This is a genomic window from Bacillus sp. ME78, assembly GCF_903970865.1.
In the GTDB taxonomy this organism is placed as follows: domain Bacteria; phylum Bacillota; class Bacilli; order Bacillales; family Bacillaceae_G; genus Bacillus_A; species Bacillus_A cereus.
On record NZ_CAJCKK010000016.1, the window covers coordinates 1 to 57,671 of the forward strand.

A 57,671-nucleotide genomic window follows, 5' to 3' on the forward strand; every position below is an offset into this window, starting at 1 on the left:
TATAGATTATTATAATACGAAACGGATTAAGGCAAAATTAAAAATGAGCCCAGTACAATACCGGACTCACTTTTATCAAGCTGCCTAATGAAATAACCGTGTCTAACTTTTAGGGGTCACTTCAAAAAGCACTCTTTTTTCTTTCTTACTTTAATCTTAGAAATCGAAGTTATCAGGATCTGGACCAACGCGGTGATTTTGGTTTAACGCATCGATTTTTTCCATGTCTTCTTTTGTTAATTCAAAGTTAAATACATCAGCATTTGCAATAATACGGTGTTCTTTCGTTGATTTTGGAATTGTAATTACTCCGTTTTGAAGATCCCAACGTAAAATAACTTGAGCTGTTGTTTTACCGTGTTTCTCAGCAATCTCTTGTAATGTTTCGTTATCTAATAATTGACCTTGCATTAGTGGTGACCATGCTTCCATTTGAATACCTTGTTCTTTACAGAAAGCTTGTAGTTCTTTTTGTGTTAAACGAGGGTGGTATTCTACTTGGTTAATCATTGGTTTAATTTCTGCATCTTTCATTATATCTTGTAAGTGATGGATTTGGAAGTTACTTACACCAATTGCACGTACGCGCTTTTCTTTATAAAGTGTTTCTAGCGCTCTCCATGTATCTTTATATTTTCCTTCTGAAGGCCAGTGAACAAGATATAAATCTAAATAATCTAGTCCTAATTTTTTTAGACTCTCTTCGTATGCAGCGATTGTTGTTTCATATCCTTGATCTGCGTTCCATACTTTTGAAGTGATGAATAATTCTTCTCTTGAAATACCAGTCGCTTCAATACCTGCACGGATTCCTTCACCTACAGCTTTTTCATTTCCGTAAATTGCAGCTGTATCGATGCTACGGTATCCTGCTTTAATCGCTGATTTTACAGCTTCTACAAGTTCTGGTCCTTCTTCTACTTTAAATACACCTAAACCGAACCAAGGCATTTCTACACCATTATTTAATACTGTTTTACTTTGTAAGTTTTTCATTTTATTTTCTCTCCTTTTATTTTACTTGATCTCTTTTTTCTAATGTCATGCTCCATGCTGTTAAAATCACAGCACCTACTACCATAAGACCGCCTACCCAAGCAGTATGGATTAATCCTAACGAATTCGTTACAAGGCCACCTATATAAGAACCTAAAGCGATTCCTCCGTTAAATGCGGCAATATTAATTGCTGAAGCAACATCAACCGCACTTGGAACAAAGCGCTCTGCCAATATAACTACATATACTTGTAGCCCTGGAACATTCATAAATGCGAATAGTCCCATGAAAATAATTGTGATTAATCCAGCTACTTTAAATGGCGCTGTAAATGTTAAAACAAATAATATGATCGCTTGAATAAAGAACATGTAAAATAGCGCTCGAATCGGATTATGATTCGATAATTTCCCGCCAACCATATTCCCTATCGCAATTGCGATTCCGTACACTAATAAAATGATAGTAACGGTACTTGCTTCAAATCCTGTTACTTCTTGTAATAGGGGTGATAAATACGTAAATGTTACGAATGTACCACCGTATCCAAGTGCAGTAATAATGAAAACAAGTAATAGTCTTCCATTTTTAATTAATTTAAATTGATCACGAAACGATACAGGTACACCATTTTTTAAATTAGATGGGACGAGTATACTGTTTGCGATGAAAGCAATAATTCCAATTACGACAATCGCCATAAATGACGCTCTCCAGCCAAACTCTTGACCGATAAATGTTCCAATTGGCACACCAGTAATAGTCGCAACTGTTAATCCAGTAAACATAATCGCAATTGCGCTAGCACGTTTATTCTCTGGTACGATTGCAGCTGCAATTGTAGATCCAATTGACATAAACACACCATGTGCAAACGCAGATACAATTCTTGCGATAATTAATACAGTGAAGCTTGTTGCTACCGCCGCAATGCCATTACCAATAATGAAAATAACCATAATCCACATTAATAATGTCTTTCGCGACATACTAGCCGTTAACGCTGTTAAAACAGGAGCTCCTACCGCTGCTCCTAACGCATATAAGGAAACCGTTAAACCGGCTGTTGTAACCGAAACATTTAAATCTTTTGAAATAGATGGTAGTAAACCGACACTAATAAACTCGGTCGTACCAATCCCAAACGCACTAATTGCTAGCGCTAATAAAGCAAACATACTTCTTCGGCTCGTCTGAGCTTCCGAAGATGGTACTGTATATGAACTCAATTGAATTCCTCCTTATTACAAGAAATCCAATCATAATAGTATGATAAAAAGGCCCTTTTATCTTCTAAAAAATATATTTCATACTTACAAATGCTATTATGAATGGTTTCATTCCTTTTTTGAAGAACGCACTTTAAAGTACGATAGGCACTAAAAAGTAACATAGTCACTTTTTGGTACCGTACTACTCATTTGCCTCTTACATGTGCTATTATGAAACATATTTAACATAATAAAAAGTACGTACTTTAAAGTGCTATAGGTACTAAAAAGTAACATTTGTATTATTAAACTTACTTTACTCAAAAAGGGAGGGATTCATATGAAGAAATACAATATTCCTGTAGAGGCGACTTTAGAAGTTATCGGCGGCAAATGGAAAGTTGTTATTCTTTGTCACTTAACGAAAGGTACAAAGAGAACGAGTGAATTAAAACGCTCCATGCCTGGTATTACACAAAAAATGTTAACGCAGCAATTACGTGAATTAGAAGACGACGGGGTCATTCAAAGAAAAGTATACAACCAAGTCCCACCGAAAGTAGAATATTCTCTTACCGACTACGGTTGGTCTTTAGAATCCATTCTTGACTCTCTTTGTTCTTGGGGCGAATGCCATCTTGAAAAAGAAGGTAACACATCGATGCTAATTGCAGAAGGTGAATAATAGGAAAAAGGAAAAAACGAACATGAATTTGTTCGTTTTTTCCTTTTTTTCTATATATATATGTACATTTCTAACTGAAACAAAATATTTTATACGCTTTCATACCTTGTCAGCACTACGTTATACACTCAATATCAAATAATTAGGAATCATTTTTATGTTAACATAGGTGTATATAGTATATAATATAGGATATATATTATATACACTTTCCGGTAACGGAGCTTTTCCATTATGCGGACAAGCCATATATCGGACAGTTCATAAATAATAAGTAAGACGTTATGGTTTTAGATTTATGTTTGCAGCTTACTTGCTGTCATAAATTTAAAGGCATTTTATTGTGTTTTGTGAAACTTTGCATAAAGTTTCGTAAACGTTTACTATCTTACTTATAAAAAATAAGAGTATTGCTATCGTAAAGGAGAATTGGAGATGCCAGAAACTATGACTCAAACAAAGCCAGAACAAGAAACTGTACAAATTTCTGCTAGCCAAGGACAACTTGATGTACTTGATCAGTTGTTAAAACCTGAGGTACAAGAATCATTAACAACACTAGTAGAACAGCTTCCAAAATTAACTGAGCTTGTTAACATTTTAACTAAGTCTTATGACTTCGCTCAAACTGTTGCTACTGATGAAGTATTAAAAAGCGACACTGTTGGTGCAATTACAGAGCTTGTAGAACCTGTAAAAGATACAGTGAAAAGCATGGCTGCAACTGCAATCGAAGCGAAAGATCGTGCTGATGAAAGTACTGAAGTTATCGGCCTATTCGGTCTATTAAAATTACTAAAAGATCCACAAGCACAAAAAATGTTCCGCTTTGTGAACGCATATCTTCAAATTAGTGCAGAACGTAACAATAAATAATTTAACTTATAACAACAATTAGTAAAGACGGGGGATATCATACTATGTCAAAACAAATTGTCATCTTAGGCGCTGGTTATGGCGGTCTTCTTGCCGCTTTAAACGTACGTAAATATTACAGCAAATCAGAAGCACAAGTTACAGTGATTAACCAATACCCAACACACCAAATCATCACTGAATTACACCGCCTTGCAGCTGGTAACGTGTCTGAGCAAGCAATTGCAATGCCACTTACAAAGCTTTTCAAAGGTAAAGATATCGATCTTAAAATTGCAACAGTTGAGTCATTCTCAGTTGATAGCAAAGAAATCAAACTAGCTGGCGGCACTACTTTATCTTACGATGCACTTGTAGTTGCTTTAGGAAGTAAAACTGCTTACTTCGGTATTCCAGGACTAGAAGAAAACAGCATGGTATTAAAATCTGCTGCTGATGCAAACAAAATCTACAAACACGTTGAAGACCGTATTCGTGAATACGCGAAAACGAAAAACGAAGCTGATGCTACAATCGTAATCGGTGGTGGCGGATTAACTGGCGTTGAGCTAGTTGGTGAGCTTGCTGACATTATGCCTAAACTTGCAAAAAGCCACGGCGTAAATCCAAAAGAAGTTAAACTTCTTCTTGTTGAAGCAGGTCCAAAAATCCTTCCAGTATTACCAGACCACTTAATCGAACGTGCAACTACTAGCCTAGAAGCACGCGGCGTTACATTCTTAACTGGTCTTCCTGTAACAAACGTTGCTGGCAATGAAATCGACTTAAAAGACGGTCAAAAACTTGTTGCTAACACATTCGTTTGGACAGGTGGCGTTCAAGGTAACCCATTAATCGGTGAATCAGGTCTTGAAGTTAACCGTGGACGTGCAACAGTTGATGCATACCTACAATCTACTTCTCACAAAGACGTATTCGTTGCTGGAGACAGCGCTGTTGTCTTCTCTCCAGACGGTCGTCCATACCCACCAACTGCACAAATCGCTTGGCAAATGGGTGAGTTAATTGGATACAACTTATACGCAGCACTAGAAGGCAAAGCATTCGAAGAGTTCGCACCTGTAAACTCTGGAACACTTGCTAGTCTAGGACGTAAAGATGCTGTTGCTACAATCGGAGCAAGCAATACTCCACTTAAAGGTCTACCAGCATCATTAATGAAAGAAGCAAGTAACGTTCGTTACTTATCACACATTAAAGGTCTATTCAGCTTAGCTTACTAATCTGAATATAAGCCCGAATCATGCCCTGCATGGTTCGGGCTATTTTTTATCCGTAATTTTCTCTAATTTATTTATTCGGCAAAAGAATAATATAACCCTTTTAATTATCTAAATTTACTGATTATTTTATGTCTAAATTGTGTATATGAAAAGAGTGAAAGCATCTTCTTTCCTTCCACTCTTCCACAAAAACTATTATCCCAATTTCACTAAGCTATAGTTCTTCTTTCCTTTACGGATAATAATAAATCTTCCATCAAACGAGTTTTCTACAGTAACATCTATACCCACATCTGTTACTTTCTCGCCATTCATAGATATAGCTCCATTATTAATATCCTCACGCGCTTGTCGTCTAGATGGTTCAATTCCTAAATCAACTAGCCACTCTACAATATTTTTCGTCTCTTTTGAAGACTGGAATGTCGGCATCTCTTTAAAGCCTTGTTCAATTTCATCAGCTGTTAACGATTTAATATCTCCGCTAAATAACGCTGCTGTAATTTTCTCAGCTTGTAATAACGCCTCTTCTCCATGAACGAATTTCGTCATTTCTTCTGCTAATACTTTTTGCGCTTCACGTTTATGAGGCTCTGTTTCTACCTTCGCTGCTAATTCATCAATACGCTCTTTCGTTAAGAACGTAAAGTATTTCAAGTATTTAATTACGTCACGGTCATCTGTATTTACCCAGAACTGGTAAAATTCAAACGGTGTCGTTTTTTCGGGATCAAGCCAAACCGCACCACCTGCTGATTTACCAAACTTTGTACCGTCCGATTTTAATAATAACGGAATCGTTAATCCGAATACTTTCGCCTCATGACCTTCTAACTTACGAATTAAATCTAAACCACTCGTAATATTTCCCCATTGGTCACTACCACCAATTTGAAGTTGAACATCCTCTTTCGTGTATAAATGATGGAAATCCATTGCTTGCAAAATTTGGTATGTGAATTCTGTGAAAGAAATACCTGTATCTAAACGGCTTGCTACAATATCCTTCGCTAACATGCTATTGATGCTAAAGTTTTTCCCGTAATCACGTAAAAACTCAATAATATTTATTTCATGTGTCCAATCATAGTTATTTACCATCTTCACTTCGCTATTTCCGCCAAAATCAAATAGCTTTTTCATTTGTGCTGTTAACGCATCTACATTATGCTGAACCACTTCTAACGTTTGAAGTTGACGCTCCGATTGTCGTCCACTCGGATCACCAATTGTTCCTGTTGCCCCGCCAATTAAAATAACAGGATGATGGCCAGCTAATTGGAATCTCTTCATCATCATAAACGGAATCAAATGTCCGATATGCATACTATCACCAGTCGGATCAACTCCGCAGTATAGTGAAATCTTTTTCTCTTCTACTAGCTTACGTAAACCTTCTTCGTCAGTCTGCTGATTAACGGCGCCACGCCATTCTAATTCATCAATAATATTCATCTTTTGTCATCCCCTTTATTTTTTAAAAACAAAAAAGCCCCTATGTCTACGATAGACATAGGGACGATTATTCACCGTGTTACCACCCAGTTTGCATAAATAGCATAGCTACTCATACCACTCTTAGCAATAATATCGATTGCTAGTCCGCTTAGCATTACCTAAGATACTCCAGAGTGTAATTCGCAAGTTTGTTTGTGCTAGGTTCCAGCAACCCCTAGCTCTCTCGTTAACAGTGACAAACTGCTACTGGGCTCTTTCAACGTATGTTATTTGTTAAATTATTAGCATTATATTGAATTGAAAACAAATTGTCAACAATACCCAAATATTATTTTAAAATAATTCATATCTTCATACGTATTTCGTTATTCCTTATCTTCTCCAATAATCCTTACTTCTCGCTCTAACTTCACGCCAAATTTCTCTTCAACTGTCTTTTGTACGAAGTGAATTAAATCGATGTAATCTTGTGCTGTTCCGTTATCAACATTCACCATAAATCCAGCGTGTTTTAAAGAAACTTCCACTCCACCAATTCGCTTACCTTGTAGTCCTGAGTCTTGAATCAACTTACCAGCAAAGTTATTTGGTGGACGCTTAAATACGCTACCACATGAAGGATATTCTAGAGGCTGTTTTGACTCACGCTTAAACGTTAAATCATCCATTTTTGCTTTAATTTCTTCACGTACACCTTCTTCAAGTTCAAATCTCGCTTCAAGAATAATGTAATGGTTGTTAGCAAATACACTCTTACGATATCCAAATTCAAATGCTTCTTTCGTCAAAGTACGTAGCTCTCCATCACCTGTCATTACAACAGCTTCTGTTAACACAAACGATACTTCACCACCGTAAGCACCAGCATTCATATATAACGCTCCGCCAACTGAACCTGGAATACCACAAGCAAACTCAAGACCCGTTAAGTTATGGTCTAAAGCAATACGTGATACGTCAATAATTGCTGCACCACACTGTGCTACAATCGTCGTTCCTGTTACAGTAACACCTGTAATATGAATTAAACTTACTGTAATCCCGCGAATTCCACCATCTTTAATAATGACATTCGATCCATTTCCTAAAAACGTAACTGGAATATTATATTCGTTCGCATATTTGATAACTTCTTGAATTTCATCATAATTTGTAGGCGCAACAAAAACATCTGCTTTTCCACCAACTTTAATATGCGTATGATTCTTTAACATTTCATCTTGTTTAACATGTCCTTCAGGCAATACCGTACTTAAATATTTATAAACCTCTTGCATATTCATTTTACGATTCCTCTATTTCTATATTCATTTTATCCCGTTATACGGGCCCATAATATCCCCACGTACATGAAAGAACCTAAAGTGGTGGATACAGTGTACCCAAAATCAATTCGAGACACCTATAAACCTCTTAATTTATAAGAGGTGCCACTCATATTAAAATATATATTGCATAATAAAGCAACCCAAATGGACTACTAAACTTGACATGTCATCAGAAAGACAACAATTTGTAAAATATGTGACTTTTTCAAAACACTATCCCTCAGTATCTTACTATACCATACAAAAAGAAAGTGGTATTTTTTTGTACTTTTTACTTTATTTACATCAATAAAAAAAAGCACATCCGACAGAATGTGCTCTTTCTATACTCTTTATATTACTTTTCGTTCTCTTCTTTTTCTTTATCAAACCATAACAGCTCATCGTTATCAACTTCACCATTATAATTGATTAAAATTTCTTCTCCTGCTTTTATATCCTTATAAGCAAAGAAGTTAAACGTATGGTTCTCGAAGACAATATCATACGTTGCATTCGGTTTATATGAATGATTAAATAACATACCGTATCCTAAAAGGATTGCCGTATGATTGATCCCATACTCAAATGCGTAGTCAGCAAGTAACGTTTTCTCAATATGTTCATGCTGTTCATTCGGATAAGAGATAACTGGTGCTGCGTGTATCAACTCACCCTTTTTAATATCACGAGTTGCAAATACACCTCTATTAAATTCTCCATCACTAAGTTCAGAAGTCTTAACTTCGATCATATGCGTCACCTATATAATTCTTTCTTTGAAGTATTTTATTCCGCTATTTGCGGATAGCTTGATTAGTGAGGGCTAATAATCAGTATGTACTAGTCTCACTTTATCTCCTTAAGCTTGGCAGAAAACGCGCAGAAAAGCAATTAAATTCCTATCAAGTATTCATTTCAATGAAAAAAGAACACATCATTTGTGCTCTTTCCAAGCAATATTACTTTTCTAAAATATCTTCTAACAACTTCACTTGCTCGCTAACAGTTTGTAACGTCTTCACTGACGTATCATTTCGATGTTTTTCTTCTTCCACACTCGCTAGCACTTCTTCTGTAGCTGTAGAAGTTTGCTGAATTACGTTAGAAGCATGCGTAACATCCTTTACGATATTCATCGTTTTAACTTGGAAACTTTCTTGATGAACAACAACCTCTCGCATTACTTCATTAATCGTATCAATAAACTTCCCTAAATCAGTTACGTTTGTTAAAACGCTTGCTAACATCTCGTTACATTCTTCTTGTACTCTTTCTGACTTCTCTACCTGCACTTCTACCTTACTTGCTTGATTACTAAACTCCTTCAAAATCCCTTGAATTCTTCCCGCAGAACGATTTGATTCTTCAGCAAGCTTTAACACTTCACTCGCTACAATAGCAAAACCTTTTCCATGCTCGCCTGCCCTGGCAGCTTCAATATTTGCATTTAAAGCTAGTAAACTCGTCTGACTTGAAATATTCGTTATTACATCTACAATTTCATTAATTTGTTTCGATTGCATCATTAAATCTCTAAATATAATTCCAGACTGTGAAACAACATCATTTAAACTTCTCATGTTAGCTTCAAAATTTCTTAAAGTATGTACGCTACCCTTTGAAATTTCTAAACTTTCATCCACACGAACCGATGCAGTTCTTACTTGAGAGATGATTTGTTCAATATTTCCCTCCATATCATTCAATACCTCTACCGAACGATACATCATTTCTGATTGTGATTGCGTACCAACTGCAACCTCTTCAAAGGCAAAATTAATTTCACTCATCGATTCCATCGACGTGTTCATATTTTGTCTTAAATGATTGAAATTACTATCTAGTTTCACAACTGTTTCTCCAATAAGCCTTTGCGTCTCTTCTAGCTCCTGAGCTTTTCTCATCACTTCTTGCTTCTCATCGCTTAAACGAAGGAGCAGATTAGAACCGATTTTCGTGACGCCCCACATAGCGATTGTTACAATCGCTAACAAACTTGCAAAATTAGCAGCTTCAGACGAGGCTGTATAAGCAAAAAATTGCTCCGGCCAATAGCTACAAAGGATAAATGTGATCACAACAGCTACCCCGCCAAGAATTAAAATGAGGCGCTCACTTAAGTAAATAAGTGAAACAGCTAATGTAAAATAGACCATTTGAAATACAGCCGGGCTTTCATTAAAAGCTTGTACCATAATGTAAGACATTGTAAGCAACATAAATGTCATGATATATTTATACGCTGATTCCATACTTTTTATAAAAGTAAAAAGCGTTCCAAATACAACGACAGAAATACCACAAATCCAAAACGCTATTGCTCTCTCTGTAAAAATATATCCATAATACCCAATCGCGATTATCCCAAGGAAGAAACTACAAATCGTTATAAACAGTAATAAATGATTTTTCTGTGATTCTTTCTCAAGGTTAGAAAAACAAGTCCTCTTTAACCACTCCATATGAAGCCCCACCTTCTACTTATACATATCAATTACTTCAGTTTAAATACCGCACTTACTGGGTTATGATCGCTATTTTCAAACTTTAAATCTTTCCCTTGTACATTTACAATCTCTACATTCGGTGAAACGATAAAGCCATCAATAATAGTGACGAAATTTTCACCTTCTACATATTTCTTTACATCATCTCTCACAGTCATAACAGACGGATCTACAGCCCACTTAAAGCCACCGTCCGTAAAGTCCTTCGGTAACTCTACTAACCACTCAGGACGCTCTTTCACGAACTTCGGATCACTTAATTGAGCGTTTGAAACTAATTGATTCCAATCTCCGCCCATTATTACGTAATCACCATTTTCATAATGCTTGTTCATATATTCTTTTAAGTACTCTACTTGCTGTTTTCTAATTTTCCCGCCTTCATCATAAGCAGACAAATGTAAATTTACGAGTCTAACATGTTTCCCATTATTAACAGGAATTTTATACTCCACAATTGCTCGATCTAAATCAAACAAACGCTTTGGCCAAGGCTCCATTCCAGGAAGCTGGAACCTCTTCGCTTCTTGAACAGTGTATTTAGAAAACGTACTTAATCCAGCCTCCGCATAGCCCATTGGATTTGTTATTGGCACTGGAACCCATTTCGTATCGTAGTTCTTACCAAATGATGAAACATAATCAGGTAATCCTTTTTTCAAAAATTCATGTTCATTTACATCAAATGAACGAAGTGACTTTATATCAACTTCTTGTAATAGTGCAAAATCACTATTCTCATTTTGTAAAAACGAAAGCATATTCTTTAAATTAGTTTCCGTTTGCTCTTTACTACTTGAACCAGATCCCTTTCCACCATCCATAAAGAAATCTTGGTCCTTATCTAACCCAGCATATCCAATATTAAATGTTGTAACTTTAAATTCATTTCCAGTCGCTAATACGCGCTCCTTATTATTCTCCACCTTCAAGCTTATAACATCAGCAGGCTGTTCTTTAGTAAGTGTCATATACGCTAGAAATCCTCCTACAATGCCCGCTACTACTAAAACACATATAAATACGATTTTTAAAAATTTCTTCAAATAAATGACTCCTTTTCACGCGAATTTATTTTTCTTTATTTTCAGTCAAATAAAACAAAACGACACACATAAGAAACATTTTATCATAATTAAAACTGTATATCACTATATTTAGTTGATAAGTAATCGATCCCATTTTAATTACTAAAAAAAACCTTCAGGCATCAAAAAAAGAAACGTTACACCCACCTCCTCACTGGAAATTAAACGGTATATTTAGTACACTATATGTAATAATCATAGGCGATGGAGTTCGCCATAAACGCTGCTTAGCTAATGACTCCTACCAGTATACATACTGGTAGGAGTCTATTTTTTTGAGCAAGCTATTTAAAGAGGTGAGAAAATTGATTTATATTATCGTCGGCATTGCCGGTATATTAGGAGCTCTTTCTCGTTATTATTTAGGTCTTAATATCTCCACATTTTGGCATCATTCATTTCCATTAGCAACATTACTCATTAACTTAATCGGTTGCTTCTTCTTAGCGTGGCTAACTACTTATATCGCTCGGCTAAACATCTTACCTTCAGAGGTTATCACAGGCATCGGGACTGGATTCATCGGTTCCTTTACGACTTTTTCAACATTTAGTGTAGAAACTGTGCAATTGATCAATCATTCTGAGTGGAGCATAGCCTTCTTATATGTATCATGCAGCATACTTGGTGGCCTCATTATGTCTGGCCTTGGCTATACACTTGGAGATTTCTTAATTAAGAAATCTCTTACGGAAGGTGATTACTCATGATAGAAGCTTTATTAGTCGCAACAGGAGGATTTTTCGGTGCGATTACACGATTTGCAATTAGCAATTGGTTTAAGAAAAGAAATAAAACACAATTTCCAATTGCTACATTCCTTATTAATATAACAGGGGCGTTTTTACTTGGATATATAATTGGCAACGGAGTCACTACAGGCTGGCAACTATTATTAGGTACTGGATTTATGGGCGCATTCACTACATTTTCTACGTTTAAATTAGAATCTGTTCAGCTTCTCAATCGTAAAAAACTATACATCTTCCTTTTATATTTAATTGCTACTTACATAATTGGTATCCTCTTCGCATTCCTTGGGATGAAGCTAGGTGGAATATAAAAAAAGCGACTCTATTGAGTCGCTTTCTTTCATAAGAAATATGTCCCGCCATATGGAATGGAAAATAAACCAGCTGGATGTACATCATAATGTACAATTTGCATCGGAAGTTGTGAATACGGCATATACTGACTTTGCATCATTTGTGCAAAATATGCTTGTTGTTGCATTTGAATAGCTTGATTCATAGCATGAATTGTTCCCTGTGCCCCTGCCCAAGTAATAGCCGATCCTACTTGTCTTCCATTATAAAAATGATGGTTCATCATGATTCATCTCACTTATTCTTTTTTTCCATATGGTATGTTTCTATTTCATAGTGAGTGTTTTGTCCCTATTGGTAGCCCCTATCTATTGCCCTTTTTCAGCTTTGAAGTAATAAATCCAAATAATAATACACCAATGCCACTAAGGAACAATACATAACTTATCGGTACTAGGAAAAAGAAAGGTTCTTCAAGGAATCCATCCGCTCCTACTTTACTGTTTGAAGCATGTATAGTTAAAGAAATAATCGCTAAAATCATGAAAGAAATAGCTACTACGTATTTATTTTTCATCATATACTACTCTCCTTTAATTCCCACTGATCTTATTACCATTATAATACGCCCAGAAGTATCAAAAATCAACAATTATTTATCGTTTTACAATAAATAATTGTTTTCAAATCACAAAAAAGCTATAGATAATATTTTATCTATAGCTCTTCCAATCGGTTATTTTGTGCCAAAGTATGCCTTTTGGAACATACACATTCTTATCGCATTATGATAGTTACCATCAACGAAAAACTCATCGATAAGCTCACCTTCTATCATAAACCCAACTTTTTTATAAACATGTACTGCTTTTTCATTTTCCTTATCTACAACTAAATAAATCTTATGCATATTTAGTACGGAAAAAGCGTAATCCATTGCTAAACGCGTCGCATCCACTGCATAACCATATCCTTGATAATTCGGATCAATAATAATTTGGAACTCTGTTCTACGATGAATATAATCGATTTCTACTAACTCAACTAATCCAACCATTTCATTGTCTTTCTCAACGATAAATCGGCGTTCGCTTTGATCATGTATATGTTTATCGTATAAGTCTTGCAGCTCCACAAATGCCTCATATGGCTCTTCAAACCAATAAGACATAATATGTGCATTATTATTAAGTTCGTGTACAAACTTTAAATCTTCTCGCTCTAATGGACGTAACTTCAATTCCTGATTCATTCCTATAACCTCCAAGTAAAAGAAACCTCTTCACTTAATTTCTCAATTTTTTTCGATTTCAAACGCCCTAATTTCATTGTAAACTTTCAAGCAACTTGAAGGTCAAGATGTAAAAAAGTAGTGCAAACTTACGTCTGCACTACTACTCTTTTCTCAAATCTCTCATATTCGATATGTATAAAGCAATAACTAAAACAAGAATTGCTCCTGCGTATAATAACGTCTCCATCGGTTCCTCATGAGACACAATAATTAATCGAATTAAAGCCGTAATTCCGATATAAATAAAATAACGTAACGGGAAATGATAATTCGATTTAAAATACTTAATAATTAATGCAATGAACTCGAAGTATAAGAAATAGACGATGATACTTTCAACCAATTTATAAGACGTATACTCTTTTGACGAAAAAATATACTGCACAAACGTGATCGTCTCATTCACTAAGAAAATTGATAACACAATGGATAATATAATTAAAGCTATATTTAATATCCATTGCAAAACACTAGCTATAACATGATCGATATTAAATGACTTCATTTTCTCTTTAGACTCCCCTTCGTATAAGTACTTATTTATTATAGCAAAATTACGATTGGAAAGAAGTTAAATCATATATTCGTCCTTTGTTGTTTCCAGTGTAGGGAAGATTTAGTGTGTGGAGAATTCTGTTTACAACCATACCCGACGAAACATTGAGAAACTCTTTCAAATTACCATTCGTACATGTCTTACTAATGAGCAATGCATAATCTCGTATAGCATCCACATGTGCCAATTTTGAAAAATCTTTACAACTTGTACAACGCCAACCCTTCTTAACTTTAACCATTGGAATAACTAAGCATTTCTCACATTGTACTCCATTTAGCAACTCCTCTTTTTCTATTTTATATTGCTCAAGTATATTTTGTTGAAGTGGAGAATGCTCCGCTATTATTTGATGAATGAGCCTATCTACATTATCTATAACTTTTCTCTTATATTTACTTTCAAACCACTTTATTTTATGAGGTAAATTGGCACTATGAATAATTGTATGAAGAAGATTGTCATCTGAAGATTTTATAATGGTACGAGGCGAGCTAATAACAACGAGGGACTCAATTGGAAGACTAGAGGAAAATCCATGTGAGTTTAACCATTTCTTTAGTTGTATTTCTTGCCTTTTTATTTGTAAAACCGGATCTGGAAATCCCTCTGAATTTCCTTCTGTTATTCGGATAAGTTGATTAAACTTTGCATCAAACATTAATGTACCTGCTATATTTTTTATCTCAAGAAAAAGAAGAAACTTTGTGGAAAGGATAATAGTATCAATTTGAAAGTATTTATCATAATTACATAAGCGAACATCATGTAAAACACTATACTCTTTCTCAGAAATAAAACTAAGCGGATAATCAATCGCTTGCTCTCCTTTATACCCCGCCATGTGTTTTGCCAAGTTTTCTCCAATTAAATTTCGTTTCGGATGATGTACAGGTAACCTTCTAAGAAGTGCTTCTAACTGTCTTATATAAATCGGCATTTTTCTCTCTTTCACAATCACCTCAAACACCCCTTTACAAATATATCAACGATTTTTTCAATATATCTATCACAACTCACAATATATCAACGATTTTCTCAATATATCTATCACAACTCACAATATATCAACGATTTTTCCAATATATCGATTGGTCGACAATATCTGACACTACCTCACTCCAATCACTCACAGCATATCCTAGAAAAACACCTTCAGCAAAAACTTAAAATCGTATTTCCTCATAAAAAAACCATAACCCGCTCCTCCAGCAAAGGTATGGTTTTTAACCCTGCGATGCCACTCTATCTATAACTTTGCTGTGAATTCCACAAAATCCATTTGTACTTATACCAACTTTCACTTTTTTCACACTGAAACTATATCCGTTAAAATCGTTTCATAACGTTATTACTTCCGCATAGCTACAATTTATATAATAACGGTACAGTACAAATAACGTGCTGAATCACTAAGTATGGGGGAATAACGATGAACGAAGCGTTACTATTAGTAGACATACAAAATGATTACTTTGAAGGCGGCAATATGGAATTACATCAACCTGAAAAAGCCGCACAGAAAGCGAAAGAAGTTTTGAAAGCATTTCGTGAAAAACATAAAACAGTTATTCACGTACAACATATTGCGAACAATGAAGGGGCTACTTTCTTCTTACCCGATACAATAGGTGTTCAAATTTATGATGATGTACAACCAATTGCTAACGAAAGAGTCATTCAAAAACATCACCCTAACAGTTTTTTAAGAACAAATTTATTAGAAACATTACAGACAGAGAAAATAGACCGACTAGTCATTTGCGGTATGATGACTCATGTATGTATTGATGCAACAGTGCGCGCTGCCAGTGACTTCGGATTTCAATGTATTGTAATTGAAGATGCTTGTACAACAAAAGATTTAGAATTTCAAGGAAATCTAATCCCCGCAGTACACGCTCATCAATCGTTCATGAGTGCATTAGAGTTTGGTGATATTTATGCAACAGTCATGTCGGCAAACTGTTTTATAAACAAAAGCAAATAAAGAATTACAGTTCCATATGAAAAAAAAGAAAGGATAAGTATCTTATTCTTTCTTTTTTTCCATCGTCTTAATGACAGTATTTATACGATAATCACCATAATGTAAAACATCTGCAAGAGCCTCTTCTAATTGCTGATGCGAAGATGTGTGAAGAGTCATGACATAGCATCCATCGCCGCTTATACGATACATTTCAGTAATTACGTCCGTTTTTTCAAAAAAGTTTTGAATTTGATTATGATAGTGTGGTGCATGTAAAAATAGTGTAACAAAGGTCATAATAGAACCTTCTAGCTTCGCCCTATCGATATTTATCGTATATTTTTGAATAACACCTGCTTCTTCTAATTTATTAATTCGTTTCCCAACAGCCTGGCCAGTCAAATGTACTATCTCCCCAATTTCCTTCCAGTTCATTCTAGCGTTTTCTTGTAGTAATTGTATAATCTTAAAATCTGTTGAATCAAACATGGACATCCCCTTCCTATATGAAACGAATTCTATAAAATCTTCATTTCCCCTACAGTTTTTCTCAAAAGTTTTGTACTAAAATCGATTAGCTCTATTAGCAATTACATTATTATTAGCGGCTTTCCTTCTTCTTTACAATGTATTTTTTGGATTACTCGTAGGCACTACAGTAATCTAGCGATTTTTTATAAATATGAACAAATTTTAGGAATTAGTTTATCTTTTTTTTATGTTTTATTTAGAGGCAGTTTATAGTCGGGTATTAACATAAGAAACGTAGCAACTAAGTTCATATATGACGCACTGCTACTATAATCGCTAACCGTACTACTTGAAATCATAAAATAAGGAGACGATAAAACATGAACAAAAAAGCAAAAGCACTATCATCCGTACTGCTCGGATTCACATTAGCATTAACAGGGTGTGCTGGTACTAAAGCTGAAGAAAATCATGGGAAACAAAAACAAGAACAAGTTGCTAAAGAAACAAAAAAGGAAAATAAATTAACTAAAGGGCAAAAAATGGCTAATATTCTTAGCGAGACAAATTGGCAAGGTACACGAGTGTATGACAAAGATAACAATGACTTAACAAAAGAGAATGCAAACTTCATTGGTCTTGCAAAATATGATGCGAAGTCAGGCAGATATGAATTTTTTGATGCTAAAACAGGTGCAAGTCGTGGCGATAAAGGAACTTTCTTTGTCACAAATGATGGGAAGAAGAGAATATTAATTTCAGAATCAATGAAGTATCAAGCTGTCGTTGACATGACAAAACTAAACAAAAATGTATTTACTTATAAACGAATGGGGAAAGACGCTAACGGTAAAGATGTAGAAGTTTTCGTTGAACATGTCCCATATAAAGAAAAAGAACTTTCTTTCACTGATCCGGACAAGCAGCTGAACACGACTACAGGAGATATTGTTAAAAACGTTGATGGAGATAAAATTTTGGGCGGTACCCTTTGGCACGGAACAAAGGTATTAGACGAAGCTGGTAACGATGTAACACAGTTTAATTCGAATTTTATAAGTTTAGCAAAATTTGATGACAAATCTAATAAATATGAGTTTTTCAATAGCGAAACAGGTCAAAGCCGCGGTGACTATGGCTACTTCGATGTTGTACACGAAAATAAAATAAGAGCCCATGTTTCAATTGGAAATAACAAATACGGTGCTGCTCTTGAGCTTACTGAACTAAATAAGAATAAATTTACGTATAAAAGAACTGGTAAAGACCAAGCTGGTAAGGATATAACTATATTCGTTGAACATGAACCTTATAAAGGTGATATGAAACCACAATTTAGTTTTTAAATACGTTTGATTAAAGATCCTGTACTGAGTTGCAGGATCTTTCTTATTAAGCAAGAGAACGAAAAGACGAAAAACATGTAGCTTTTCGTCTTCACAATATTCCCACCTTATAGTTGATGATTTACAAAACCTAAAAACATACCGATACAAAATAAAATAAATCCAATTAGAATTAAGGGAAGAGTGAAGCCACCCCAAGCTGGTTTATTAGTAAACGCCCTTATTTTAAAATTAATCCTCGCTAAAGACATGATAACGATACCCGCTATTGATAAAATTGTAGTTACATAAGTCATCTAGAATAATACTCCTCTTCTATATTGATTTTATATCTCTGCAAACCATCTACATAATTGTTACAGTCCACTATTCATACATGTCATCCCAATTGTAGCAATCCAGCTTTGTGCCACATCATTTGTAAAATTCATTCTTCATTCCTAAAAAAAGGACAGAACCAGACGGTTCGGTCCTTTTTGTTTTATAATAATCTCTTTTATTTTTGCTACAATACCTTTTTCTTATAAATCTTACGCTAACACAGCTTTTGATTAACTTATCCTGAAATATTATGAATTTGCGTTCAACTTATCTAAAATACCTTTATCTATTTTTGCTTGATTCACTTTAGCTATTTTAGAAACAATCCCACGGCGATCTTCCCAATCAATCAAATAATATTGATTTTTTTCCAATTCATTTTGCAAGGAAATTTTCAGTTCTCTTTCTTCCCCTTTTTTATCGTACACCTTCTCATCGTAAACATGATACGTAAGAACTTCTCCATTACTCAATTTTTCGTTTTCTACTTTAGAATCAGTCGTTACTTTTACATAATATTGTTTAGTCAAATAGTATCCATTCCCTGACTTCATATAGTAGAAAGCACCTCCTACTATAGCTAATAACACAAAAATTCTCATGATCCATTTCATATGATAATACCTAACCTTTCTATTCTACTTGTAAGATTTATACCCGTTAAAATATAAATCTTCCTTACCTTAAGTATGCTTTAACCATAAAGATGGTACAATCCAGTTTCCTTACACCCACATTACATTTTTGTAATCCTATCATTTTACAAAAGTTTCTTAAGTTGGCCGCAAACAAAAGAACATAAACTTTTTAAAGTTTTATTCCTCCAATTGCCACACTTTTAGCAACACTTGTCCAAGTAATAGGAATTTCATTTCAATCCATTTTACGTGAAGAAGTAAATCAACGCCGATTAACTATATTAGGAATTACATTATTAATCAGCCCTCACCGATCGGGCCGCCCGGCAAATAGAGGAATAAAATTTGTGACTAAGTAAAAAAGCGCCCTACTTATAGGGCGCTTTTTTTATACTTAATGACTAATACTAGCTGTTGGGTATAATGTTGTTCCTCCAATTGAAACTTTTATTTCATTTGTTAATGGAACGTTTTGTTCATTAATAATTGTTCTCCACCATTCCCATGCAAGACCTGTACATTCTCTTGCTACAATTTTTATATTTTTTGAATTCGGTGGAAGAGGGATAACTGTAGAGTAATGAGCCGTTTTGTCTTTTCCACTACCATCCCACGTTTTATGTGTTAGTACTTCGTTACCCTTTTGATCAAATGTGAATTCATCCCAAGATACATCAAATTGAGCAACGTAAGCACCGTAATGATCAAGTGTCATTTTAGCACTTGAATATTCTGTAGTTGTCGTCTCAATATAATCTGTATTGTTATGAACAGCAGCAGTTGCATTATCTTTTAAGAAAGTACTTGTATATGAAATTGGGTATGCTGGATTTTTAAGACTTAATTCAGCATTATCTTTAATAATATTTCGGATTTCATTGAAATCTTTAGTAACAACCTTGTTATGCTCTTTCGCATCTCCGCCTAATACTACAGCAGTAAAGGTACTTTCTTCAAAAATATCTTTATACTGTCCACTTGTTTCAACGCTGTTATTCTTAAGTAAGGCTTTAAAAGCAGCTTGTACATCTTTGCTCTTAGATGTTGTTTCTAATTTTACATAAATCGTTCTACCATAAGCTACATTTGAAACCATAACAGGTGGAGCCGAATTACTTACGCCTTTTCGAGTTAACTCGTCAAAAGTAACGCTATTATCAAAAAGGTCGGATGGATTGTTAGGTAGTTCAGCACTTACCGTATAAAATATTTGCTTATACGCCGCTACCATCACTTTTTTCTCTCCATTTGCAACCGCATTAAAATCAATGTTTAGACTGTTATCAAGATATTTAGCGTTAACATTAAGAGCGCTTGCGATTTGTGATTTACTATAAACCATAGATTCCGTATACTGCATTCTTGCAGGTAACGTATGTGTTGTAGAATACTTTTCATTCCAAGTAGATACTAAATCGTCTACTGCTCCAGCTACATTACCATATGTCGGATTTTGGACAGTGATTGTATTTTCTTTTCTCATGCCCGGTAAGTCTATACTAATATTCAAAGGCTTTCTCTTAGCCACTAATAAACTTGGTTGATTGTCTGCAAAAGCTTTATTTGCAAGTTGTACAGCTCCTGGATACGTGCGATTCACTACAGAATCAATAATTGAAATATCGACTGGTGACGTTGTAAGTGATTTTTTCTCGCGTTCCACTACTACAAATTTACCATTTGAATTAATACTTTCTTTCGGAACAAAACTTTCTACTTTATCACCATTTACAGCTAAAACCTCTTGATTATTATATTTAAGATTTGCTATACCAGTATTAATGCCACTAGCATTTTTGGTTACATCAGTTACATTACTTGCTTGTGTTTCTGCGAAGGAAATAGATGAATAATTAATAGTGCATAGACTAACTAATAAACATGTAAGGAACTTTCTTCTTTTAGTGTTTTTCTTAATATTCAGAAAAATCACCCCATTCTTTTTTTAGTAAAATATGATAATGATTGATAAATGATAGCTAACTAATAAACTTACATAAATGCTTTTAAAAGTTCTTGAATTAACGGGATTACGCCACCTACAAATTTTAAAACTGCCATTGCGATTTCCATATTATTTCCTCCTTTTTATTGCTACGAAAATGTGATTTATCTTTATGCCCTCATTATAGTGACCCCTTACACTTTTATCAATACACTCTGATATGCAATATTACATATACAAAAAACAAGCTGAATTCTTTTGAAAAATTATACAGAGATATTTTTTCCACTTGGTACATACTTGAAAAGGTGAAGCATTCTTTTGCATTTTATGAGTAATCACATAAAAAAAGCTGCTGCCTATAAAATACAGACAGCAACTTCAACTAGAGTGTCTTGCATAATCTACGCAAGACATTTTATAACTAATAAACAGCGATTGGCCCATAAGGACCATTAATAATCTCTATTTTTGTTTCAAAAATATCTGTCAAAAGTGTTGGGTCCATAACTTCTTCTACTGTTCCAAAAGCAGCAATTTGTCCATCTTTCATAGCACAAATTTTATCCGAGTATTTAGCTGCAAAATTTATGTCATGCATGACAGTCAAAATTGTTCTTCCAAATTCATTAGCTGCACGTCTTAAATGCTCCATCATTTGAACAGAACGAGCAACATCAAGGTTGTTCAAAGGTTCGTCCAAAAGTACATATTCAGTCTCTTGGCACAATACCATCGCTACATATGCCCTTTGTCTTTGACCACCAGAAAGCTCATCTAAATATCTATTCTCTAAACTAGTTAAATCTAAGAAATCGATATATTTAGAGATGATAGCCTCATCTTCTTTAGTCAATCTTCCCTTTGAATAAGGAAAGCGCCCAAATCCAACTAATTGTCTAACTGTAAGCCTAGTTACAAAATGATTTTCTTGTCGCAATATAGTCAAAACTTTTGCTAAATCTTTTGATTTGGATTCAGAAACATCCATATTTGCTACCTGAATTTGGCCTTCATCCATATCTAAAAGTCTGCCAATCATCAAAAGTGTCGTTGACTTTCCAGCGCCATTTGGTCCAATTAAAGAAGTAAAGCCTGCTTTTGGTATTTCAATATCCAAAGGTCCTATTTTTACCTTATCAGTATAGAACTTTTTAACATTATCAATTTTTATCATAAAGCCCTCTTCCTTAAAACTATAGTTAAGAATATGATTCCACCGAATAATTCAATAATAACTGAAACTACACCTTGAGCATGGAATACATGATACATTAAAAAGTATGCGCTCGTCATTATTAAAAATCCTATAGCAAAAGCCATCGGAAAAATATATCTATGATCATAAGTTGACGCTGCCTGATAACTCAAAGTTGCCACTAAAAAGCCGTAGAAAGTAAGTGGCCCAATTAGAGCTGTTGAAATGGACATTAAAATAGCTACTAATACAAGCGTATAAATTACACTAGGTTGATATTTAACTCCAAAAGAAGTAGCAACATCCTTTCCTAGTGACAAAACATTCAAATTCTTAGAATGAGCAAAAATTAATACTGCTACAATTATGATCATAGGAATTACAATAGGAAAATATGCAGGATCTGCATGATTAACAGAACCAAATAATCTTGCTTGTAAAATATCAAATTCTGAAGGCGCAAGTAGTTTTCTCATGAAAGTTGACACTGAATTTAGCCCGGTACCAATAATAATTCCAACTAAAAGCATAAGTTGTAAATTCCCGTATTTACCGGAAAGTAACCATCCATAAAGTATCAAACTCATGAAGACCATAACAACAACTTGGAATAAAAATGATCCAATTCCATTAAAATTTATTAACGCACTAGCACCAAAGAAGAATACTGTACTCGTTTGAATTGCTGAATAAAGTGATTCGAAACCTAAAAGTGAAGGAGTAATAATTTTATTATTCGTAATAGATTGGAAAGCAACTGTCGACAAGCTATGGCAAACCGCAGCAATAATCATTGCAACAATAGCTACTATCCTTCTCTTAACGACTGGGATAAAAGAAGGTGAATCTATCGGAACTGGATTGTTATAAACTAAAAGTCCATATGAAGAAAGAAGACCTAAAGCAATCAATGTTATCAGTAAAATCCAATAACGTCTTGCTTCCTTCTTAGACCGAAAAGCACTAGCTGATCTACTTTCATTATGAAGGCTAGAATCGATTTCGACATTTTCTTTTTTTCTATATTCTAATGTGATCATCGTAGCCTCCTTGGTTTTCTTTGTCTCAATAAAATAGTAATAAACACGACTGCTCCCACTGTTGCAAGTATTAAAGAAACAGGTAATTCAAAAGGCTGTATAATTGTTCGAGAAATGATGTCACAGGCAGTTATTGATCCCATTCCGATCACACAAACCCAAGGTAAATTACTCCTAAGATCATCACCTCTAAACATTGAAACGATATTTGGCACAATTAATCCTAAGAAAGGTAAGTGTCCAATAACAGCTGCAACAATTCCAACTGCAACAGAGATAAGAGCAGTCCCAAAAAGAACAATTCTATTGTAATTAACTCCAAGACTTGTTGCGACATCTTCTCCTAGTCCAGCTAAAGTCAATCTATTAGCATACATAAAAATAAGAAAAGTAATGATAACAATCAGCCATAAATATTCATATCTTCCCACCTGAATGTTAGCAAATGAACCTACAAACCAAGTTTCAATACTTTGCGTCTTTTGAAAAAGGAGTCCTAAAAAAGTAGACACTGCAGAAATTACTGCTCCAAGCATCAATCCAATAATCGGAACAATTAAAGACGAACGAAGCTTAACTCTTCTTAAAAATAGAAAGAAAATCATAGTTCCTATAAAAGAAAAAATGATTGCACCAGTCATTCTTTGAACTAAAGTCGGGGCAGGAAATAATAAATACACAAAAAGCAGGCCTAAGCCTGACCATTCAATAGTCCCCGTTGTAGTAGGTTCAACAAAGCGATTTTGTGTAATGAGTTGCATTACGAGCCCTGCCATCGCCATCGCAGCTCCAGTAAGCATTAATGCAGCTGTTCTCGGAACACGAGTTATGAAAAACATCTCTGTCCCGTCCTCTTGTCCACGTATATCATAAACTCCAGTAAACAGTGATATAATCCCTAAAATTATAACAACTATAACTGCTATTATAAAAGGTTTTGTCCATATTTTATTTTGATTATAAAACTGGGGTTGAGAAATATTCTCAACCCTAGAAATCATATTTTTTGACACTGTTTCGTACCCCTTTACACTACTTAGCTAAAGTTTTTGCCATATATCCAAATAACTCTATATAAGTTTGAATTGATTCATTTGTGTAAGTATCTTCTGGTGCATAAATAACTTGTTTTTTAGAAACAGCAGTTGTGTTTTGAAGAGCAGGTGATTTAGAAATAACATCCTTAGCAGGTGTTGACTTAGCTGCATCAGATGTTGCAGCATCACGATCTAATACGAAAATCCAATCAGGATTTGTTTGTGCAATAGCTTCAACAGAAACGTCATCACCTTTATGACCTGCAGTAGAATTTGAAACTTCTAACGCTGGAGTCCAACCGAAAATTTCATACATTGGTCCCCAAACGCGACCAGAATGTGGAGCAGCAAAACCAATATTACCACCAGTAACGATAACACTCATAACTTTATCTTTTCCGTTATAAGCAGATTTTGCTTTTTCAATAGATTTATCAAAATCAGCTACTAATTGTTTAGCTTCTTTATCTTTATTAAAGATTTTTCCTAAAGTAATTGTAGAATCTTTAAGTCCTTTTACTAAGTTTTCGCCAGGCTTAGTAGCTTTCTCAGAAACATCAAAATTAAGATCAATAACTGCTGCATTTGGTACTAATTTTTTGATTTCTTCGTAATGGTCAGCAAATCTTTGACCAACGATTACAAGGTCAGGGTTTGCCGCTGCAATAATTTCAAGATTTGGTTCACGGTGATTCCCAATATTTTGAACTTTTTCATCCTTTTTATATGCTGAATCAGCAGGCATGATATCCTTTGGAGCAGCCGCTAATTTAATTCCCCAATCAGATAAAGTTTCAAAAGTTCTGTTATCCAAAGCAACTACATTCTTTGGGTTTACAGGGACTTTAACAGTTCCATGAGCATCAGTGATTTCAACCGTTTTTGGCTTATCACTACCATTATCTTTATTATTAGCCTTCGAAGTTTCTTTACTTGAATCTGAGCAAGCTACTAACATTAAAGTGAAAATTGCTAGAATACTCACTAATTTTAAAAGCATAGATTTTTTCATATGTATACTCCTTATAGTGTGATTTATTTCGAAAATGATGACATCCATAGATTGAATTAGAAAGTAACTTTTATTCAATTGAATCGCTATTGATAATCATTTTCATTTGAACATCCTGTTAATTAGTATAGTCATTAATTCTGTGAAAATCTTGTGAATGGTGTGAATTCATAAAATCAGGCACACAAAGTAATATATGAAGTCGGGCGTGTTGATTAACCTTTATTCTTCAGAGCGTGTCGATTTTTTTCGAGTAGACACTTTCATTAGATCTGGTCTCAACTAATGCGAGCTAGAATCGTCCCCTCCACACTACCCAAAAGATGCTCATTAATTGCTAATGTTTTCATAATCCATTGCCTGATAGAAATATTTTTTTACATCTTTTAATACTTCTCAGAAACTATTTGATTATCACATTTAATAAAAAAAAGAGTAAAACTGAATGAAATAGTTTTACTCATTTTTTTATTATCTTATTTTTATCAGTCAATCATTGAATAGCCTCTGCCATGTATCGTTTGAATATATCTGTCTTTCTTCTCGCACTTTAACTTTTTTCTTACATACCCAATATATAAATCTACTACATTTGGATTTACTACTACGTTATATCCCCAAACTTGATTCAAAAGCATCTCACGGCTCAATATTGTGTTTTTGTTTTTGATTAAAAATACAAGTAAATCATACTCGCGCTTAGTAAGTGAGAGATTTTCGCCACCTTTTTTCACAATATTGCTAGATGCATCAACAAAGAGATCTTTAAACTGAAAAAATTTCATCTCATTTTGCTGGATATAGTCACTTCTCCTTAAAATTGCTTGAACCCTTGCTACTAATTCTTCTTTCACAAATGGTTTTCTTATATAATCATCTGCTCCTGCTTGTAGCCCTGCTATGCAATCCTTACTAGAAATATTGTCGGTCACAATAATGATCGGTGTGGTTTTAACAAGTCGTATTTGTCTGCAAATTTCTGGTCCCGATATACTTAATGAGTCCCAATCCAATATGATAATATCCCAATCTTGTTCATATATTATATTTAAACCTTGGTTTTCATTGTGAAGTTTTAAAATGAAATAGCCTTCTTGCGTTAGACCGCTTACAATTTTCTTTGCTGAAGACCGTTCATTTTTAATCACCAACACCTGCTTCACCGATGGTTCACCTCTACTTCAATATAACTTATTTAGATAAAAAATTATCCCCAAAAAACAATTTAAGATTTATAAATTTAAAACTCCTAAATAATCCATTAAAACAGTTTATTAGGAGAACTCTATATAATCTTACAATAGGTATGGATAAAAACACAAAACATATGAAGATTATAATAAAGCGAATTATCAATTGAATAGAGATGTTTATCCCCCACTGATTATCAGTCCTCACCAATCGGGCTTTTACTGGATAAAATTGTGATAGTTAAGGGATAACACACAAGATGCATTGATGATGTAATTGAAAGAACCAAGAAATTAGATACATTCTATTTTTAGAACCATAAATTTGCCACAAACAAAAAGAACCATAACCTCGCCAATCTGGCAAAATTATGGTTCATATCACAATGTAACTTAAACTATATAATGACCAATATTTAAATCATAAATTGGCCAATTATCAGCTTGTATTTAATAAATTTCATAACATATCTTAATTCTTATTAACCATATAATGTTCAAAAACCAATTATTTAACCATATAATGACCTAAATAAACAAAAATTAGCCTTTTCAAGATTCTATACCATAATAAAATAAATCATTTAATTTTAATTTTGTCCGATAACTTAATAATAGAAGAGAGTTTAATGATAATCTATATTTTCCGCGTTCAATTAGCTGAAGCCTATTATTGTCAATTTGTATTTCATAACAAAAACGCCTTCTATCTCCTTGAAAAAAATCCTGTATCCACTTATCTATAATGCAATATACTTGATTATTTTTAGGTATTTTTAGATTAGAAATTTTAATTACCATTTCTCCTAAGTTATCAGCAACCCATACATTCCATTTTTCTATATCCTTGTTAACAAATTTTAATTCTAAATTTTTATTGATACCAAGCCATTGATTACAAATTTGACAATATTCTATTGGTAGTTTTTCATGATGTGACGACTGAGAAGCCCTACATTCTACATTTGAACAGAACTGATGTAACTTTACATTGTGCTGAGAACAAATATTTAATAAATTTATCCCCCATACTAATGGCTCATAACACTTTATTCCATTATTTTTCCATTCCTCTAAACAAATTGGACACCATTTTTTTTCTTTTGTAAATAACTTTGAATAACTCATTACATTTTCCCATGGTAACATTGTCATATTTTTTGGGTTAGTAATTAACCTTAGTTCTTCCAGCGATTCTACAACGAGCCCCATCGTTTTACTCATACCATTCCTCAGTATCGGATAATAGGTATGCTTTGGGTGTACTGATTGATTTGGATGTAATTTAATTATATAAGAAACTAAGGCATGTAATGTTACATTATGAGCATCCGCTAACCTTCTTAAATAACTTACTAGCCCTTCTACCCTATTTGTTCCAATTCCTATAGGTTCCAAGGCATAAAACTCACTCCTTTTCGAAAATGAATAAGCAGCTTGTTTTTCTTCAAATATTTTAATATTATTCATCCTTCATTCCGCCTACTTTATCTCTTTTAGGATTTCTAATACCAACATTCTTTTTCTTCGAATTACCCTTTTGATTTACATTTTCATTATCGAGGCCTAACTTTATCCTTACATCCAATATCTTATCTGAATTCTCTATGAAACAAGCCTCTCCCTGTGAAAGTTCATCAACAAGTTTAGATACCTTATTTATAGAAAGAGCCGTATTTCTGAGATGTTGAATTTTTAATGACTTCTCATTATTTTCTAAAGCTAACCTCAGCGCTCTTGTTAACCAATCCTTTAATATCCCTACACAGCCTACTGTTCTTTCGTATAAATAATCCCAATTTTCCAATAATGAAGATGATGTTTCTATAGGAAGATATTCAAAAAGACCTTTAATAACACCTAAATAATTGATGAAATCTTGTTCATTAGATATGTCATACCTAGGGAAATGTATGTCAAAGGTTCTTCTCGCTAGTTGCCCATTTAAATTTACAAAGTTCTTAAGTTCGTATGTACCAACTAGTAATTGTGGAACTTTTGTTAGATTAGATAATGATTTAAGTGAGTCTAGCTGATCCAAATACTTTCTTGCTGATGGCACTTTAGTAAAATGCTGAGCTTCATCAACAATAAACACTTTTGGTTTCCGATAATAAAAAGCATTTTCTAATGACCTTCTTAGCGCCGGAGAAGTTAAATAATGTCCCTGTCCCACTGTTACCTTATCCCTCTTTTTTGGTTCGCTATTATTTTCATATATAATTTTCTTTTCAATTAATGGCTCTTCCATAGCTCGCAGTACTCTTACGTAAAAATCCTTCCAATTAAAAATACCACTATCAGGAGATATAAGTTCTATAGATACAAAAGGAAGAATAGACCTCTCCTTCTCTAATTCATCAAATAAGTTATTTATAATTTCTTTTTTTAATTCCTCTATAAGCGTTGATTTCCCAACACCCGATGGTCCCAAAACCATAATAATTTCATTACCAGAAGGTTTCTCTATCAATGATTTAAGTTCCGACATTACTTGATTCATTTTAGGATGGATTATCTTTACTCTTTTAAACTTATTTACTTTCTCTTCTAAAGTTTGTTGCCCTGTAGGTAACATATTTTCAACCAAATTCCCCACCCCTCTTCATTAATATTTTTAGTCTTCAATGACTTTGAAGTTTGGAATATTATTCACATCAATTTTTCTTGAATCAAAATTGGATTTTTGAGCAGCTATATTCTCTTCCAATCCAATTTCTTCAAAAGTAATACGAGATTTTCGGTTTTCTTTCTCTATTAAAGCTTGATTCATTACTTTCTCATGATTTTCAATTGTTGTTATAAAACTTGCTATGTGTTTCAAATTTACTCTTCCTTTAATATTTAATTTATATCTAATTTCTTCCGTAATACATTGCAGCTGTTTATGTGTTTTCCCATCAAGAAGATAATGGTATTCTGATATGCATTTAATCCACCTCTTATTTACATATGCATATAAAATTCCAACGTTAAAAGGATCATACTTTAAATCAACCTTTGTTTTTTCCGTTTTTGGATTTTTAAACTCTTCATTCCAATACCAAACATTATTAAACACAACTCCTTTACCTGGCTGAACTAAACCTTTTCCTCTAGGCGTAGATGGAAGAGTTGATAAGATGAAGCTCTGATCATATGAAATAAAATTCATTTCTCTCTCTCCTCCTAATGCAATTCCTAGCTCAAACTGTTTTTTAGGTGCTATTCCTAATCCAGCATGTAACGTATTTTCATAGTGCTCAATCCACTCATAAAACAAAGTATTTAACTTTTCTAATGTCCAAATTGCAGAGTTTTTCGGATTTGTACTCTTCGTAACAACTCTTACCTCTTTTGTCAGCTGGGTATTTCCTTGCAAATTGTGTATAAAAGAAGAGTTAGTTGTTCCAAATAAACGTTCTATAACACTTCCAAATCTAGCTTTAGCCGGTGGTCTTTTCTTTTTTATTATCCTATTTTGAGCACATAATACATCAAAATATAAGCTATGAAATTCTTTTCCACCATCAACTACAATGTTATTGGGTAATCGGAAATTTCTTCTTACACATTCTCGTAAAACCATCATAATTGAACGATGACTCGGTGGATCAAAAGTTATATAATGCGCTAAAATCCTCCTGCAATATGCGTCCATTAATAACGTAAGATATGGTCTACGAGTGATTCTTTCTTTCCCATCCATCAATACAAGCTCAATATCTAATTCTGTATGATCAATATGTGCAATTCCAAAAGGTATATCACCATGTTTAGGAGTATGTATCTCTAGATACCAATGCTCCATTGGATAAGCAGCTCTTTTACCTTTCCTACTTTTTACTGTTTCATAGTTTGAGTAGCTATTAACGTATTTCGTGAATGTTACATAACTAGGAATACTAAAATCTTTCCTCTTACATTTCTCTTCAAACAAACTATATATAGCTCTTACATTCAACTGCTTAATGTTATGATAGTGTTTTTCTATAACCTCTTTTATTAAGTCCTGAACAACCTTATCAATTTTCGACACCCTATTTCCTCTATGTTTCTTTTGTGGTATCAAACCTAAAAAACCATTACCATATAATCTTTCAGCTTCTTCAAACGATTTTTCCCATCTTCTTATAGTCCTATCACTGTATTCAGTATTTTCAGCACCTTGATTATGAGCCTTCAACAACTCATATCGACCATACGCTTCTTCAATATCTTTTGGAGAAGCGCCTTCTAATAAAATTTCCTTATATTCCTGTTGTTCGTCTGCGCTATTACTCTGGTCTAGAAATTGAATAGCACCTCTCTCATTAAGGATTTTAAAATTTTTTTGAGAAACGTTAACTAAAACATCTTCTTCATCTACCAACGATATATTATTACTTCCGATATTTATAACGCAGTATATTTTTCCATCCCATATTAACCTAGTACCTTGTTTAAGACGAGTAGATGTTAGCCTATATACTTCTTCACTATTAGTATTTTCAGCAAAAGTCATTTCATATATCTTTGATAAATCTTTATTTAAAAACAAAGGGACCTCATGATGTTCAATTAAAACATACTTGTATAAATCAACATAAATATGATTTTGAGCAATCATATTATAAATGTCATCTATAGTTAAAGTACTATAAGATTTCAAAATATCCTCAATTGTAATACCATATTTTGAAGATAGAATGTCTCGAATTAATTTTATTTTCTGTTCATCTATTTCTAGGCACTCTGATACATTTATGTAGTCCTCAAGTATTTGAATATTTCTAGAAAAACTCAAATTAATTTCTTTAGAACTCCTTAAATAAAACTTCAAACCAAATTTATTTGCAAATTTTTCTCCTGGTGGGCATCTCCAATTTCCATCTAAATCTTTAACATATCTATTAGGAGATTGTTGACTTAATTTTAAAAGTTCTTCTTCTGTTTTCCACTCTTCCCATCCGGCCTCATTTTCTCTTATAACGAAAAAATCTGGAGTAGAATTAACCGAAACCTTACGATTATTCTTAGACATATACTCCAAAAAAACTGTATTAGGTTGGTCATAGTATTCTAAAACTGAAGAATCATATTCCATTTTATATATTGCATTTAGCTCAACCTTATGGCTTTCAAATTGAATAGTCATCCCCATTTTTCTGCTGGGATAAAAACCTGATACATTCCCTCGTCCGCTTTGTACCTTTCTACTAGGCGGAGATGTTCTAATCTTATTAATTAGATCTTGTGCAGGGACAGACAATCCTTTTTCCTTACACCACTTAATAAATTCAGCCTCTTGTAACATATATTCTCCCCTTCGGAATAATGAATTGTTTTTCTATTTCTAAACGCACTTGATAGAAATACTCTTTCATTGGACGATTTTTAAAAAGGAATGGTAAGTTTAATTCTTCCTCTAATAATTTTCTAGTAGGAAAAACACCTTGTGAAAAATAGTTATAACAGACTTCTTGTATCTGCTCTTTTAAAGTAGACAGATACAGAAATTTTTCTTCAGTTTTTATTTGATAATTACGGTTTGAAATTTTCTTACACTCTTCAGGAAAGTTAGTATAAAGAAATTTCGTGCTACATTTTAAGTCTTTTGCAATATCAGCTATTGCCTTTACACCAAACTGTTCCTTTTCTGTTTCACTAAGATAAGTACTAACTTCTTCCTTACTTAATATAAATTTTTCTCTTTTTTTTATTGCTTGATTTATATCACTAAATAATATATTAGGTGTTATCTGTACCTCTTTATGATCTGTGTACAATACTTGGGCTGGAATCTTTAAAGTATAAGCAATGTCTAAAATCTTATTTAGCGGTGGAATAACTTCTTTATTTAGCCATCCCCAAGCTGTTGTTTTTGGAACACCTATGTAATTAGCAAACTGCTTTAAATTTCCATCAAAACTGACATGAAGGATAGAGGATAAATTCTCATATAACGAATAGAGTCTAAATTTATTTCCTTTGCTTTCGTCTTTAAAAAAGTTTTCTACACTTTGGGAAATACAATAATCTTTGTGGTCTATAAATTGGAGGGTATTAAGTGGTTTAAAAAGTTTCGATTGACAATAAGGGCATATACCAACCCTACTCTTTCTATGCAAAAATGGAATTAATTTATTACAAGTAGGGCATTCTTCATTTAAATAAATTTTATGATTTGTACATACACTGTAAGCTGTCATACACCAGATTAATGGATAGTACAAAGAATCCATCTCCATGAACTCTTTCAAACATTCAGGGCACCAAGCCAAATTCTTTCTTATTAAGCCCCTAGAAGGAAAAATCCTTCTAAACTTTGATAAAGTTAACTCTTCTAAGTTTCCTGTACCTGTAAGACGTTCTAAAGCAGTTACCATATCTTTTGCATTTTTTTCAGTACCATTAATTGTTCTTGCACCATCATAAAAACGATTTCCGCCCCTATCTATACTGTTTAACAAATATTGTTTCCCTAATATAGGCGCTATCTCGTAAGCCAATAACTCCCCAAAATGAACAGCATGCGTTTCCGCTAGTCTAATAAGATAACTCGACAAGGATTCTACAAATGGGGTATCTCTTCTTTTTGGACATAAACCGTATAATCGACTTCTGATCAAATGATGCGACAATTAGTTACCTCCTTTAATGCTATTATTAAAAATATAGACAACTATCCAAAGACTTAACCGTATATTGACCGAAAATTTCAAGAATATCTTTTTTATGCAAGCCCTAAGAATTTGATGCATGAGTAGCTCTTATTTTAAGTTTAATCAAAATAGATTTCTCCATTATTTTTAGCAACCTATTTTTATGAAAAAATTCAATCCCAATTTCAAATAAAAGTTAATATAACTGTAATTAACTTTTTTCACACTTCAAAGCATTGAAAAACACCGTTACTATATTTTAACGTAAACATCCAATTTTCTTTTCGAATGTTATGTAAAACAAAAAAGAAAGATAAATGATAAAATATATACTATATAAACATATAAGGAGATATTTTATGAAAAAAAACTGTGTATTTTGTGGAGAAAAGATTACTGGTAAGAGTAAAGAGCACATCGTTCCTCAATGGTTAATGCGTCTTACTGGAGATCCTAATAGGCAGGTTAACTTAGGTATCGACTTTCCTAAACAAGCTAAATGGTTTGAAAATCCTGATAGTTTCCTACGAAAATTTAGCTTTAATTCCTTTCAATTTCCTGCATGCTCTAAGTGCAATTCGGATTTTTCAGACTTGGAGGATAACACCAAATTAGTTATTGAGAAGCTATTAAATAAGGATACCATTAATATAGGAGAAATCGACACTTTACTCGATTGGTTCGATAAAATTCGTATTGGACTTTGGCTTGGATACTATTTTTTAAACAAAAATATAACAGGTATAACTCCAAAATTTGCTATAGCTAAACGTTTAGGTGCAAAAGATAGAATGCTTGCCATCTATCGTTATAATGACGTTACGGATGGGATAAATTTTATAGGAACAGATACATTGGCTTTTCAGCATTCACCAACTTGTTTTGGATTTAGGATAAATGAATACTACTTTTTTAACTTATCCACGGATTTCCTATTTTCAAAGAATCTAGGTTTTCCATATCTTTCAAACCCTACATATGTTAAAGAAAACAATGACTCACCTTTAGTCATAGCGGGGGACCTTGTTACCGGTAGTGAGAAAATTAAAAGCAAAATCTTAAAAAAGGATATTTTATATACCCCTGCTCAGTTTATACAGCCTATCTTTAATAATCGCCTTGCCATAGAAATGGATCAAGATTTTTATAAGAATAATGATTATGTAAATGAAAATACTCTATCACCTGATGATGGGAAAGGTGCTATATTCATCAATGAATCTGGAAGAAGTTTCAAAGGTATTTCCGATCCTAGTTTTAAAATATCAAATAATATCATTGATCACTCTTTAAATTTATCTCTAGATGATTGGACGCATAGATTTTGTAGAATGATATATGACTATCAAGTACATATGCTTGCACATACACCAAGCACCCATTTATTGGATAAAAGTTTCCAAAAGTCAATACAACTAGATTTTAAAGTGGCCAAACATTACAATAAAACCATGATGGATATATACGCAAGCAAAAATTGATTAACAGTATCTTATATAAATATATTTTTGGATGAACAAAAAGAATCTATTTAAAAGATAATCAAAATTAAAAGAGACCATATATCAATATTCTACGGTCTCTTTTTTGCTTAACCAATATACGCTATATGCTATGTAATTGAGTGTACTCTTCTGAAAGTTTCAATAATCTTTTTAGTGTAATAGCAATATACATTGGTACTTTCTGTTTTTGTAAATTTTCAGCATTTTTCTTTATCTTATCCAATACCTCTATCTTTTTATGCAAATCAACATACCTTATATCAAATAATTCCGAGCGAAGTTGTAGTAATAAGTCTGTTTCTATTTGTGATATAAGCACAATAATCCCTTCTAAAATTTCCGGATTTTCTTTTGAAATCTCCTTAGACAATTCCTCAAAATCATCCTTCATTTCTACAAGAAGTTCTTTTAGTTTCTCAACAAACTCCGCATTATTCTGTAGCTCACCTTGGATTCTATTTCCCAATCTATCCTGAAGACCTTTTTGTTTATCTTCCTCATTTTTAACTTGGGCGTTTACCTGCTCCACAGCAACACGATAAGCAACTAACCCACCTATACAGCTTCCTATCACTGTACCAATAAAACCTAAAGAACTAGTCCAAATTGTATCCCACGGTTTTTCAAACTTATCACGTAAAATAAACATTACTATAAATATCGAAATAAAACTCCCCATTAATAAACCAAAAATAAAGCTAGTTCTATTCAAAACTTTCTTCATACTTGTTAACCTGCCAATGATCTTATCTTATTTTTAAACTTCTCAACAGTTGGTATAATAGGCATTCCATCCTCTTGTGCACTTTCTAAAACCACCTCTAAATCAACTCCTACACTCATTTCATCCCCCTCATCACCTGTCGGGGCATTATTATTTAAAGATGAAGGGGATTCTCCCTTTAAATGTGGTGGCAACTCCCTTAGAGCCTCATATGTTGAGCTTGGATCCTTACGAGAAATCCTTTGGACTTTGTCTGGAATTTTTATTGATTCTTTGAGTCTAAATAAAATTTTAATATGTCTCTTTATAGTATCAAATGAATAAATTTTCCCACATTCTTCACAAAATATTTGATCATCTATACTATCAATATCAAAATAAATTCTGTTATTAAAGCAGGACGGTCTAGAACATTCTGCGTAAGAAACAATATCAAAAATCCCTTGATCACCTGTAAAATACATAAAAAACTTTACACTTTCATTTACGGTTATATTCTGTTCTAGAGCAAATTTATATGGACTTATATATTTTCCATTTTTTGATTGTTCCGATCTAATGAATTGGTCAAACTCATCAACTGAAATTTGAGGGAATAAATCCTGAAGATCTGTTATTTTAAAAATATGAGTTAATTTTTCGTAATACAAAATCTTCTTTCTCCTTTCTATCTGGATTTCTCATTTTATGGTAATAATGTAAAATCAAAGAGTCACTTCGCGACTCTAATCGTACTTCAACATATTTCGGTTCTTCTGTATTTTCTGGATTCTCTAAATACCATAAAAAGCCCGCTTCATACATTTCATCACTCTTAAAAATAAGCTCTTTTAAATGCCAATATACTTTGGATCCATATATAGGACTTCTATCATCTGTTCTAGAAGAGGCACGGGTTAATTGCCCTTCTCGAAAAACAAATCTAAAAACCCACCCATTTGCAAATATTGTATTTGCACACGTTTGAGAAATATCTTGATAAATTACAGATTTTATTTGCTGAATATAATCCTCTTCACTAGGAAGACCTTTTTCTACTAAGAATCCCCTTATGTCATTATCCGTATTCTCTGGAACACGCGCATTTAAAATGTCTTCAGCTTCAGAACTCAGTTCTTTAAACAGTGACGAGATAATTTTTTTTGGTACTTCTTCATTAAACCCTATAATATTTAAACCTAATGGTTCAAACGGATTAATTTCTTCACCTTGTTGCACGAAACCATTCAATAAATCTTTCAAATGAGTAAGAACATCTAACGGGTCCGATCCAAAATTATCCAATAAATTTTGATTAAATCTAATAATAACTAAATTATGTTCCATATCAATAGTAATAGCTGAGAAAAAATTGTATTTTTCCGAATTCAATTCTACATTCCCAATTTTAATTATAAAATTGATACTCTTCAGATTATAGTTATTACTTTCTATTCTAGTTGTACATAATGAATATTTGTCAGTTTCAATATCACTAATAAGTAGTCTATTATATTGAAGCTCCGGTCTGCTTTCTAATAAAGAAATAATATCTTCTAATGGCGTATCCTTATTAAATACACATTCATTATTTTGGTACACATAATGCCAGTTATTTGTTGAATAAAATAATTGTTGATACATAAAGGTATCAACATTCTCCTCAGAGAAATGTTCTCCAGATTCTAACTCTTCTTTTATCATATTCTGAATAGGTGTATATCTATCCTGTCCAGCTTCTGGAATAATACGTACAGAGCGCCCAGGAACTTGATAAGATCTAAAGAATTTTTCAAAATCCTGTTTAAAGATATTTCTAAGTGTAGCATGAGTTAACAAATTTAATCTCCCCCAAAAAATATTCATTCAAATATCAATATTCCATAGTAATAATTTTACAATAAATTAGCAACTTCGACACATTAAACCAATAAAAAGTTAAATTTATCTTGTTAAATAATCATTTCTTTTTATAATCTAAAAGGGAATAAATGTTTACAAAATTCAAAAAATATGATATTATAAAATTCCTGTGGCGGAACTGGCAGACGCGCCCGCCTTGCAAGCGGGTGTCCTTGGACGTACGGGTTCGATTCCCGTCAGGCTCATCAAAAAAGGTACCTTTTTAAGGTGCCTTTTTGCGTTGTTTTATATCTTATAATCCTTTTATTAAATTAATGAAATTCATTAACATTTTCAACATCATAGCAAATTAAGTACTATAACTATTTTTTAGGGGGCCTAAATTTGTCTGTTACAACTTTTATTGCAATTGCTGGATTAACTCTTGGTGTTATTAATACTGGTACAACAATTTATAATGTATTTTTTAAAAAGGATCCTACTCCTAGCTTAGATGTTTACTACGATAATGCATCATGGAGATATTTTCCCCATAATGACAAAACTCAATGTCAAATCCATATAGATTTAACAGTTATTGCTCGAAACTCAACTAATGGAATTAAAAAAATTATTTTTAAAAATAAAAACCATGCCGAAGTTTTTGGGGGTATGATGGAGAAAAATAACTCAGTTACTTTTTTTAAAATCGAAGATAATGTATATGGGAGCAACCTTTTCTCCAAATACAACCATGAAGCACTTAGAGAATATATAATGAATGGTAACAAAAATAATCGTCGAGATGTTAGAAATATTATATTACAGAAAGACCATGCTTACAGCTTTTCATTGGTTGAAAAATTTAATGGCCAAAGATATTCTGATGGTTACGACGACATTCCTGTTGATGGATGGTGGATAGAAATTTTGGATTCATCAAATCAAAAATTTGAAATTCAAATTAATTTTCAATATAATACATAACACTTTGAGGCCGTACCAATTACGGTCTCTTTTCTGTCTAGTTAAAACTTAGATACCTTCTATATGAAAGTATCTTTTTATTCTATGTCCCATTCAATAACGAATTCCTACCCACACATATCATCTTTTTGATATAAACATACCTATTAAATACACTAAAAAAGAGAAGGATACCTTATACTTCTCTTTATAACCAATTCTGTTTATTTTTTATAATTTTAATTCTTGATTCCAAGACTGTACCAAATCATAATTCAATTCCATTTTAATAAATTCAAGTAACAATTGATGCAAATCTTCAGTAGGTTGGAATGCATCTTTATTTTTTTCTGCAATTATACGAACTAAAAGATTATTTATGAAATACTTCATTGTTGAAACTCTTTCAGACTTATCCTTCTTTATTAATTGAACAATCTCCACTACTAGTTCTTCAGTGAACTCTTCTTGATTAAACGTCCATTTATGCTTTAATACATTATTAGCTAAATTGAAATCAGAGTACTCATATACAAAAATCCAAAGACTATAATAGATTCTATATTTTAAAATCTCCTCATAACTATAGTTCATATCCAGCTTCACGTTTAAAAAATTTAATTCCTCTAAAAAAGTAAAACATAAATCCGCTTTTGCAAGTAATTCTTCATCACCTTTAAAATCTTCGTATATTTCGCTCCTTCTCACCGCATCATACGCACGAATTAATTCAATTGGGGCATATTTTAAATTTAATTGAATATGTTTTTTGATTCCTTCAAAAACTGTTTCCTTTTCAAATTTATCCTTTAACATATCTCCCTTATACACGGTTTCTATATCTATGTACTTTGTTACTTCATATAAAATTGGGGAATACAGATTTTGATAACATTCTTTTAAATATTTTTCCTCTTCTCGTTTTTTTGTGAAATGGTGGGAAGCATATTGTGCCATTATACCCGCGCAAGCTGTAAAAAAAAATGTGGCAATAAATGCCCAATCTGTTCCTGTTATTTCTCCTAGAATCATATTTATAACTCCTCCCATTATCCCCGTTTAATTCCCGAAAGTTTATATATTCTAGAAATTAACATTTAAAAACTTTCCCCAAACGGATGTAGCTTTGAAATAAAGTTTGATCAAAAATACCTCGCAATCCCAAGTTTTACGATAAATAAAAAGAATCCATTTTGAAGAAAGATTGATCAAAATGGATTCTTCTCCAGCGGATTTAAGCTTGGTTTTTATAAAAAAGATTGATCATTTTCTACCTTTAATCTTCAACAATCGCGCCCGATTGTTGAAATCTTTGAAACAACTCTATTGTTACGAACAAATATTTATCTTTTTAAATTTCGCTTTTTCATCATTGTTATTGCCTGAAGTAAACCGCCAGTAACTTTTCCACCAGCCATCCTATTACATACGAATTTAGCTGAAAATTGATTTATGAAGTTGTCCTCACTACTAAACGTTTTGTTTGTTCCATACGCATAAATTCTGGTAGTATCAAGAGCACGAAAACTATCAATTGAAAGTATCGAGGAATCAACATTACCCATTGGAAATAGAAGGAGATCAAAAGATTTGCTATTCGACCAATGCTGTCTAATACGTCTATTAATATCATTCGTTGTACCAATGTACACTTGTGAATATTCATCAAGTATCATTATGTAATAACCTGCTTTTCCATCATACAAATTAAGATCATACACCTCAGTGAATTGACTATTCCGTTCAAGAAACTCTTCTATTTCTTTACAAAATTCGCTGTGATTTAATAAAGAGAAATATTCCATATTTAAATCAAAATTCTCTAAACAGTCCTTAAGTTGTTTTTCACACCATTGTTCCGTGTATATCTTACCTTCTTCATCAGTATAAATATCCCTAGAAAAATGAACTCTGAATGAGCTTTTATTATTAATAATTGCATATTTTTCTCGTGTTAACTTCAATCCTCTTTTGCCCTCAAGTACCTTCAATCCAAAATGATATGCCATAAGTCACCCGCCTTTTTTTTTCGCATAAGAAAATTTAATACATAACTATATGCATTTATATTATCTTGAAATCAAGTTCTCAACAATATGGCCCTTTAACGGAATAATCTTTTCACGCACGATAAAACACCCCTTTATTTAGATAAAGGGTTAGCCAAAAGGGGTGAAGCTTCGCAACATTTTTATAAACATCGTGACTTTGTTTTAAACATCGCGACTTTATTTTAAATCCACAACGGAACCAATAAACCATAAACTGACCTAATATAAATAAAACCATAAGTTGTCCAAAATGGCCAACTTATGGTTTAAATTACACACAAAAATAAAAAAACCACCAAATATGTATTGGTGGAGACGGTGGGAGTCGAACCCACGTCCAAAAATATCGGCACTTAAGCTTCTACGAGTGTAGTCGATATATTAGCATTTCGCGAACTCTTCGGCCTATCGACAGGCTTCCAAGTTGCTAGTCTGATTGTTCTCTTCCTTCGCCCTCAGACGGCGAACTCCGGCGTAGTCCACTTAGTTTGAGTCCCTTACCCTACCACATGGACGATGGAGGGAGGAACCTTTAGTGCAATTAAGCAGCTAAAGAAAGATTGTTTTGTTTGCCAATTATAGGCTTTGACGTTTTAACGAGGCCGATCCCCTCGACTCGCAACCTAAGCTCGAACTATCCCTGTCGAATCCGTAACGTCCCCATGATAAAAATGGAGCATACGAAGAAAATATCGTGATAGCTACTAAGAGCTGTTTTTCAATGTGCAACAACCTTACATAAGTTATTATATCATACGCGCGCCGTTTTACAAATGTAAATATCTGTATTACATCTTTTGGCGATCACGGAACACGCGTGCAATTTCACGTTTTGCTTCTTTCTCTTTTAAATCGTGACGTTTATCGTATTGTTTCTTACCTTTTGCTAAACCAAGTGCCATTTTTGCAAATCCATTTTTCAAATAGATTCTAAGTGGAACTAATGCGTAACCTGTTTCTTTTGCAGCGCCCGCTAGCTTATCAATTTCTTTTTTATGAAGAAGTAATTTTCTCGTACGAAGTGGATCATGGTTGAAACGATTCCCTTGTTCGTATGTATTAATGTGCATATTATGAACCCATACTTCACCATTATGTACACGTGCAAACGCATCTTTCAAGTTCACGCGACCAGCGCGAATCGACTTAATTTCCGTTCCTTGAAGGACAAGCCCTGCTTCGTATGTTTCTTCGATGAAATAATCATGAAACGCTTTTTTATTTTGTGCAATAACCTTACCTGTACCCTTTGGCATATAACGTCCCTCCTCTATTTTTACTATTGTAACAAATGTAAACAAAAAGCGAAAGTGGCTCGCTTAGAATCTTTGGACATTGGAACTCCCGACAGAGAAGCGCTTTTTGCTTCGTCCGAGGGAGTGAAATGGCCAACAGATTCTAGCCACTGTAGCTGGATTATACAAAAAGCGAAAGTGGCTCGTTCAGAATGTGAGGTGGATGGAGCTTCTGACCTTGAGGCGCTCTTTGCCTCTGGGGAAGAAGCGAAGCCGCCAAACATTCTAGCCACTGTAGCTGGATTCCATCAAAAAGCGAAAGTGGCTCGCTCTCAAGCCACGAAGAAAAAAGAAAACGGCCCCGCTTTTCATCAAAGCGAAGCCACTCTTTTCTTACTTACGCTTTTTCTTTTTCTTCTTGAATCCTGGTACGTTTTCGAAAAATCCTTTTTTCTTCTTGCCGTTACCATCTTTTTTCCCTGGCTGACTTGCGGATGCGGATGTGGATGCAGATGCGGATCCTCTTCCTTTTCCTTTGCCACCACGGTCAAATTTTCTACCTGTGCCACGTTCACCGCCGCGCTCATTACTGCGCTCGCTACGTCCACCGCGTTTCTTTCTGCCTGTTCTTGGCTGCTCGATAACGACTGGACGATCTTTGAACTTACGACGAGGCGTACCTTTCATGCCAACGATTTCAAAGTCGATTGCACGCTCGTCTTTATTTACGTTAATAACGCGAATTGTAATTTCATCACCGATGCGGAATACGTTTCCTGTACGTTCTCCGATCATAGCGAAATGTTGCTCGTCATAACGGTAGTAATCATCCGTTAAATAACTAACGTGTACAAGACCTTCAATTGTATTTGGAAGCTCTACGAATAAACCGAAGTTTGTTACAGAGCTAATCATACCGTCATACTCTTCACCGATCTTATCAACCATATACTCTGCTTTTTTCATCTCATCTGTTTCACGCTCTGCTTCAACAGCACGGCGTTCCATATTAGAAGAGTGCTCTGCAATCTCAGGTAATTTTTCACGCCATTTTGCTTGCGTTTCATTGTCGACTTTACCATTAATAATGTATTCACGAATTAATCTATGAACAATTGTATCTGGGTAACGACGAATTGGTGATGTGAAATGTGTGTAGAACTCAGTTGATAAACCGAAATGTCCTAAACTATCCGCATCGTAACGAGCTTGCTTCATAGAACGAAGCATAACTGTTGAAATAACTACTTCTTCTGGCTGTCCTTGAACCATTTCAAGAATTTGTTGCAGCGCACGAGGATGCACTTCATTCGCACGTCCTTTTACCGCATATCCGAAGTTCGTTACAAACTCGAAGAAACGCTCAAGCTTATCTTCTTTCGGATCTTCATGGACACGGTACATAAACGGTACGTTCATCCAGTGGAAGTGCTCTGCTACTGTTTCATTCGCAACAAGCATAAATTCTTCAATTAACTTCTCTGATACAGAGCGATCGCGCATAACAACATCAGTCGGTTTTCCTTCTTCATCTACTAATACTTTCGCTTCTTTAAAGTCAAAGTCAATTGCACCACGGCGCATACGTTTTTCACGTAGAATTTGTGCCAATTGCCCCATCTCTTTAAACATCGGTACTAATGGCTCATAACGCTTAATTAACTCTTCGTCCTCATCTTCTAAAATGCTTCTTACGTCAGCATACGTCATACGCTCTGTCGTTTTAATCACACTTTGGAAAATCTCGTGTTTAACAACATCACCTAAGTTGTTGATTTCCATTTCACAAGATAATGTCAGACGGTCTACTTTCGGATTTAATGAGCAAATACCGTTAGATAGACGATGTGGAATCATTGGAATTACACGGTCAACAAGATACACACTTGTCGCTCTTTCCGCTGCTTCTACATCAATTGGAGAACCTTCTTGAACGTAATGACTTACATCCGCAATGTGAACGCCTAGCTTGTAATTGCCGTTCTCAAGCTTCGTTACTGTAACAGCGTCATCTAAATCTTTCGCATCTGCACCATCAATCGTTACGATCATTTGATCACGTAAATCACGGCGATCTTTTAAATCTTCTTCTGAAATCGTTTCTGGTACACTGTTTGCATGCTCCATCACTTCTTCAGGGAATGCTAAAGGTAAATGATGTTTATGAATGACAGATAAAATATCTACTCCTGGATCATTTTTATGACCTAGAATTTGAATAACTTCACCTTCTGCACTTAAACGGTTTTCTGGGTAGCTCGTAATTTTCACAACTACCTTATGACCTTCTACAGCACCCATTGATGCACTTTTCAAGATAAAGATATCACTCGTCCAGCGCTTATTGTCAGGTATAACAAATCCAAAGTTTTTCGATTCTGTATATGTACCAACAAGTTCTTTCGTTCCACGCTCTAAAATGCGTACAATTGAACCTTCTTGACGTGAACCGCTCGATTGAGAACTAAGACGTGCTAATACTGTATCGCCATGAAGTGCACCGTTTAATTCTGTAGGCGGGATGAAAAGATCATCGTCTCCCGTTTTCTTCTCATCTGGTACAACGAATGCAAAACCACGTGCATGTCCAATTAACTTACCTCTTACTAAATTCATCTTTTCAGGAAGACCGTAACGGTTGCTACGTGTACGAATAACAAGTCCCTTCTCTTCCATCATTACAAGTGCCTTTACAAAATCTTTAAAGCCCTCAGAACCTTCAATTCCAAATGCCTCTTCTAACTCTTGTATCGTTAGCGGTTTATACGCTTCTTCTCTCATAAATAATAACAACTTATCAATATGTTCTTGTGTGATTTCTTCCAAGCAAAAATACCTCCTTTAAAACCTTATATTATTTAGTGTATCCGAAAGATAGGGGATGTATAAAGCGAAACTTCAATACTCCCCTTATGATTTTTACAGTTTTCACAAAAAATTCCTTATGAAAAAAAGAGGCAACTAGATCTTACCAATCTAGTTGCTCCAAGAAGTTATATACATCCTCATGTAGCTCGTCACGTTGTTTATCAAGTGTAATGACATGCGTAGAGTCTTCATACCATTTAATGTCTTTTAACGTAGATTCTACACCGTTATAAATAATGTTAGCACTATCTGTATTAATCATTTCGTCATGACGTGCTTGTACAACAAATGTTGGTGCATAAATCATATCCACATTGTTACGTACGTCAGCAATTAATTGTTGTAATGCTTTTAATGTATTCATCGGTGTCTTTTGGAATTCCAACATTTCTTGTTCAATTTGTTCTGGTGATTTTTGCTCACGTTTTTTATATTCGCGGGCATATGCCAATATACCTTGGTACATCGTTTCTTCGCTCTTAATATACATCGGTGCACACATTGGTACTACACCTAAAACCGGTACTGTATAACCTAATTTTAAAGAAAATACGCCGCCAAGTGACAATCCAACAACAGCAATTTTCTCAAAACCTTTATCTTTTAAAAGCTGATATGCCTCCGTTACATCTTGCCACCAATCTGTAGGGCCTGTATGAACAAGCTCTTCTGGTGGTACACCGTGCCCTTTATAAATTGGTGCATGACAAGTATAGCCTTTCTTTTCTAAGAAACGCCCTAACATACGTACATCAGCTGAGTTCCCTGTGAATCCATGTAGTAATAAAACAGCGCGGTCTCCACCCTCAAATGTAAATGGTTTCGGAGATGCTAATTTCATCATGTACTTCTCCTCTTTCTCTTCTGTAATCTAGTCGTATTCTTTCTATATCTAGTGTACCATATTTACATTTCTATAATCTAATTAGAAACATCTTTCAAATGGCAAAACAAAAAAGAAGAACCATTAGTACATCTTACTAACGCTTCTTCTTTCAATTCTATAAGTTTAAGTACGTAACAGCAATTGTTAATACAAAGAACAATACAGCTAAAACAATTGTAATACGGTTTAATACTGCTTCAATTCCACGTGCTTTTTGCTTACCAAATAATTGCTCTGCACCGCCTGAAATTGCACCTGAAAGGCCTGAGCTATTACTAGACTGCATAAGTACCATAACAATCATTAAAATCGATACAGTAATAAGTAAAACGGATAATAACGTATGCACTTGGCGTACCTCCTACAAAGATTCAGTTATTGTAACTGTAGCATAAATCCTATAGAAAAGCGAGAGCTATAGAGTTGCCCTCGCTTTTCTTCTATTACATAAACATCATTGCAAATAACGGTCCAAGTAAACATGTCAAAATTGCTGTTAATGTCATTGTTACCGATCCAATAACACCTTCATGTTCGTTATTTTTCATTGCTCTCATAACACCCATAATATGAGAAGCACATCCGAATCCGATACCTTTACCAACTGAGTTTGTAACACGGCTCCATTTCAATAAGAGAGGTCCTGTAATTGTTCCAGTAATACCTGCGATAACAACGAAAGCTGCTGTTAAGGAAGGTACACCACCAACTTGTTCAGAAACGCTCATCGCAACTGGCATTGTCACCGATTTTGGTAAAGACGATAAGATTAAGCTTTTATCTGTTCCCATAAGTGAAGCAATAGCAAAATCACTAGCGATCGCGACTGTTGTACCTACTAATACCCCACCAGCAATTGGTACAACATATTTTTGCAGAACATGACGTTGTTTATAAAGAGGAATTGCAAATGCTACAACACCGGGTCCAAGTAGCTTTGCAATCCAGCCACCACCACTTTCCATATAATGTTGATATGGTATATCAAGCACGATAAATAGGAAAGCCATTAATCCTGTTGCTACAAGCATTGGAATGGTGAATGGTGTTGGAAATAATTTATAGATTTTTTTAGATAATTGATATAATAGCACCGTAAAAAGAACCCAACCGATTCCGATTAATATTTGGCTCATCGCGACTCTCTTTCCTTCCTATTCGCAAGATATTGTCCTGTATGTCCTGCGACAATAATAATTAAAAATGTACTCGCTACAACTGTAATGAAAAGAGAAATTCCTTTACTCATAAAAAAAGCACCGTAATTCATTAGGCCAAGCGTTGGCGGAATTAATAAAAACGGCATAATAGCAACGAGTGTTTCTGCTCCTAAATCGAACCATTTCACTGGAAGAACTTTTAGGCTAAGTAAAACAAGTAAGAGGAACATCCCAATCAAACTTCCTGGAATTGGAATGTTTAACATTTCTTGCACCCAAGTTCCAACCATATAAAACACGTAAAGAGCAGCAATTTGGACAAGAATCTTTGTAAATTTCATGTTCATCATCCCTCATGTTTATACGATCTTCTGTTAATATCTTTATCATAGTATAAATTGTAAAAAGCTGCAATTTATCAACTTGACAGCAAAAACAGCCTATGTTACACGCTTACAACCTTGATATGACTGCATTTTCAAACAAAAATTATGTCAAAAACCTTGACCTAATATAAAAAGTTTTTATTTTCTGAATTTATAAGACTGTTATTTCAATAAAATAATCTTTTTATCCTTAAACTTACATATATATAAAGTGAAACTTTAATCATTGAGGGTTTCCTCATCCCCATTGATCATTCCTCACCAAGCGGGTTTGTACGGGATAAACAAGATAGGTGGTGAACATATGCCCAAAAAAGTTCTCATTTTTTGTGATCCTGGGATTGATGATACGATGGCTCTCCTCTTAGCATTCTTTATCAATGAAATAGAAATCGTCGGTATCGTTGCTGATTATGGCAATGTTCCAAAAAAAATGTCCGTAGAAAATGCTCATTTTCTTACAAGCGAAGTAAAGGGTAGAAATATCAAAATCTTTGGTGGATCAGAACGTCCAATTACTGGTGCTCCTCCTGCTTTTTTTACAGATGTACACGGGAAACAAGGGCTCGGGCCAATTATTCCAAAGGTGAATGTAACTAACGAAGAAATGGAGAATTTTTTTGAAGTTATTCCTCTTATTGAACAGTATAAAGATGAATTAATTATTGTGAGCTTAGGAAGACTTACCTCCCTAGCAATTTTATTTATCGTATGTAAACAATTAATGGAGCAAGTTAAATCCTACTACGTAATGGGCGGTGCCTTTTTACATCCTGGTAATGTTACCCCTATTTCCGAAGCAAACTTTTATGGTGACCCTACTGCAGCTAATATAGTCCTTCAATCCGCAGCTAACATGTACATATACCCATTAAACGTCACCCAATATTCCATCATTACACCAGAAATGGCCGAATACATTGAGGCCAAAGGAAAAGCCCCACTTGTCAAACCGTTATTCGATCATTATTACTACGGATATTATAAAGACGCCCTACCACATTTAAAGGGCAGCCCCTTCCATGACACAATGCCAATACTCGCTTTACTTGATAACTCTATGTTTACCTATCACAAATCACCTATCGTTGTCATGACAGAATCTTATGCACAAGGGGCAAGCATTGGAGAATTTCGCTCTTTAGGAGAACCTAAACCATTTATTGATTGGCCGAGTCATCAAATAGCAATTGATTTTGATTATAACCGCTTCTTCAAACATTTCATGTCACTTATGACAGGTGAACAATTTTAACATAAAAAAACAGACCGTGATTTCTCACGGTCTGTCATTTATTTTCTACAATTATCGTTTGATGTTATAGAAAGATTTGATACCATCGTAAACAGCGATTTCGCCTAGTTCGTCTTCGATGCGTAATAATTGGTTGTACTTAGCAATACGGTCAGTACGGCTCATAGAACCAGTTTTGATTTGGCCAGCGTTAGTTGCAACTGCGATGTCAGCGATTGTAGCATCTTCAGTTTCACCAGAACGGTGAGATACAACTGCTGTGTAACCAGCACGTTTAGCCATTTCGATAGCTTCGAAAGTCTCAGTTAAAGTACCGATTTGGTTAACTTTAATTAAGATTGAGTTAGAGATACCTTTTTCGATACCTTCAGCAAGTTTTTGAGTGTTAGTTACGAATAAATCGTCACCAACTAATTGTACTTTATCACCGATACGCTCAGTTAATAATTTGTGACCATCCCAGTCGTTTTCGTCTAAACCATCTTCGATAGAGATGATTGGGAAGTCTTTGCAAAGCTCTTCGTAGAAATCAACCATTTCTGCAGAAGTTAAGCCAGTACGGCCTTCGCCTGCAAGGTCATATTTACCAGTTTCTTTGTTGTAGAACTCAGAAGAAGCAACGTCCATTCCTAAGAATACGTTCTCGCCAGCTTTGTAACCAGCTTTTTCGATAGCTTCGATGATTACTTCTAGAGCTTCACGGTTAGAACCAAGGTTTGGAGCGAATCCACCTTCGTCACCTACTGCAGTGTTAAGACCTTTGTCATGTAATACAGCTTTAAGTGCATGGAATACTTCAGCACCCATACGGATTGATTCTTTGAATGTTGGAGCACCAACTGGTAAGATCATGAACTCTTGGAAGTCAACGTTGTTATCAGCGTGAGAACCACCGTTGATGATGTTCATCATTGGAGTTGGTAATTGTTTTGCATTGAATCCACCAAGGTAACGGTATAATGGAAGACCTACGAAGTCAGCTGCTGCGTGAGCTACTGCCATAGATACACCAAGGATAGCGTTAGCGCCTAGTTTACCTTTGTTTGGAGTGCCATCTAATTCGATCATAGCACGGTCGATACCAGCTTGGTCAGTTACATCGAAACCAGCGATTTCTGGAGCGATAATTTCGTTAACGTTGTTTACTGCGTTAACAACACCTTTACCAAGGTAACGAGATTTGTCACCGTCACGTAATTCTACTGCTTCGTGCTCACCAGTAGATGCACCACTTGGTACGATAGCGCGTCCGAAAGCGCCGCTTTCTGTGTAAACTTCTACTTCTACAGTTGGGTTACCACGAGAGTCAAGGACTTCGCGAGCATAAACATCAATAATTGTTGACATAATAAATTCTCTCCTTTTTATATAAGCAAATTATTTAATAACTGTTTTACCTGTCATTTCTTTCGGTTGTTCCACATTTAAAAGTGTAAGCATTGTTGGAGCGATATCTCCTAAAATACCACCTTCACGAAGCTCTACATCATTTTTTGTAACGATGAAAGGAACCGGGTTAGTTGTATGAGCTGTCATAGGACCGCCATCAGCAGTTAACTCCTGATCAGCATTACCATGGTCAGCAGTAATAAGTGCTACACCATCTTTTGCAAGAATTGCTTCTACAACTTTTCCTAAACATTCGTCAGTTGCTTCTACTGCTTTAATTGTTGGTTCCATCATCCCAGAATGGCCAACCATATCACAGTTCGCAAAGTTAAGAATGATAACATCATGTTTATCATTTTCGATTTCATTTACTAAAGCGTCCGTTACTTCGTAAATGCTCATTTCAGGTTTCAAGTCATACGTTGCAACCTTTGGTGAGTTAATTAAGATACGCTCTTCTCCTGGGAATTCAGCCTCACGACCACCGCTAAAGAAGAATGTAACGTGCGGATACTTTTCAGTTTCCGCGATGCGAAGTTGCTTTAATCCCGCTTGCGCAACAACTTCACCTAAAGTGTTATCAAGGTTCATTGGCTTGAATGCCACGTAACCATCTACAGTTTCACTGAAGTGTGTCATACATACGAATTCTGGAATGTGAGGTACTTTTTCACCACGATCGAACTCACGGAAGTCTTCGTTTGTAAATACACGAGCAATTTGAATTGCACGGTCTGGACGGAAGTTATAGAAGATAACTGCATCATCATCATTGATTGTTGCAACTGGCGTGTTATCTTCGTTAACAATTACAGACGGCAATACGAATTCATCATAGATACCATTCGCATAAGAGTCTTCTACACACTCTTCTGCTGATTTATAAGTAGGGCCTTCACCATTCACCATAGCACTGTAACATTTTTCTACGCGATCCCAACGCTTGTCACGGTCCATAGAGTAATAACGACCAGAGATAGTCGCGAATTGTCCTACTCCTGTTTCTTTAATTACTTCATTCGTTGCATCGATATAACCTTTTGCTGTTTGTGGTCCAACATCGCGGCCGTCTAAGAATGCATGGATATAAACTTTCTCCACGCCTTCTTTTGCTGCTAAGCGAAGAAGAGCAAACATATGGTTCATGTGACTGTGCACACCACCGTCAGAAAGTAAACCGAATAAATGAAGTGCAGTACCTTTTTCTTTTACGCTTTTAATTGCATTTTGGAAAGTTTCGTTCTTATCGAACTCACCTTCACGAATTGCAACGTTAACGCGTGTTAAGCTTTGATATACTACGCGGCCAGCACCGATATTTAAGTGACCAACCTCAGAGTTACCCATTTGACCTTCTGGAAGACCTACCGCCTCACCACAAGCTGTAAGCGTTGTATGAGGGAATTTGTTCCAGTAACCATCAAAATTAGGTTTCTTAGCTTGTGCTACAGCATTCCCGTAAGTTTCTTCACGAAGTCCGAAACCGTCAAGAATGATTAAAGCTGTTGGCTTTCTCATTTTACCGCCCCCAGAAGACCTAAGAACGAAGCAGGCTCTAAGCTAGCACCGCCAACTAAAGCGCCGTCGATGTCAGATTGTGCCATATACTCTTTAATGTTTTCTGGTTTTACGCTACCGCCGTATTGGATACGAACAGCTTCTGCAGCTTCTGGAGAAACAGCTTCTGCAACAACTTTACGGATGTGCGCACATACTTCGTTTGCGTCTGCAGAAGAAGAAGATTTACCTGTACCGATAGCCCAGATTGGCTCATAAGCGATAACAGTTGCTTTAACTTGCTCTTCTGTTAAACCTGCAAGTGCTTTTGTCACTTGATCTGCTACTAGATCAAATGTTTTTCCGCTTTCGCGCTCTTCTAAAGTCTCACCACAACATACGATTGGTGTTAAACCATGTTCAAATGCTGCGATAGTCTTTTTGTTTACTGATTCGTCTGTTTCAGCAAACATTTCACGACGCTCAGAGTGGCCAAGTACTACATAGCCAACTTTTAAGTCGCTAAGTGCTACTGGGCTAATTTCGCCAGTGAATGCACCATTTTTTTCGAAGTGCATGTTTTGTGCACCTACTTGTAAGTCAGTTCCTTCAGTTGCTGCTACAAGGCGCTCTAAGAATAGAGCTGGAGAGCAAACTACTGCATCAACAGCTGAAGCTGCTGGGATTTGACCTTTAACTTCCTCTACGAAGCTAACTGCTTCAGATAGAGTTTTATTCATTTTCCAGTTACCTGCGATAATTGGTTTACGCATGCTTTGCACCGTCCTTTTTCTTTGGCTGCTACTTATTTGTCGTTAAGACAAACTACACCTGGAAGCTCTTTACCTTCCATGAATTCTAATGACGCACCGCCGCCAGTAGAAATGTGGCTCATTTTATCAGCCATACCGAATTTTTCAACAGCTGCTGCAGAGTCACCACCGCCGATAACAGAGTATGTATCTTCTGCATCTGCTAATGCTTGTCCTACTGCTTTTGTACCTTCTGCGAATGGAGTCATTTCGAATACACCCATTGGTCCATTCCATACAACAAGCTTAGAATTTTTAATTACATCTGCATAAATTTCACGTGTTTTAGGACCGATGTCCACGCCTTCCCAGTTAGAAGGGATAGAGTCGATACCAACGATTTTAGTTGTTGCAGTTTCAGAGAATTCCTCAGTGATTACAACATCAACTGGCATGTAGAAGTTTACGCCTTTTTCTTTTGCAAGTTGCATAAATTCTTTAGCTAGTTCAATCTTGTCGTCTTCACATAGAGATAGACCAATTTCATGACCTAAAGCTTTAACGAATGTGTAAGCAAGTCCGCCACCGATGATTAAGTTATCTACTTTGTCTAATAGATGACGAATTACACCGATTTTATCTTTTACTTTCGCACCACCGATGATAGCTGTAAATGGACGTTCTGGGTTAGAAAGTGCTTTACCAAGTACATCTAACTCTTTTTCCATTAATAGACCAGATACTGCTGGTAGGTAGTCTGCGATACCTGCTGTAGAAGCATGAGCACGGTGAGCTGCACCGAATGCATCGTTTACGAAGATGTCAGCAAGTGCTGCAAATTCTTTCGCAAGTTCTGCATCGTTCTTTTCTTCGCCCGCATAGAAACGTACGTTTTCAAGAACTAATACGTCGCCTTCGTTCATTGCTGCAACCATTTCTTGTGCAACTGGTCCGAATGCTTCGTCCGCTTTTTTAACATCTTTACCAAGAAGCTCGCCTAAACGTGCTGCTACTGGAGTAAGACGTAATTCTTCTACTGCTTGACCTTTTGGACGGCCTAAGTGGCTTGCTAAAATAACTTTCGCACCTTGCTCTACTAAATATTGAATTGTAGGAAGAGCTGCACGGATACGAGTTTCATCTGTAATTTTGCCTTCTTTCATAGGTACGTTGAAATCAACGCGGCAAAATACACGCTTACCTTTTAAATCTACGTCACGAATTGATTTTTTGTTCATTGGATTTCCCTCCGACTACTAGTTAGGATTGACAAAACCCATTCAAAAGCTTAACACATTTGCTTTTAAAACGAAAGAAGAGAGAGAGGGAACAAACCCTCTCCCTCGTTTTGTCATTGATAACTTATATAATTAAGAATTAAAGACCTTTTGAAGTCATGTAAGCTGCTAAGTCTACTACGCGGTTAGAGTAACCAGTTTCGTTATCGTACCAAGAAAGTACTTTAACCATGTTACCTTCCATTACCATTGTAGATAATGCATCGATTGTAGAAGAAGCTGTACATCCGTTATAGTCGATAGATACTAATGGCTCTTCGCTGTATCCAAGGATACCTTTTAATTCGCCTTCAGCTGCTGCTTTGAATGCTGCGTTTACATCTTCAACTGTTACTTCTTTGTCAAGTTCAACAACTAAGTCAACAAGAGAAACGTTAGCAGTTGGAACACGTACAGCGCCACCGTTTAATTTACCTTTAAGTTCTGGTAATACTAATGCTACAGCTTTAGCTGCACCAGTAGATGTTGGGATCATGTTTTCAGCTGCTGCACGAGCACGACGTAAATCTTTGTGTGGTAAGTCTAAGATTTGTTGGTCGTTAGTGTAAGAGTGAATTGTTGTCATCATTCCGCGTTTTACGCCGAATTTTTCGTTTAATACTTTAGCGAATGGAGCTAGACAGTTTGTAGTACAAGAAGCGTTAGATACTACGTTGTGGTTAGCTGCATCGTATTGTTCGTGGTTAACACCCATAACTACAGTGATATCTTCGTCAGAAGCTGGAGCTGAGATGATAACTTTCTTAACTGATCCACCTAAGTGTTTTTCAGCGTCTGATTTTTTAGTGAAACGGCCAGTAGATTCTACTACTACTTCTACTCCGTAGTCGCTCCATGGTAATTGAGCTGGGTCACGCTCAGCGATAACTTTAATTTCTTTACCGTTAACAACGATGCTGTTTTCGTTAGCAGATACTTCTGCATTTAAAGTTCCGTGAACTGTGTCATATTTTAAAAGGTGAGCTAATGTTTTAGCATCTGTTAAGTCGTTGATTGCTACTACTTCTACCTCAGAGTTGTTAAGAGCTGCGCGGAATACGTTACGTCCGATACGTCCAAATCCATTAATACCAATTTTAGTCATTTGAATTTCCTCCTTGGGGGATTATATTAAAGGGTAAAACCCTTTGTTAACTGTTTTGCTGCACCTTCATCTGTAATTAGAATTGAAGTGTGCCCTTGCTTTATTACAGCCTGTATTGCTTTTGCCTTTGAAGAACCTCCAGCGACTGCAACAACGTGAGATACATTTTGTAAATCCTCTAGTTGCATACCCACTGTTCTTACTTTATGAACAACATTTCCTTCTTCATTAAAGTAGTAACCGAAAGCTTCGCCAACTGCTTCGCTTGCCTGAATCTTTAACCAATCTGCTTCTGAAGTACTTCTGCGACGTGCCATTGTTAACGCATCACCTATTCCATGAATGACGATATTGGAAGATCGAATCAACTCAAGAACTTCTTTCACGGAAGGCTCTGTCACAATAGACGCATATGCTTCGCTACTAACATGGTCTGGAACATACAATAAGCGATAATTACTCATCGTATTTTGCGCCATCTTGGCACAAATGGTATTGGCTTCTAATTCAACACCTTCTCCAATTCCACCACGTGCTGGGACAAATATCATATGTAAATCTTTGCAATCAAGTTGCATCATGTCCGCAGCAGCAGCTAGCGTAGTTCCTCCAGCCACAGCAACGATATTATTCGCTGTCAGACGGTCTTTTATACAAGTCACACAAGCACGGCCCATCTCCAGTTTGACCCAAGGTGATTCATCACTATCACCAGGGACAACGAAAACTTCATCCAAGTCTAATGTTTCCTTAAGTTGCTTTTCTAAAACCTTTAACCCGGAAATTTCTTTCATAAAGTCTTCCAAAGCAAGAACTAAAGCTGTTCCTTCTTCTGTCAAAGTCATTCCAGAAGAAGCGACGTGAACTAAGTTTTGTTCTTTCAAAACTTGAACTTCACTTCGCAATACTCGTTCTGTCATACCGAGGCTTGCTGATAAGTTTCTTCTTCCAATCGGCTGCATGAGCCTAATGTATTGAAGAATTTGCATTCTCGTTTGCATAACAGGTAGCAGATCAGGTAATAATTTTTTTGTGTTCTGAATCCATGAGCGCATATCTTTTCTCCTCACTACATTGGTTCATTTTTCCTTCGTGGTCACTTTACGTCCCGTAGTGACATTTTGTGTCCCACATAGGTTAAAAAAATAATCCCTGCTACGTGTATTATTGTAACAGGAGATAGAAACTTATTCAACTCTTAACTGCATTCTTTATATAGTTTATTATGACACCTTTGTGAATGTTACCATATTCTACTTGTTTTCCGTCCATTTCTACAACCGGAATCATTAAGTGATATTTTTCTAAAAGGTCATTATCTTCATATATATCTATTTCCTCGATTTGAAAAGAATATTCACATTGTACTTCCTGTAAAACTTGTTTCGCCTTCACGCAAAGGCCACAATCTTTTTTAGTATACAGTACAACTTTCATCTTCTTCACCTATCCGATCGTTTTTCGTAATGACGAAGCTGGGATATGCATTTGTTCTCTATACTTCGCCACTGTTCTTCGAGAAATAACAATTTCATGCTCTTCTTCTAATAATTTTGAAATCTTTTGATCTGAAAGTGGCTTTTTCTTATCCTCTGCCCCAATTAGCGTTTGAATAAATTGTTTTACACGTTTTGTAGAAACTGCTTCATCTTCAGTCGTCGAAACGGCATTGCTAAAGAACGATTTCATCTCAAATAAACCGTGTGGTGTTTGCACATATTTATTTCGCGTCGCACGACTAATTGTTGATTCATGCACACTTAACTCTTCCGCTACCTCTTTTAAAGCGAGAGGTCTTAAATACTCTGGACCTTTCCAGAAGAAATCACGTTGTTTTTCCATAATAATATTCATCACTTGCAGCAGCGTCTGTTTTCTCTGCTTCAAACTGCGCATAATCCACTGCACATGCTGATACTTTTCTGATACGTAAGATGCTACTTCACTTTCACTATTATTAAGAAGCGCACTATATTCAGAATGAATTTCAATTCTTGGCATATTTCTCTCATTCATTTGTAAAACGAGGCGATCGCCATCTTTTTTCACCGCCATATCAGGCACAATATAAAGTGGTTTATCTGAAGAAAACGCAAGACCTGGTTTTGGTTGTAATGACGTTATACAATTTACCGCACTCTGTAATTCCTCATTACTACATTTCAACACTTGAACGAGCTTTCGCCAATCTTTCTTCACAAAATAAGCGAAATGATCTTCTACAACCTCTTCTGCTAATCCATTCCGTCTTTGTAAGCGCTTCAATTGCAAGGTTAAACATTCCTGAATATTACGCGCCCCTACCCCTGCTGGTTCCAGTGATTGGACAAGCTCTACAGAGCGGTCGACTACATGAATATGCGCAGAAAGGAGCTCTGCTAACTCTTCATTCGTTTCTTGTAAATATCCATTTCCATCCATGTTCATAATAATGAAAGAAGCTACTTTTCGCTCTTCTTCATCTATTTTATAATACTGTATTTGATTTAATAAATGTTGCTGAATCGTTGTAGAATCCACACTGTAGATCTCCATCTGATTCTCGACTTGTTTGCTGGTACTTTTACTGTTGTTAGAGCTCTTTTTCTTCTCCCTCTCAAAACCACCTAACTCAATAAGGGGATTCTCTAACGATTGCTCATACAAAAACTCCGATAATTCTTGTACATTATACTGGAGCATTGTAATCGCTTGCCTTAACTCTTGTGTCATTGCCAAACGTAAGCTTTGTTCTTGTAAAAGACTTGCCTTCAAACTAATCTCCCCCTTGTTTCTATTGTACAATAAGTTTGGTAAAAGGAGAATGCTATCACAGACACCCATTCCAAAATATTATTAATTTATATGTATTAATGAGATTTACAACTTACAACCTAAATTTGAATAATATTGAAAGAAAATAATAAACTCAATTATTTGTTACCACATACTAATAGTAACCCTTAATTTTATATATAACAACATTAAATTTATCTCTGTTCAATTCCAAAATAAAAAGAGCAGTTTAGGTATAGTGACACTTCACTATGCCTAACTACTCTTTTACGATTCTTAATTAAGAAAGAAACCTCTTATTTAAAGCTAAGGAACTTTGATTCCTAATTACATAGGAATCATAGAGATAATCGTTCGATTCACTAGACGCTCCTTGAATTCCTCTCATCTCTTCCACAGACAACTCAACTATTTTTTTCACGCTTCTCTCGTTATTACTATCCATCATTTTTTGTTTTCTTTTCGAAAAAAATCCCATAATTTATTCCCCCCTGCAATTAATTATTTTTTAACAATTGAATGAATTTAAGGCTCTTACCACTTCTTAATACACCTTTCGGATAGACCTTCGCTGCAAACATAGCAATTAAGCTAATGCTAGCCAGTAATACAACCATAGATGTAATAATTTCTAAATTCCCAACGGATCCATTAATAATCCTAACTACCATACTAATTGGAGCTGTAAACGGAACATATGATGTCACCCTTGATACTAGCCCTTCAGGGTTATCAAGTACTACTAATAACTCCACCACTAAGCTTCCCATCAATATAAGAGTAATCGGCATCGTTGTTCCGGATAATTCTTCTGGCCTGCTTACCATAGAACCAAACACTGCGAAAAGTGCCGCATAAACGAAGTAACCGAGAACAAAATATAACAAGAAATATGCAGCATGCTCACCTGTAATCATATTTACATCAATATTCACTCCAAAAAACGAATCCGATACCTTGAAAATTCCAGATTT

Annotated in this window: 57 protein-coding genes, 1 other RNA gene, 1 pseudogene, 1 riboswitch and 1 other annotated feature (1 of these 61 running past the window's edge); of the genes and pseudogenes, 12 read left to right on the top strand and 47 right to left on the bottom strand. The window is 34.9% G+C overall.

Annotated elements, in window-relative coordinates; genetic code table 11:
- On the top strand, positions 1-88 hold an 88-nt coding region (locus tag H6481_RS17595; RefSeq protein WP_139358419.1), incomplete at its 5' end, for an IS3 family transposase.
- A 68-nt stretch (positions 89-156) separates the two neighbouring features.
- Here the strand turns inward: H6481_RS17595 and H6481_RS17600 are convergent.
- Positions 157-996 carry an aldo/keto reductase gene (locus tag H6481_RS17600; protein WP_182812504.1) on the bottom strand — a complete coding sequence of 280 codons (840 nt, stop codon included), beginning with the start codon at positions 994-996 and terminating at the stop codon, positions 157-159.
- 16 nt (positions 997-1,012) lie between these two features.
- Positions 1,013-2,176, bottom strand: coding sequence for an MFS transporter (locus tag H6481_RS17605; RefSeq protein WP_168410432.1), 1,164 nt, complete (start codon positions 2,174-2,176; stop codon positions 1,013-1,015).
- Between the two features lie 373 nt (positions 2,177-2,549).
- Here H6481_RS17605 and H6481_RS17610 point away from each other — a divergent pair, with 373 nt between their 5' ends.
- The 3 genes from H6481_RS17610 to H6481_RS17620 all read left to right on the top strand — a co-directional run bounded on the left by H6481_RS17610 (position 2,550) and on the right by H6481_RS17620 (position 4,993).
- Positions 2,550-2,894 (top strand): helix-turn-helix domain-containing protein, encoded by a 345-nt coding sequence (locus H6481_RS17610; RefSeq protein ID WP_000760481.1) that lies wholly within the window; start codon positions 2,550-2,552, stop codon positions 2,892-2,894.
- A gap of 435 nt (positions 2,895-3,329) precedes the next feature.
- Positions 3,330-3,770 (top strand): DUF1641 domain-containing protein, encoded by a 441-nt coding sequence (locus tag H6481_RS17615; RefSeq protein ID WP_001115310.1) that lies wholly within the window; start codon positions 3,330-3,332, stop codon positions 3,768-3,770.
- Between the two features lie 44 nt (positions 3,771-3,814).
- Positions 3,815-4,993: an NAD(P)/FAD-dependent oxidoreductase gene (locus H6481_RS17620; protein ID WP_000043199.1), complete on the top strand. Its 1,179-nt coding sequence runs from the start codon at positions 3,815-3,817 to the stop codon at positions 4,991-4,993.
- A 195-nt stretch (positions 4,994-5,188) separates the two neighbouring features.
- Here H6481_RS17620 and tyrS read toward each other — a convergent pair whose 3' ends face one another.
- From tyrS to H6481_RS17645, 5 genes are all read right to left on the bottom strand, one after another.
- Positions 5,189-6,448: a tyrosine--tRNA ligase gene (gene tyrS, locus H6481_RS17625; protein ID WP_001021094.1), complete on the bottom strand. Its 1,260-nt coding sequence runs from the start codon at positions 6,446-6,448 to the stop codon at positions 5,189-5,191.
- Between the two features lie 56 nt (positions 6,449-6,504).
- Positions 6,505-6,720: a binding site (T-box leader), on the bottom strand.
- A 96-nt stretch (positions 6,721-6,816) separates the two neighbouring features.
- Complete coding sequence (murB, locus tag H6481_RS17630; protein WP_001057106.1) at positions 6,817-7,734, bottom strand: UDP-N-acetylmuramate dehydrogenase; 918 nt, start codon at positions 7,732-7,734, stop codon at positions 6,817-6,819.
- Positions 7,735-8,116: 382 nt separating this feature from the next.
- The gene (locus tag H6481_RS17635) at positions 8,117-8,512 is read right to left on the bottom strand and encodes an SET domain-containing protein (RefSeq protein WP_000573647.1); all 396 of its coding nucleotides are present in this window, start codon (positions 8,510-8,512) and stop codon (positions 8,117-8,119) included.
- 208 nt (positions 8,513-8,720) lie between these two features.
- Positions 8,721-10,223, bottom strand: a complete 1,503-nt coding sequence (locus tag H6481_RS17640; protein ID WP_071731065.1) for a DUF4077 domain-containing protein — start codon at positions 10,221-10,223, stop codon at positions 8,721-8,723.
- Between the two features lie 32 nt (positions 10,224-10,255).
- The gene (locus H6481_RS17645) at positions 10,256-11,314 is read right to left on the bottom strand and encodes an endonuclease/exonuclease/phosphatase family protein (protein WP_074618689.1); all 1,059 of its coding nucleotides are present in this window, start codon (positions 11,312-11,314) and stop codon (positions 10,256-10,258) included.
- 233 nt (positions 11,315-11,547) lie between these two features.
- Positions 11,548-11,607: riboswitch (Fluoride riboswitch) on the top strand.
- Positions 11,608-11,661: 54 nt separating this feature from the next.
- Here H6481_RS17645 and crcB (H6481_RS17650) point away from each other — a divergent pair.
- On the top strand, positions 11,662-12,066 hold the full coding sequence (gene crcB, locus H6481_RS17650; protein ID WP_069356665.1) for a fluoride efflux transporter CrcB: 405 nt from the start codon (positions 11,662-11,664) through the stop codon (positions 12,064-12,066).
- Complete coding sequence (crcB, locus tag H6481_RS17655) at positions 12,063-12,419, top strand: fluoride efflux transporter CrcB (protein WP_182812506.1); 357 nt, start codon at positions 12,063-12,065, stop codon at positions 12,417-12,419. Before crcB (H6481_RS17650) ends, crcB (H6481_RS17655) begins: the two co-directional genes overlap by 4 nt.
- A gap of 29 nt (positions 12,420-12,448) precedes the next feature.
- Here crcB (H6481_RS17655) and H6481_RS17660 read toward each other — a convergent pair whose 3' ends face one another.
- The 5 genes from H6481_RS17660 to H6481_RS17680 form a co-directional block, all read right to left on the bottom strand.
- On the bottom strand, positions 12,449-12,688 hold the full coding sequence (locus tag H6481_RS17660; protein ID WP_182812509.1) for a DUF3947 family protein: 240 nt from the start codon (positions 12,686-12,688) through the stop codon (positions 12,449-12,451).
- Between the two features lie 78 nt (positions 12,689-12,766).
- Positions 12,767-12,979, bottom strand: a complete 213-nt coding sequence (locus tag H6481_RS17665) for a DUF3955 domain-containing protein (protein ID WP_000792612.1) — start codon at positions 12,977-12,979, stop codon at positions 12,767-12,769.
- A 159-nt stretch (positions 12,980-13,138) separates the two neighbouring features.
- On the bottom strand, positions 13,139-13,654 hold the full coding sequence (speG, locus tag H6481_RS17670) for a spermidine N1-acetyltransferase (protein WP_001071090.1): 516 nt from the start codon (positions 13,652-13,654) through the stop codon (positions 13,139-13,141).
- A 142-nt stretch (positions 13,655-13,796) separates the two neighbouring features.
- Entirely contained in the window at positions 13,797-14,201 is a 405-nt protein-coding gene (gene psiE / locus H6481_RS17675; protein WP_000834709.1) for a phosphate-starvation-inducible protein PsiE, read from the bottom strand.
- Between the two features lie 49 nt (positions 14,202-14,250).
- Positions 14,251-15,207, bottom strand: coding sequence for a nuclease-related domain-containing protein (locus tag H6481_RS17680; RefSeq protein WP_182812598.1), 957 nt, complete (start codon positions 15,205-15,207; stop codon positions 14,251-14,253).
- A gap of 477 nt (positions 15,208-15,684) precedes the next feature.
- Here H6481_RS17680 and H6481_RS17685 point away from each other — a divergent pair, with 477 nt between their 5' ends.
- The gene (locus tag H6481_RS17685) at positions 15,685-16,242 is read left to right on the top strand and encodes a cysteine hydrolase family protein (protein WP_053563388.1); all 558 of its coding nucleotides are present in this window, start codon (positions 15,685-15,687) and stop codon (positions 16,240-16,242) included.
- Between the two features lie 42 nt (positions 16,243-16,284).
- Here the strand turns inward: H6481_RS17685 and H6481_RS17690 are convergent, their stop codons facing one another.
- A complete protein-coding gene (locus H6481_RS17690) occupies positions 16,285-16,713 on the bottom strand; it encodes an Lrp/AsnC family transcriptional regulator (RefSeq protein ID WP_239661668.1) in 429 nt (142 codons plus the stop codon).
- Between the two features lie 362 nt (positions 16,714-17,075).
- Between H6481_RS17690 and H6481_RS17695 the strand changes: the two genes are divergently transcribed.
- Positions 17,076-18,041, top strand: a complete 966-nt coding sequence (locus tag H6481_RS17695) for a DUF4822 domain-containing protein (RefSeq protein ID WP_069356451.1) — start codon at positions 17,076-17,078, stop codon at positions 18,039-18,041.
- 107 nt (positions 18,042-18,148) lie between these two features.
- Here H6481_RS17695 and H6481_RS17700 read toward each other — a convergent pair whose 3' ends face one another.
- A complete protein-coding gene (locus H6481_RS17700; RefSeq protein WP_182812512.1) occupies positions 18,149-18,337 on the bottom strand; it encodes a hypothetical protein in 189 nt (62 codons plus the stop codon).
- A 273-nt stretch (positions 18,338-18,610) separates the two neighbouring features.
- The gene (locus tag H6481_RS17705) at positions 18,611-18,976 is read right to left on the bottom strand and encodes a YxeA family protein (RefSeq protein WP_002164645.1); all 366 of its coding nucleotides are present in this window, start codon (positions 18,974-18,976) and stop codon (positions 18,611-18,613) included.
- Between the two features lie 191 nt (positions 18,977-19,167).
- Between H6481_RS17705 and H6481_RS17710 the strand changes: the two are divergent.
- A pseudogene (locus tag H6481_RS17710) lies at positions 19,168-19,359 on the top strand (hypothetical protein); the annotation flags it as partial.
- Positions 19,360-19,394: 35 nt separating this feature from the next.
- Here the strand turns inward: H6481_RS17710 and alo are convergent.
- From alo to H6481_RS17760, 10 genes are all read right to left on the bottom strand, one after another.
- The gene (alo, locus tag H6481_RS17715; protein ID WP_000576745.1) at positions 19,395-20,933 is read right to left on the bottom strand and encodes an anthrolysin O/cereolysin O family cholesterol-dependent cytolysin Alo; all 1,539 of its coding nucleotides are present in this window, start codon (positions 20,931-20,933) and stop codon (positions 19,395-19,397) included.
- 436 nt (positions 20,934-21,369) lie between these two features.
- Complete coding sequence (locus H6481_RS17720; RefSeq protein ID WP_000590061.1) at positions 21,370-22,122, bottom strand: ATP-binding cassette domain-containing protein; 753 nt, start codon at positions 22,120-22,122, stop codon at positions 21,370-21,372.
- Positions 22,119-23,183, bottom strand: a complete 1,065-nt coding sequence (locus tag H6481_RS17725; protein WP_000631245.1) for an iron chelate uptake ABC transporter family permease subunit — start codon at positions 23,181-23,183, stop codon at positions 22,119-22,121. The genes H6481_RS17720 and H6481_RS17725 overlap by 4 nt, the downstream gene beginning before the upstream one ends.
- Positions 23,180-24,196: an iron chelate uptake ABC transporter family permease subunit gene (locus H6481_RS17730; protein WP_000042077.1), complete on the bottom strand. Its 1,017-nt coding sequence runs from the start codon at positions 24,194-24,196 to the stop codon at positions 23,180-23,182. Before H6481_RS17730 ends, H6481_RS17725 begins: the two co-directional genes overlap by 4 nt.
- 19 nt (positions 24,197-24,215) lie before the next feature.
- Positions 24,216-25,232 carry a siderophore ABC transporter substrate-binding protein gene (locus H6481_RS17735; RefSeq protein ID WP_182812515.1) on the bottom strand — a complete coding sequence of 339 codons (1,017 nt, stop codon included), beginning with the start codon at positions 25,230-25,232 and terminating at the stop codon, positions 24,216-24,218.
- Positions 25,233-25,717: 485 nt separating this feature from the next.
- Complete coding sequence (locus tag H6481_RS17740) at positions 25,718-26,395, bottom strand: response regulator transcription factor (protein ID WP_025118102.1); 678 nt, start codon at positions 26,393-26,395, stop codon at positions 25,718-25,720.
- Between the two features lie 579 nt (positions 26,396-26,974).
- The gene (locus H6481_RS17745; RefSeq protein ID WP_182812518.1) at positions 26,975-27,892 is read right to left on the bottom strand and encodes a TniQ family protein; all 918 of its coding nucleotides are present in this window, start codon (positions 27,890-27,892) and stop codon (positions 26,975-26,977) included.
- On the bottom strand, positions 27,885-29,012 hold the full coding sequence (locus H6481_RS17750; protein WP_259347373.1) for a TniB family NTP-binding protein: 1,128 nt from the start codon (positions 29,010-29,012) through the stop codon (positions 27,885-27,887). Before H6481_RS17750 ends, H6481_RS17745 begins: the two co-directional genes overlap by 8 nt.
- 27 nt (positions 29,013-29,039) lie before the next feature.
- Positions 29,040-31,697 (bottom strand): Mu transposase C-terminal domain-containing protein, encoded by a 2,658-nt coding sequence (locus tag H6481_RS17755; RefSeq protein ID WP_182812521.1) that lies wholly within the window; start codon positions 31,695-31,697, stop codon positions 29,040-29,042.
- Positions 31,681-33,024 (bottom strand): TniQ family protein, encoded by a 1,344-nt coding sequence (locus H6481_RS17760; RefSeq protein ID WP_182812524.1) that lies wholly within the window; start codon positions 33,022-33,024, stop codon positions 31,681-31,683. Before H6481_RS17760 ends, H6481_RS17755 begins: the two co-directional genes overlap by 17 nt.
- A 380-nt stretch (positions 33,025-33,404) precedes the next feature.
- Between H6481_RS17760 and H6481_RS17765 the strand changes: the two genes are divergently transcribed.
- Positions 33,405-34,526, top strand: a complete 1,122-nt coding sequence (locus H6481_RS17765) for a hypothetical protein (protein WP_182812527.1) — start codon at positions 33,405-33,407, stop codon at positions 34,524-34,526.
- Between the two features lie 124 nt (positions 34,527-34,650).
- Here the strand turns inward: H6481_RS17765 and H6481_RS17770 are convergent, their stop codons facing one another.
- Genes H6481_RS17770 through H6481_RS17780 form a run of 3 tightly spaced genes read right to left on the bottom strand, consistent with a single transcriptional unit; the run spans position 34,651 to position 37,092 of the window.
- Positions 34,651-35,274, bottom strand: a complete 624-nt coding sequence (locus H6481_RS17770) for a hypothetical protein (protein ID WP_182812529.1) — start codon at positions 35,272-35,274, stop codon at positions 34,651-34,653.
- A 5-nt stretch (positions 35,275-35,279) separates the two neighbouring features.
- The gene (locus tag H6481_RS17775) at positions 35,280-35,924 is read right to left on the bottom strand and encodes a hypothetical protein (protein ID WP_182812532.1); all 645 of its coding nucleotides are present in this window, start codon (positions 35,922-35,924) and stop codon (positions 35,280-35,282) included.
- Entirely contained in the window at positions 35,893-37,092 is a 1,200-nt protein-coding gene (locus tag H6481_RS17780; protein ID WP_182812535.1) for a hypothetical protein, read from the bottom strand. Before H6481_RS17780 ends, H6481_RS17775 begins: the two co-directional genes overlap by 32 nt.
- A gap of 408 nt (positions 37,093-37,500) precedes the next feature.
- On the opposite strand from H6481_RS17780, the gene H6481_RS17785 reads away from it, so the two are divergent.
- Positions 37,501-38,082 carry a hypothetical protein gene (locus H6481_RS17785; protein ID WP_182812538.1) on the top strand — a complete coding sequence of 194 codons (582 nt, stop codon included), beginning with the start codon at positions 37,501-37,503 and terminating at the stop codon, positions 38,080-38,082.
- A gap of 210 nt (positions 38,083-38,292) precedes the next feature.
- Here the strand turns inward: H6481_RS17785 and H6481_RS17790 are convergent, their stop codons facing one another.
- The 9 genes from H6481_RS17790 to H6481_RS17830 form a co-directional block, all read right to left on the bottom strand.
- Positions 38,293-39,093 (bottom strand): hypothetical protein, encoded by an 801-nt coding sequence (locus tag H6481_RS17790; protein WP_182812541.1) that lies wholly within the window; start codon positions 39,091-39,093, stop codon positions 38,293-38,295.
- A gap of 311 nt (positions 39,094-39,404) precedes the next feature.
- Entirely contained in the window at positions 39,405-40,070 is a 666-nt protein-coding gene (locus tag H6481_RS17795; RefSeq protein ID WP_182812544.1) for a GIY-YIG nuclease family protein, read from the bottom strand.
- Positions 40,071-40,419: 349 nt separating this feature from the next.
- Positions 40,420-40,774: a transfer-messenger RNA gene (gene ssrA, locus H6481_RS17800) on the bottom strand.
- 126 nt (positions 40,775-40,900) lie between these two features.
- Positions 40,901-41,368, bottom strand: a complete 468-nt coding sequence (gene smpB / locus H6481_RS17805) for an SsrA-binding protein (RefSeq protein WP_001123920.1) — start codon at positions 41,366-41,368, stop codon at positions 40,901-40,903.
- 372 nt (positions 41,369-41,740) lie between these two features.
- Complete coding sequence (gene rnr, locus H6481_RS17810; protein WP_063538040.1) at positions 41,741-44,173, bottom strand: ribonuclease R; 2,433 nt, start codon at positions 44,171-44,173, stop codon at positions 41,741-41,743.
- A gap of 142 nt (positions 44,174-44,315) precedes the next feature.
- Positions 44,316-45,056, bottom strand: a complete 741-nt coding sequence (estA, locus tag H6481_RS17815; protein ID WP_000761986.1) for a carboxylesterase — start codon at positions 45,054-45,056, stop codon at positions 44,316-44,318.
- A gap of 160 nt (positions 45,057-45,216) precedes the next feature.
- Entirely contained in the window at positions 45,217-45,450 is a 234-nt protein-coding gene (gene secG, locus H6481_RS17820) for a preprotein translocase subunit SecG (RefSeq protein WP_000557266.1), read from the bottom strand.
- Between the two features lie 94 nt (positions 45,451-45,544).
- Positions 45,545-46,237 carry an LrgB family protein gene (locus tag H6481_RS17825; protein ID WP_000078304.1) on the bottom strand — a complete coding sequence of 231 codons (693 nt, stop codon included), beginning with the start codon at positions 46,235-46,237 and terminating at the stop codon, positions 45,545-45,547.
- Complete coding sequence (locus H6481_RS17830; protein ID WP_000673222.1) at positions 46,234-46,602, bottom strand: CidA/LrgA family holin-like protein; 369 nt, start codon at positions 46,600-46,602, stop codon at positions 46,234-46,236. The genes H6481_RS17825 and H6481_RS17830 overlap by 4 nt, the downstream gene beginning before the upstream one ends.
- A 349-nt stretch (positions 46,603-46,951) precedes the next feature.
- Between H6481_RS17830 and H6481_RS17835 the strand changes: the two genes are divergently transcribed.
- On the top strand, positions 46,952-47,902 hold the full coding sequence (locus tag H6481_RS17835; protein ID WP_071731512.1) for a nucleoside hydrolase: 951 nt from the start codon (positions 46,952-46,954) through the stop codon (positions 47,900-47,902).
- A gap of 51 nt (positions 47,903-47,953) precedes the next feature.
- Here H6481_RS17835 and eno read toward each other — a convergent pair whose 3' ends face one another.
- The 10 genes from eno to H6481_RS17885 all read right to left on the bottom strand — a co-directional run.
- Positions 47,954-49,249 (bottom strand): phosphopyruvate hydratase, encoded by a 1,296-nt coding sequence (gene eno, locus H6481_RS17840; protein WP_000103951.1) that lies wholly within the window; start codon positions 49,247-49,249, stop codon positions 47,954-47,956.
- Between the two features lie 30 nt (positions 49,250-49,279).
- Positions 49,280-50,809 carry a 2,3-bisphosphoglycerate-independent phosphoglycerate mutase gene (gpmI, locus tag H6481_RS17845; RefSeq protein WP_182812547.1) on the bottom strand — a complete coding sequence of 510 codons (1,530 nt, stop codon included), beginning with the start codon at positions 50,807-50,809 and terminating at the stop codon, positions 49,280-49,282.
- Positions 50,806-51,561 carry a triose-phosphate isomerase gene (gene tpiA, locus H6481_RS17850; RefSeq protein WP_182812550.1) on the bottom strand — a complete coding sequence of 252 codons (756 nt, stop codon included), beginning with the start codon at positions 51,559-51,561 and terminating at the stop codon, positions 50,806-50,808. Before tpiA ends, gpmI begins: the two co-directional genes overlap by 4 nt.
- 32 nt (positions 51,562-51,593) lie before the next feature.
- Complete coding sequence (locus tag H6481_RS17855; RefSeq protein WP_001036331.1) at positions 51,594-52,778, bottom strand: phosphoglycerate kinase; 1,185 nt, start codon at positions 52,776-52,778, stop codon at positions 51,594-51,596.
- A 139-nt stretch (positions 52,779-52,917) separates the two neighbouring features.
- Complete coding sequence (gene gap, locus H6481_RS17860; RefSeq protein ID WP_000161234.1) at positions 52,918-53,922, bottom strand: type I glyceraldehyde-3-phosphate dehydrogenase; 1,005 nt, start codon at positions 53,920-53,922, stop codon at positions 52,918-52,920.
- Positions 53,923-53,948: 26 nt separating this feature from the next.
- Positions 53,949-54,977 carry a gapA transcriptional regulator CggR gene (cggR, locus tag H6481_RS17865; RefSeq protein WP_182812553.1) on the bottom strand — a complete coding sequence of 343 codons (1,029 nt, stop codon included), beginning with the start codon at positions 54,975-54,977 and terminating at the stop codon, positions 53,949-53,951.
- A 136-nt stretch (positions 54,978-55,113) separates the two neighbouring features.
- Positions 55,114-55,359, bottom strand: coding sequence for a glutaredoxin family protein (locus H6481_RS17870; RefSeq protein WP_000869730.1), 246 nt, complete (start codon positions 55,357-55,359; stop codon positions 55,114-55,116).
- A 9-nt stretch (positions 55,360-55,368) separates the two neighbouring features.
- Positions 55,369-56,676 (bottom strand): RNA polymerase factor sigma-54, encoded by a 1,308-nt coding sequence (rpoN, locus tag H6481_RS17875; RefSeq protein ID WP_000647953.1) that lies wholly within the window; start codon positions 56,674-56,676, stop codon positions 55,369-55,371.
- A 301-nt stretch (positions 56,677-56,977) separates the two neighbouring features.
- On the bottom strand, positions 56,978-57,175 hold the full coding sequence (locus H6481_RS17880; protein ID WP_000505575.1) for a hypothetical protein: 198 nt from the start codon (positions 57,173-57,175) through the stop codon (positions 56,978-56,980).
- 19 nt (positions 57,176-57,194) lie between these two features.
- On the bottom strand, positions 57,195-57,671 hold the final stretch of the coding sequence (locus H6481_RS17885; RefSeq protein ID WP_182812556.1) for an ABC transporter permease. It continues 744 nt past the right edge of the window; only the last 477 of its 1,221 coding nucleotides appear in the window; its start codon lies off the right edge, out of view; it ends in the stop codon at positions 57,195-57,197.

Excerpts from the sequence above, each read along its gene's own strand:
- estA (WP_000761986.1), bottom strand. The coding sequence starts at position 45,056 with ATGAAATTAGCATCTCCGAAACCATTTACATTTGAGGGTGGAGACCGC.
- H6481_RS17705 (WP_002164645.1), bottom strand. The coding sequence starts at position 18,976 with ATGAAATGGATCATGAGAATTTTTGTGTTATTAGCTATAGTAGGAGGT.
- H6481_RS17835 (WP_071731512.1), top strand. The coding sequence starts at position 46,952 with ATGCCCAAAAAAGTTCTCATTTTTTGTGATCCTGGGATTGATGATACG.
- H6481_RS17665 (WP_000792612.1), bottom strand. The coding sequence starts at position 12,979 with ATGAAAAATAAATACGTAGTAGCTATTTCTTTCATGATTTTAGCGATT.
- H6481_RS17755 (WP_182812521.1), bottom strand. The coding sequence starts at position 31,697 with ATGTTACAAGAGGCTGAATTTATTAAGTGGTGTAAGGAAAAAGGATTG.
- H6481_RS17720 (WP_000590061.1), bottom strand. The coding sequence starts at position 22,122 with ATGATAAAAATTGATAATGTTAAAAAGTTCTATACTGATAAGGTAAAA.
- H6481_RS17640 (WP_071731065.1), bottom strand. The coding sequence starts at position 10,223 with ATGGAGTGGTTAAAGAGGACTTGTTTTTCTAACCTTGAGAAAGAATCA.
- H6481_RS17635 (WP_000573647.1), bottom strand. The coding sequence starts at position 8,512 with ATGATCGAAGTTAAGACTTCTGAACTTAGTGATGGAGAATTTAATAGA.
- H6481_RS17825 (WP_000078304.1), bottom strand. The coding sequence starts at position 46,237 with ATGAGCCAAATATTAATCGGAATCGGTTGGGTTCTTTTTACGGTGCTA.
- eno (WP_000103951.1), bottom strand. The coding sequence starts at position 49,249 with ATGTCAACAATTATTGATGTTTATGCTCGCGAAGTCCTTGACTCTCGT.
- H6481_RS17615 (WP_001115310.1), top strand. The coding sequence starts at position 3,330 with ATGCCAGAAACTATGACTCAAACAAAGCCAGAACAAGAAACTGTACAA.
- H6481_RS17795 (WP_182812544.1), bottom strand. The coding sequence starts at position 40,070 with ATGGCATATCATTTTGGATTGAAGGTACTTGAGGGCAAAAGAGGATTG.
- speG (WP_001071090.1), bottom strand. The coding sequence starts at position 13,654 with ATGAATCAGGAATTGAAGTTACGTCCATTAGAGCGAGAAGATTTAAAG.
- H6481_RS17855 (WP_001036331.1), bottom strand. The coding sequence starts at position 52,778 with ATGAACAAAAAATCAATTCGTGACGTAGATTTAAAAGGTAAGCGTGTA.
- tyrS (WP_001021094.1), bottom strand. The coding sequence starts at position 6,448 with ATGAATATTATTGATGAATTAGAATGGCGTGGCGCCGTTAATCAGCAG.
- cggR (WP_182812553.1), bottom strand. The coding sequence starts at position 54,977 with ATGCGCTCATGGATTCAGAACACAAAAAAATTATTACCTGATCTGCTA.
- H6481_RS17770 (WP_182812529.1), bottom strand. The coding sequence starts at position 35,274 with ATGAAGAAAGTTTTGAATAGAACTAGCTTTATTTTTGGTTTATTAATG.
- H6481_RS17700 (WP_182812512.1), bottom strand. The coding sequence starts at position 18,337 with ATGACTTATGTAACTACAATTTTATCAATAGCGGGTATCGTTATCATG.
- H6481_RS17605 (WP_168410432.1), bottom strand. The coding sequence starts at position 2,176 with ATGTTTGCTTTATTAGCGCTAGCAATTAGTGCGTTTGGGATTGGTACG.
- gap (WP_000161234.1), bottom strand. The coding sequence starts at position 53,922 with ATGACTAAAATTGGTATTAATGGATTTGGACGTATCGGACGTAACGTA.
- H6481_RS17735 (WP_182812515.1), bottom strand. The coding sequence starts at position 25,232 with ATGAAAAAATCTATGCTTTTAAAATTAGTGAGTATTCTAGCAATTTTC.
- H6481_RS17610 (WP_000760481.1), top strand. The coding sequence starts at position 2,550 with ATGAAGAAATACAATATTCCTGTAGAGGCGACTTTAGAAGTTATCGGC.
- H6481_RS17725 (WP_000631245.1), bottom strand. The coding sequence starts at position 23,183 with ATGATCACATTAGAATATAGAAAAAAAGAAAATGTCGAAATCGATTCT.
- crcB (WP_182812506.1), top strand. The coding sequence starts at position 12,063 with ATGATAGAAGCTTTATTAGTCGCAACAGGAGGATTTTTCGGTGCGATT.
- H6481_RS17745 (WP_182812518.1), bottom strand. The coding sequence starts at position 27,892 with ATGAATAATATTAAAATATTTGAAGAAAAACAAGCTGCTTATTCATTT.
- gpmI (WP_182812547.1), bottom strand. The coding sequence starts at position 50,809 with ATGAGAAAGCCAACAGCTTTAATCATTCTTGACGGTTTCGGACTTCGT.
- H6481_RS17660 (WP_182812509.1), bottom strand. The coding sequence starts at position 12,688 with ATGATGAACCATCATTTTTATAATGGAAGACAAGTAGGATCGGCTATT.
- H6481_RS17765 (WP_182812527.1), top strand. The coding sequence starts at position 33,405 with ATGAAAAAAAACTGTGTATTTTGTGGAGAAAAGATTACTGGTAAGAGT.
- H6481_RS17870 (WP_000869730.1), bottom strand. The coding sequence starts at position 55,359 with ATGAAAGTTGTACTGTATACTAAAAAAGATTGTGGCCTTTGCGTGAAG.
- H6481_RS17790 (WP_182812541.1), bottom strand. The coding sequence starts at position 39,093 with ATGATTCTAGGAGAAATAACAGGAACAGATTGGGCATTTATTGCCACA.
- H6481_RS17695 (WP_069356451.1), top strand. The coding sequence starts at position 17,076 with ATGAACAAAAAAGCAAAAGCACTATCATCCGTACTGCTCGGATTCACA.
- H6481_RS17620 (WP_000043199.1), top strand. The coding sequence starts at position 3,815 with ATGTCAAAACAAATTGTCATCTTAGGCGCTGGTTATGGCGGTCTTCTT.
- H6481_RS17880 (WP_000505575.1), bottom strand. The coding sequence starts at position 57,175 with ATGGGATTTTTTTCGAAAAGAAAACAAAAAATGATGGATAGTAATAAC.
- H6481_RS17690 (WP_239661668.1), bottom strand. The coding sequence starts at position 16,713 with ATGTTTGATTCAACAGATTTTAAGATTATACAATTACTACAAGAAAAC.
- H6481_RS17830 (WP_000673222.1), bottom strand. The coding sequence starts at position 46,602 with ATGAAATTTACAAAGATTCTTGTCCAAATTGCTGCTCTTTACGTGTTT.
- H6481_RS17600 (WP_182812504.1), bottom strand. The coding sequence starts at position 996 with ATGAAAAACTTACAAAGTAAAACAGTATTAAATAATGGTGTAGAAATG.
- psiE (WP_000834709.1), bottom strand. The coding sequence starts at position 14,201 with ATGAAGTCATTTAATATCGATCATGTTATAGCTAGTGTTTTGCAATGG.
- murB (WP_001057106.1), bottom strand. The coding sequence starts at position 7,734 with ATGAATATGCAAGAGGTTTATAAATATTTAAGTACGGTATTGCCTGAA.
- H6481_RS17685 (WP_053563388.1), top strand. The coding sequence starts at position 15,685 with ATGAACGAAGCGTTACTATTAGTAGACATACAAAATGATTACTTTGAA.
- tpiA (WP_182812550.1), bottom strand. The coding sequence starts at position 51,561 with ATGCGTAAACCAATTATCGCAGGTAACTGGAAAATGAATAAAACTCTA.
- smpB (WP_001123920.1), bottom strand. The coding sequence starts at position 41,368 with ATGCCAAAGGGTACAGGTAAGGTTATTGCACAAAATAAAAAAGCGTTT.